Raw genomic sequence first — 55858 nt, forward strand, 5'->3', positions numbered from 1 at the left:
TGGTGCTGGCCGACGAGGCCGCCGTACCCGACCGCGAATCCCTCTCGGATGCCGCCAAGCGGCTCGGTGCCGCGGTCGAGCTGGCCCCGGTGGCCAGGAAGGACGGCTCGCCGAAGCACGACCCGGAGCTGTTGGCCGCCGCGTACGACCGTATTTTTCGGATGCATGGAAGGATCGGCCCATGGCGATGACGGCAGCGGTGAAGGACGAAATCTCCCGGCTTCCCGTCACCCGGACCTGCTGCAGAAAGGCGGAGGTCTCGTCGATCCTGCGGTTCGCGGGCGGGCTGCACCTGGTGAGCGGCCGGATCGTGATCGAGGCGGAGCTGGACACCGCGATGGCGGCGCGCCGCCTGAAGCGGGACATCGCGGAGATCTTCGGGCACGGCTCCGAACTGATCGTGATGGCGCCCGGCGGCCTGCGGCGCGGCTCGCGTTTCGTCGTACGCGTGGTGGCCGGCGGGGACCAGCTGGCCCGCCAGACGGGGCTCGTCGACGGCCGTGGCCGCCCCATCCGGGGTCTGCCGCCGCAGGTCGTCTCCGGCGCCACCTGTGACGCCGAGGCCGCGTGGCGCGGGGCCTTCCTGGCGCACGGCTCGCTGACCGAGCCGGGCCGCTCCTCGTCGCTGGAGGTCACCTGCCCGGGTCCCGAGGCCGCGCTCGCGCTGGTGGGCGCCGCCCGTCGGCTCTCGATCCCCGCGAAGGCCCGTGAGGTCCGGGGCGTGGACCGCGTGGTGGTCCGGGACGGCGACGCGATCGGCGCCCTCCTGACCCGCCTCGGGGCGCACGACTCGGTGCTGGCCTGGGAGGAGCGGCGGATGCGCCGCGAGGTCCGGGCCACCGCCAACCGGCTGGCCAACTTCGACGACGCCAACCTGCGCCGCTCCGCGCGCGCCGCAGTCGCCGCCGGCGCCCGGGTGCAGCGCGCCCTGGAGATCCTCGGCGAGGAGGTCCCCGAGCACCTCGCGGCGGCCGGCCGGCTGCGCATGGAGCACAAGCAGGCGTCGCTGGAGGAGCTGGGCGCGCTCGCCGACCCGCCGCTGACGAAGGACGCGGTCGCGGGCCGGATCCGCCGCCTCCTCGCGATGGCCGACAAGCGGGCCCAGGACCTGGGCATCCCCGGCACCGAGTGCAATCTGACGGAGGAGATGGCCGACGGCCTCGTCGGCTGACCCGCACCGGCGAAGCCCGGCCCGCACCGGCCAAAGCCGGCTCGCAACGGCGAAGCCCGGCCCGCACCGGCGAAGCTGCCGGCGCCCCTTCCGGGGGCGCCGGCAGCGGTGTTCCGGGCAGCGTCACGGCCGACGTCCCGCACCCGAGGCTCTCTTGACATGATCATGAACTGTCATGAGCCTGGCGTCTGTTCACTTTCGTGGCAGACAACAGCAAGGGGGGCTTATGAGACGCAGAGCGGGATCGATCCTCGCCGCGGCTTCACTGCTGATAGCCGGCCTGGCGGCGGCACCCGTCGCCGGAGCGGAGCAGACGGACGACCCGGACGGCGGCGACGGTGTCTCCGTATGGCACGCGAAGGTAAGCAAGGACCAGGTGCCGCTCCTCCTCGCAGCGGGTACCGACGGGCACGAGCTGAGCGAGCAGGTCCCCGAAAAGGGCGCCGCGACCATTGAGTTGTACCTGACCGACCGGCAGGCCGACCGCCTGCGCGACAAGGGCGTCAGCCTCTCCGAGCACACCCTCTCCGCCACCGCCGAGAAGCGCGTCGCGGCGGCCGGGGACGGCGTCTTCCGCCCGTACGGCGGGGAGACCGGGCTCAAGCGGGAGATCATGGCGACCACCCGGGCCCACCCGGGCATCACCAAGGTCATCAGCATCGGCAGGACCGTCAAGGGCCAGGACATCCTCGCCCTCAAGCTCACCAAGGGCGCCAGGAAGTCCGAGGACGGCTCCAAGCCCGCCACCCTCTACCTCTCCAACCAGCACGCCCGTGAGTGGATCACCCCCGAGATGACCCGGCGGCTCCTGCACCACTACCTCGCCGGCTACGGCAAGGACCCCCGCATCACCAGGATCGTCGACACCACCGAACTGTGGTTCGTGCTCTCCGCCAACCCCGACGGATACGACTTCACCCACGCCGACCCCGCCAACCGCCAGTGGCGCAAGAACCTCCGCGACAACAACGGCGACGGGCGGACCGCTCCCGGCGACGGCGTCGACCTGAACCGGAACTTCGCCTACAAGTGGGGCTACGACGACGAGGGTTCGTCCCCGGACCCGGCCGACGAGACCTACCGCGGCACCGGCCCCATGTCCGAACCCGAGACGAAGGCGCTCGACGCCTTCCAGAAGCGCATCGGCTTCCAGTACGGCATCAACTACCACTCCGCCGCGCAGCTGATCCTGTACGGCGTGGGCTGGCAGGTCGCCACCGACACCCCCGACGACGTCGTCCTCAAGGCGCTGGCCGGCACCCCGGCCAAGCCCGCCGTCCCCGGCTACCGCCCCCAGGTCTCCTCCGAGCTCTACACCACCAACGGTGAAGCCGACGGACACGCGGCCAACGTCAACGGCATGCAGATGTTCACCCCGGAGATGTCGACCTGCGCCACCGCCTCCCGCATCGACCCGAACGACGCCTGGGAACCGGCCGACTGCGCGTCCGTCTTCACCTTCCCCGACGACGAGAAGCTGATCCAGCAGGAGTTCGCCAAGAACATCCCCTTCGCGCTCGCCGTCGCCGAATCCGCCGCCCGCCCCGACAACCCCCTCTCGCCGGTCGGCACCGACGCCCCCGCCTTCGTCCCCGACACCTTCCCCACCTCCTACGCGTACGACGGCGCCGACCAGGAGGTCTCCGTCACCGCCCGCAAGTCCCTGCGCGACAAGGAGCTCAAGTACCGCGTCAACGGCGGCCGTACGCACGACCAGCGGCTCGAAGCCTGGGAGGGCGGCGAGACGTACGGCGGCGAGGACAACCTCTACTACGACGAGTACCGCGCCGAGGTCCAGGACGGCGAACCGGGCGACACGGTCGAGGTCTGGTTCACCGGCCGTACCCGCGACGGAAAGCGCGTCTCGTCCACACCGTTCACCTACACGATCGCCGCACGCCCGCGCGGTGACACCCTCGTCCTCGCCGAGGAGGGCGGCACCACGCCCGCGCGGCACACCGCCGCGTACACCAAGGCCCTCGCCGACAACGGCCGCCGGTCCGTCGTCTGGGACGTCGCCACCCAGGGCGTCCCGCACCCGCTCGGCGTGCTCGGCCACTTCCGGACGGTCGTCTGGTACACCGGCGCCGACCGGCCCGGCGGCGACACCATGCTCGCCGTGCGCGACCACCTCAACGAGGGCGGCAAGCTGATCAACGCCGGTGAGCAGGCGGGCGGCCTGGTCGACATCGGCCGCGCCGACTCCAACGACTTCGCCCAGTACTACCTCGGCGCCTACCACCGCGCCGGCCTCAAGGACCCCTCCGCCTTCGCGGGCACCGGGCCCTTCGCCGGAGCCAAGGCGGGGCTCGGCGCCGCCCCGGGCAATCCGCTGGACAACGCCGGCGCGTACACCGTCACCTCCGACACCCTCACCCCGGACCGGTTCCCGCAGTTCCGCAGCGCGGCCGCCGGTGACTATCCGGGCCTGCGCACCCCCTTCGAGCCGTACGAAGGCGCCTCCTTCGGGGCGGCACGGCACGCCGACAACGCCTGGATGCGGCTGACCCGCACCGTCGACCTCACCGGCGTCGACGCCGCCTCCGCGCCCGCCTTCCACTTCGCCCTCAGCCACGACACCGAACCCGGCTACGACAACGTCATCGTCGAAGCCCGCACCGCCGGACAGGACGACTGGACCACCCTGCCCGACGCCAACGGCAACACCTCCACGGAGGTCCCCACCGACTGCGGTGAGGGCTTCTACGTGAGCGGCCACCCGTTCCTCGCGCGCTACCTCACCGTCAGCGCGGACGGCTGCACCGCCACCGGCACCACCGGCGCCTGGCACGCCTTCACCGGTGCCTCCAACGGCTGGCGCCAGGCCGCCGTCGACCTGAGCGCGTACGCCGGCAAGAAGGTCGAGCTCTCCCTCTCCTACGTCACCGACCCCGGCACCGGGGAAATGGGCGCCTTCGTCGACGACACCAGGCTCGTCGTCGGCGGCACCGCCCGCGGCGCCGAGGGCTTCGAGACCTCGCTCGGCGCCTGGACCGTCACCGGACCCCCGGCCGGCAGCCCCGGCAACGCCGTGGACTGGGTCCGCTCGCCCGCCCTGTTCCACTCGCAGGCGGCCGTCACCACCCGCGACACCGTCCTGCTCGGCTTCGGGCTGGAGCACGTCCCCGCCCCCGCCGAGCGCGAACGGCTCATCGGAAAGGCGCTCAGCGCACTCCGCCGCTGACCCTGCGTAGCCGCCTCGGAGGCCCGGAGTCCGTACCCGCTGGTAGGTACGGACTCCGGGTTCGTACGGGTGCGCTCGATGTCACTCCCGCGCCGCGGGAGAGGTAGGGTCGTAAGCGGTCGGGGACATCCCTATACAACTCGCCGGCGTCGAAACCCGGCGTACCTAACGAGGAGATCGGTTCGTGACGATCCGCGTAGGCATCAACGGCTTTGGCCGCATCGGTCGTAACTACTTCCGCGCGCTGCTGGAGCAGGGTGCAGACATCGAGATCGTGGCTGTCAACGACCTGGGTGACACCGCGACCACGGCTCACCTCCTGAAGTACGACACCATCCTGGGTCGTCTCAAGGCCGAGGTCAGCCACACCGCCGACACCATCACCGTCGACGGCCACACCATCAAGGTGCTGTCCGAGCGCAACCCGGCCGACATCCCCTGGGGCGAGCTGGGCGTCGACATCGTCATCGAGTCGACCGGCATCTTCACCAAGAAGGCCGACGCGCAGAAGCACATCGACGGTGGCGCGAAGAAGGTCCTCATCTCGGCTCCGGCCACCGACGAGGACATCACCATCGTGATGGGCGTCAACCAGGACAAGTACGACGCGGCCAACCACCACGTCATCTCCAACGCCTCCTGCACCACCAACTGCGTGGCGCCGATGGCCAAGGTCCTCGACGAGAACTTCGGCATCGTCAAGGGCATGATGACGACCGTCCACGCGTACACCAACGACCAGCGCATCCTGGACTTCCCGCACAAGGACCTGCGCCGCGCCCGCGCCGCCGCGGAGAACATCATCCCGACCTCCACGGGTGCCGCCAAGGCCACCGCGCTGGTCCTCCCGCAGCTCAAGGGCAAGCTGGACGGCATCGCCATGCGCGTCCCGGTCCCGACCGGCTCGGTCACCGACCTCGTCCTGGAGCTCGACCGCGAGGTCACCAGGGACGAGATCAACACCGCCTTCCAGAAGGCCGCCGAGGGCCAGCTGAAGGGGATCCTGGAGTACACCGAGGACCCGATCGTCTCCTCGGACATCGTCAACTGGCCGGCCTCCTGCACCTTCGACTCGCAGCTCACGATGGTCCAGGGCAAGCAGGTCAAGGTCGTCGGCTGGTACGACAACGAGTGGGGCTACTCGAACCGCCTCGTCGACCTCACCGTCTTCGTCGGCGGCCAGCTCTAAGCAACTGAGCACCAGGGCAGGCACTTCGATGTGAGCACAGGGCTCGGGCAGCGCAACGCCGCGCTGTACGAGCCCTGTCGCTTGCGTTGGTTCGGTATTCCAAGGAGCAACAGGACAGATGAAGACGATCGACGAACTTCTTCGCCAAGGGGTCGACGGCAAGCGGGTGTTCGTCCGCGCCGACCTCAACGTGCCCATGGAGGGCACCACCATCACCGACGACGGCCGCATCCGCGCCGTCCTGCCCACCCTCAAGGCGCTCACCGGCGCCGGTGCCAAGGTCATCGTGGCCTCGCACCTCGGCCGCCCCAAGGGCGCCCCGGACCCCGCGTTCACACTGCGGTTCGCCGCCTCGCGCCTCGGTGAACTGCTCGGCCGCCCCGTCTCCTTCGCCGGCGACACCATCGGCTCCGAGGCCCACTCCGCCCTGGCCAACCTCGAAGCCGGCCAGGTCGCGGTGCTGGAGAACCTCCGCTTCAACGCCGGTGAGACGTCCAAGGACGACGCCGAGCGCGCCGAGTTCGCCGCCCGCCTCGCCGCGCTCGCCGACGTGTACGTCGGCGACGGCTTCGGCGCCGTGCACCGCAAGCACGCCTCCGTGTACGACCTGCCGCGCCTGGTGCCGAGCTACGCCGGATATCTGATCTCCTCGGAGGTCGCCGTCCTCAAGAAGCTCACCGAGGACGTCCAGCGCCCCTACGTCGTCGTCCTCGGCGGCGCCAAGGTCTCCGACAAGCTGGGCGTCATCGACCACCTGCTGGAGAAGGCCGACCGCATCCTCATCGGCGGCGGCATGGCGTACACGTTCCTCAAGGCCAAGGGGCACGAGGTCGGCATCTCCCTCCTCCAGGAGGACCAGGTCCCGGCCTGCCTGGAGTACCTGGCACGCGCTGAGAAGAAGGGCGTGGAGTTCGTGCTCCCCGTCGACGTCCTGGTCTCGGCCGACTTCCCGGACCTGAAGACCAAGGCCCCGGCCAACCCGACCACGGTCCCCGCGACCGAGATCCCGGCCGACCAGGAGGGTCTGGACATCGGTCCGCAGACCCGCCAGCTGTACGCATCGAAGCTCGCCGACGCGGCCACCGTCTTCTGGAACGGCCCCATGGGCGTCTTCGAGCACCCCGACTACGCCGAGGGCACCAAGGCCGTCGCCCAGGCGCTCGCCGACTCCCCGGCCTTCTCGGTCGTCGGCGGCGGGGACTCCGCCGCCGCCGTCCGGACCCTGGGCTTCGACGAGAACGCTTTCGGCCACATCTCGACCGGCGGCGGCGCGAGCCTCGAGTACCTCGAGGGCAAGACGCTTCCCGGACTTGCCGCACTGGAGGACTGACCCTTACATGAGCAGCACCCGTACCCCGCTGATGGCGGGCAACTGGAAGATGAACCTCAACCACCTGGAGGCCATCGCCCACGTCCAGAAGCTGGCCTTCGCGCTGAACGACAAGGACCACGACGCCGTCGAGGTCGCGGTCCTGACGCCCTTCACCGACCTGCGGTCCGTCCAGACGCTGGTCGAGCACGACAAGCTGAAGATCAAGTACGGCGCCCAGGACATCTCGGCGCACGACTCCGGCGCGTACACCGGTGAGATCTCCGGGCCGATGCTGGCCAAGCTGAAGTGCGCGTACGTCGCCGTCGGCCACTCCGAGCGCCGGCAGTACCACGCCGAGACGGACGAGATCTGCAACGCCAAGGTGAAGGCCGCGTTCAAGCACGGTCTGACCCCGATCCTCTGCGTCGGCGAGGGCCTGGACATCCGCAAGGCCGGTGACCAGGTCTCCTACACGCTCGCGCAGCTCGACGGCGGCCTCAAGGACGTCCCGGCCGAGCAGGCCGAGACCATCGTGATCGCGTACGAGCCGGTGTGGGCCATCGGCACCGGCGAGGTCGCCACGCCCGAGGACGCGCAGGAGGTCTGCGGCGCGATCCGCGGCCGGCTCGCCGAGCTGTACTCGCAGGAGCTGGCCGACAAGGTCCGCATCCAGTACGGCGGCTCCGTGAAGTCCTCGAACGTCGCCGCGATCATGGCGCAGCCGGACGTGGACGGCGCCCTGGTGGGCGGTGCCGCGCTGGACGCCGAGGAGTTCGTCAAGATCGTCCGGTTCCGCGACCAGTGAGTATGCGGTAGGGCGGATCCGTCGTACCCTTGCGGGGGCCGAGGCTCTTTCGCGGAGCCTGGGCCCCCGTCGTCCGTTGAAGTCCAAGTCCGAGAATTGCCAGGAAGTAGGGTCCAGCCGTGGTTATGGGGTTCTCGATCGCCCTGATCGTCTTCAGCCTGCTGCTGATGCTGCTGGTGCTGATGCACAAGGGGAAGGGCGGCGGTCTCTCCGACATGTTCGGCGGCGGAATGCAGTCGTCCGTCGGCGGTTCGTCGGTCGCCGAGCGCAACCTGGACCGCATCACCGTGGTGGTCGGTCTGCTGTGGATCGCGTGCATTGTCGTACTTGCGCTGCTCATGAAGCTGGACAACTGAGCCGTCGGTTCCACGTCCGGTGGCCGGGTGTAACTCCAACCACTGGACGCGCGTTGGGCCTTACGTAGACTGGGGCATCTTCGAGCACCATCAGGCAGGGAGTTACGACCGTGGCAAGTGGCAACGCGATCCGGGGAAGCCGGGTCGGGGCGGGGCCGATGGGGGAGGCCGAGCGAGGCGAGTCCGCGCCGCGTCTCCGGATCTCCTTCTGGTGCTCGAACGGGCACGAGACCCAGCCGAGCTTCGCCAGCGACGCACAGGTTCCCGACACCTGGGACTGCCCGCGGTGCGGGTTCCCGGCGGGCCAGGACCGGGACAACCCGCCGGACCCGCCGCGTACCGAGCCGTACAAGACGCACCTGGCGTACGTACGGGAGCGGCGCAGCGACGCGGACGGCGAGGCGATCCTGGCCGAGGCGCTCGCCAAACTGCGAGGCGAGATCTGAACTCCGATGACGGGCCCCGCCGGTGGACACCACCGGCGGGGCCCGTTGTCAGTGGTACCCCTGCCGCACGCGCCGGCTCTGCCGGCGTCCGGGCTGTTCGCGCTCGCCGTCGCCTCACTGGTGCCGCAGATCAATTAGGTTGGAGTGGCAGCGGGGCAAGCAGGCAGGTACGAGAAGAAGTGGGCTGATGTCCGAGATGAACGCAGAAGGCCGCACGAGGCTCCACCAGATGCCCGAGTGGACGGCGCTGGCCAAGCACCGGGAGCAGCTGGGGCAGACGCATCTGCGGGAGCTGTTCGCCACCGACCCGGCGCGCGGTACGGGGTACACGCTCCGGGTCGGCGATCTGTATCTGGACTACTCCAAGCACCTGGTCACCGACGAGACGCTGCGGCTGCTGCGCGAGCTGGCCGCCGCGACCGGGGTGGCCGGGCTGCGGGACGCCATGTTCCGCGGCGAGAAGATCAACACCACGGAGGGCCGGGCGGTGCTGCACACCGCGCTGCGCGCTCCCCGTGACGCCGTGATCGAGGTCGACGGCGAGAACGTGGTGCCGGGCGTGCACGCGGTGCTCGACAGGATGGCCGCGTTCTCGGAGCGGATCCGGTCCGGCGAGTGGACCGGCCACACCGGGAAGCCCATCAAGAACGTCGTCAACATCGGTATCGGCGGCTCCGATCTGGGCCCCGCGATGGCGTACGAGGCGCTCCGCTCCTACACGCGGCGGGATCTGACGTTCCGCTTCGTCTCGAACGTCGACGGCGCCGATCTGCACGAGGCGATCCGTGACCTGGACGCGGCCGAGACGCTCTTCATCGTCGCGTCCAAGACCTTCACCACCATCGAGACGATCACCAACGCCACCTCCGCCCGGAACTGGCTCCTGACCGAGTTGCAGGCCGGTCAGGATGCCGTCGCCCGGCATTTCGTGGCGCTGTCGACCAATGCCGAGAAGGTCGAGGACTTCGGCATCGACACGGCGAACATGTTCGAATTCTGGGACTGGGTCGGCGGGCGGTACTCCTACGACTCCGCCATCGGTCTCTCCCTCATGATCGCCATCGGCCCGGCCCGCTTCCGCGAGATGCTCGACGGCTTCCACCTCGTCGACGAGCACTTCCGCACCGCGCCGCCCGAGGAGAACGCGCCGCTGCTGCTCGGCCTGCTCGGCATCTGGTACGGCGCGTTCTTCGACGCCCAGTCCCACGCGGTCCTGCCCTACAGCCACTACCTGTCGAAGTTCACGGCGTACCTCCAGCAGCTGGACATGGAGTCCAACGGCAAGTCCGTGGACCGTGACGGCAACCCCGTCGACTGGCAGACAGGGCCGGTCGTCTGGGGCACGCCCGGTACCAACGGGCAGCACGCGTATTACCAGTTGATCCACCAGGGCACCAAGGTCATCCCGGCCGACTTCATCGGCTTCGCCAAGCCGGTCGCCGACCTGCGGCCCGGCCTGGACGGCCAGCACGACCTGCTGATGGCCAACTTCTTCGCCCAGACCCAGGCCCTCGCCTTCGGCAGGACGCCCGACGAGGTACGGGCGGAGGGCGTGGCGGAGGAGCTCGTTGCGCACAAGACCTTCCGGGGCAACCACCCCACCACCACGATCCTCGCCGACGAGCTGACCCCATCCGTCCTGGGCCAGCTGATCGCGCTGTACGAGCACAAGGTCTTCGTCCAGGGCGCCGTCTGGAACATCGACTCGTTCGACCAGTGGGGCGTCGAGCTCGGCAAGGTGCTGGCCAAGAAGATCGAGCCCGTGCTGACCGAGGGCGAGGGCGGCGAGCAGCTCGACAGCTCGACCGCCGCGCTGGCGAAGCGGTACCGGACGCTGCGGGGCCGTTGATCCGATGACGGGGGAGAGCGCGGTGCGGCTGCGGCCGCCGACCAATTCGCTGAACGAGCGGGCCATCGGCTGGTGGCGCGTCCGGCTGCTGCTGCTGACCGCCGCGCCGGTGGCGGTACTGGCCCTGCTGGGCGGTCTCATCGCGCCGGCGCGAGCCTGGTTGCTGGTGCCGGCGGCGGCGCTGGCGTTCGTCGGGCTCGTCTGCACCGCGCTCCTCCCCCACTGGTGGTTCAGGGTTCACCGGTGGGAGGTCACGGACGACGCCGTCTACGTCCGTACCGGATTCCTGTGGCAGGAGTGGCGTATCGCTCCGATGTCCCGGATCCAGACCGTGGACACCGTACGGGGACCGCTGGAGCAGGCCTTCCGGCTCGCCACGGTGACCGTCACCACGGCCTCCGCCAAGGGCGCCATCAGGATCGAAGGGCTCGACCACGAACTGGCCGCCGGGCTCGCCGAGCGGCTGACCCGCATCACCCGGGCCACCCCCGGCGACGCGACATGACCGCGCCGGGCACCCACCCGCCGAACCCGCCGAACCCGCCGAACCGGCCGGACCCGGGCACCCCGGTGGGCGCGGCCGGCGCGGGCGGCCCGGCGGGCTCCGCCGAGCGGGACGGCTGGCGGCGGCTCGACAAGAGGACCGTCGTCGTCACCGCGCTCCTCATGGCCGGCGTCTCGGTCGGCGCCGGCATGCCGGTCTTCGTCGGTCTCGCCGGGACGATGGCCGTGGGACAGGCGTTCGGCCTCGTCATGGCCGGCGCGGTCCTCCTCATCACCGGCGCGGCCGGCGCCGACCACGTCCGCTGGCGCAGGACCCGGTACCGCGTCGGCCCCGAGCGCGCCGAGCTCCACACCGGGCTGCTGCTCGTCAAGCGCCGCTCGCTGGCCCGGGAGCGGATCCGCAGCGTCGACCTGACGGCCCATCCACTGCTGCGCGTCCTCGGACTGGTCAAGGTCCGCATCGGAACCGGTGAGCACACCGGAGGCGGCGAGTCCACGCTGGAACTCGACCCCGTCACCCGGGCCGAGGGGGAACGGCTCCGCCGCGCCCTGCTCGACCGCGCCCCCGCCCGGGGGGACGGCGGCCCCACCGAAGGACAACTGGCCACTCTGGACCCCGCCTGGATCCGGTACGCCCCGGTCTCCTTCGTCGCCCCGCTGCTCGGCGGCGCCGCGGCCGGCGGTGTGATGCAGGTCAGCGACTGGTTCGGCGCCCAGGGCGAGGTGATCGACTGGATGGGGGACCGCTTCCAGGACACACCGGTCGCCTGGATCGTCGTGACGCTCACCGTGGCGGCCACACTCGCGGGCGCGATCGGCGCGCTCGGCCTGTGGGTCGAGATGTGGTGGAACTACCGGCTGGAGCGCGAACCCGGCGGCACCCTCCGGGTCCGCCGCGGTCTGTTCACCGCCCGCTCCCTCTCCATCGAGGAGCGACGGCTGCGCGGGGTCGAGCTCGTCGAACCGCTCGGCGTACGCCTGTGCGGCGGCGCGCGGATCGACGCGGTCGCCACCGGCCTCACCAAGGGCGAGGACGACAAGCACGCCGACCACCGGACGCTGCTGCCGGCCGTGGAGCGCGCGGTGGCCGACGACGTGGCCGCACGGATACTCCGCGAGCCGCGGTCACCCACGGGGGCGCCGCTCACCGGCCACCCGCGCGCGGCCCGCGCCCGCCGCCTGCGCCGCGCGTCGGCCGCCGCGCTCACCCCCGTCGTACTCCTCGCGCTCCTCGGCGCCGCGTTCACCGACGTCCTGCTGTACATCGCCGGGGCCTGCGCGCTGGTGCTGCTCCCGCTCGCGGTCGCCCTCGCCCTCGACGCGTACCGCAGCCTGGGCCACGGCATCAGCGGCGGCTACCTCCTCACCCGATCGGGCACCCTGCGGCGCGCCACCGTCGCCCTCCAGCGCGGCGGCGTCATCGGCTGGACGGTCAGGCAGTCGTACTTCCAGCGCCGCGCGGGCCTGATCACCCTGACCGCCACGACCGCGGCGGGCGCGGGCGCGTACCACGTCCACGACGCCGACGAGAGCGAGGCCCTGCGCTTCGCGGCGGACGCGGTACCGGAGTTGCTGGAGCCGTTCCTGGAAGGGCCCCGCGGTCAAGGGACTTGAGGCCCGGCCCACCACGCGCCGGCGTCGCCGCCCTCCCGCCGCAACGCGCCGACCCCACGCATACGGAACGGCCCGGTCCACCTCGCGGTGAACCGGGCCGTTTCGCGTACCGACCCGCACGGACGCGTGCGGGTACGACCTTCAGCCCGATGCGGGCGAGTGCAGCGCGCGCGGAAGGTCCGCCGCCGCCGCGGCGTCCAGGAGCCACAGCGTGCGCGAGCGGCCGTACGCGCCGGCGGCCGGGGCCCGGAGCGGGTCCGCGTCGCCCGACAGGGCGGTGGCCGCCGCCTTCGCCTTGTCCTCGCCCGCCGCCAGCAGCCACACCTCACGCGCCGCCCGGATCGCCGGGAAGGTCAGCGAGATCCGGGTCGGCGGCGGCTTGGGCGCGCCGTGCACGCCTACCACCATGCGCTCCGTCTCACGCGCCGCCGGGTGCTCCGGGAACAGCGAGGCGACATGCGTGTCCGGGCCGACACCCAGCATCAGGACGTCGAACTCCGGTACCCCGCCGAGGCCCCGGGGCCCGGCAGCGGCGGCCAGTTCGGCCGCGTACGCCTCCGCCGCGGCGTCCGCGTCGTCGCCGTACGCCCCGCCCGACACCGGCATGGTGTGCACCCGCGCCGGATCCAGCGGTACGCCGTCCAGCAGCGCGGCGCGGGCCTGCGTGTCGTTGCGGTCGGGGTCGCCCTCGGGCAGGAACCGCTCGTCACCCCACCACAGGTCCAGGCGCGACCAGTCGATCGCGTCCCGGGCCGGGGAGGAACCCAGCGCGGCCAGCAGGCCGTTGCCGTTGCGGCCACCGGTCACGACGACCGACGCCGAGCCGCGGGCGGCCTGGGCGTCCACGATCGTCGTGATCAGCCGGGCCGCCGCGGCCCGCGCCATCAGCTCCTTGTCGCGGTGGACGACCAGGTGCGGAGCGCTCACTTGGCAGCCGCCTTCTTGGCCGGGGCCTTGGCCGCGGCCTTCTTCGCGGGCTCCCCGGCGGGCGCCGGCTCCGCGCCGGAGGCGTCCTCCTCCGAGGAGGGAGCGTGCCCGGCCGCCGGCCGGCCCAGCCGGTCCACCCCGTACCGCAGTGCCGAGGCGTAGGTGTCGTCCGGGTCGAGGCGCCGCAGCTCCTCCGCGATCAGCTCGGACGTCTCACGCCGCTTGAGCGCCACGGCCCGGTCCGGCTGTCCCTCGATGGACAGCGTGGCCAGCGAGCCGTCCGCCCGGTCCAGCACGATCGGACCGCAGTTGGTGGCCAGGCGCACGGCGGTGAGCCCGGGCCCCGCCGACTGCGAGCGCTTCACCGAGATCTTGAGCCGGTCCGCCAGCCACATGGCCAGCAGCTCGACGCTCGGGTTGAACTCCTCGCCCTCCACCTCGGCCGACGTGACCTCGCACGCGACCTGGTCCAGGGCCGCCGCGAGCATCGAGCGCCACGGCGTGATCCGGGTCCACGACAGGTCCGTGTCGCCCGGCGTGTACGCCGCGGCGCGCTCCCTCAGCTCCTCGATCGGTCGCTCGGCGGCGTACGTGTCGGTGACACGGCGCTGCCCGAGGGCGCCGAGCGGGTCATTGGCCGGGTCGGTCGGCGCCGCGACCGGCCACCACACCACCACCGGCGCGTCCGGCAGCAGCAGCGGCAGCACCACCGACTGGGCGTGGTTCAGCACCTCGCCGTACAGCCGCAGCACCACCGTCTCGCCGGTGCCCGCGTCCGCGCCCACCCGCACCTCGGCGTCCAGCCGCGCCTTCGCCCGGTCGCGCGGCGACCGCGAGACCCGCTTGATGACGACCAGCTTGCGCGAGGGGTGCTCGCGGGACGCCTCGTTGGCGGCCTTCAGCGCGTCGTAGGCGTTCTCCTCGTCCGTGACGATGACCAGGGTGAGCACCATGCCGACGGCCGGCGTGCCGATGGCCCGCCGGCCCTGCACCAAGGCCTTGTTGATCTTGCTGGACGTGGTGTCCGTAAGGTCGATCTTCATGGCCGGCGCCAGCTCCGTCCGTCTCGTGCGAGCATTTCGTCCGCCTCGACCGGACCCCAGGTCCCGGACTGGTACTGCGCGGGCTTGCCGTGCTTGTCCCAGTACTGCTCGATCGGGTCGAGGATCTGCCACGACAGCTCGACCTCCTCCACGCGCGGGAAGAGGTTGGCGTCGCCGAGCAGGACGTCGAGGATGAGCCGCTCGTACGCCTCCGGGCTGGACTCCGTGAAGGACTCGCCGTACGCGAAGTCCATCGAGACGTCCCGCACCTCCATCGAGGTGCCCGGCACCTTGGAGCCGAACCGCATGGTCACGCCCTCGTCCGGCTGTACGCGGATGACCAGGGCGTTGTGCCCCAGCTCCTCCGTCGCCGTGTGGTCGAAGGGCGAGTGCGGGGCGCGCTGGAAGACGACCGCGATCTCGGTGACCCGGCGGCCCAGCCGCTTGCCGGTGCGCAGATAGAAGGGGACGCCCGCCCAGCGGCGGTTGTCGATCTCCAGCTTGATCGCCGCGTACGTGTCGGTCTTCGACTTCGGGTCGATGCCCTCTTCCTCGAGGTAGCCGACGGCCTTCTCGCCGCCCTGCCACCCCGCGGCGTACTGGGCGCGCACGGTGGACTTGCCGAGGTCCCTGGGCAGCTTCACCGCGCCCAGCACCTTGGTCTTCTCGGCGGCGAGCGCGTCCGCGTCGAAGGAGGCGGGCTCCTCCATCGCGGTCAGCGCGAGCAGCTGGAGGAGGTGGTTCTGGATGACGTCACGCGCGGCGCCGATGCCGTCGTAGTACCCGGCACGGCCGCCGATGCCGATGTCCTCGGCCATGGTGATCTGCACGTGGTCGACGTACGACCGGTTCCAGATCGGCTCGAACAGCGTGTTGGCGAAGCGCAGCGCCAGGATGTTCTGGACGGTCTCCTTGCCCAGGTAGTGGTCGATCCGGAAGACCTGGTCCGGGGCGAACACCTCGTGGACGATCGAGTTGAGCTCCTGGGCGGAGGTGAGGTCGTGGCCGAACGGCTTCTCGATGACCGCGCGCCGCCAGGCACCGTCCTTCTGGTCGGCCAGCCCGTGCTTCTTCAGCTGCTGGACGACGAGGGGGAAGAACTTGGGCGGCACGGAGAGGTAGAAGGCGAAGTTGCCGCCGGTGCCCTGCGCCTGGTCGAGCTCCTCCATCGTCTTCTTGAGGGTCTCGAAGGCCTCGTTGTCGTCGAAGTCGCCCTGGACGAAACGCATGCCCTGGCTCAGCTGCTGCCAGACCTCCTCGCGGAACGGCGTGCGCGCGTGCTGCTTGACGGCCTGGTACACCTCCTCGGCGAAGTCCTCGTCCTGCCACTCACGGCGGGCGAAGCCGATGAGCGAGAACCCGGGGGGCAGCAGGCCGCGGTTGGCCAGGTCGTACACCGCGGGCATCAACTTTTTACGGGACAAATCGCCCGTGACACCGAAAATCACCAGGCCCGACGGCCCCGCGATACGCGGGAGCCGTCGGTCGGCGGCGTCACGCAGCGGATTGCTGCTCGACAATGTCTTACGCCTCCGAAGGTGCGAGGCGCTTGAGCTCCGCCTCGGTCGACTTGAGCAGGTCGGTCCAGGACGCCTCGAACTTGTCGACGCCCTCGTCCTCCAGCAGCCGCACCACCTCGTCGTACGAGATGCCCAGCTTCTCGAGCGCGTCGAGGTCGGCGCGCGCCTGGTCGTACGTACCCGCGACCGTGTTGCCGGTGATCTCGCCGTGGTCGGCGGTGGCCTCCAGGGTGGCCTCCGGCATGGTGTTCACCGTGCCCGGCGCGACCAGCTCGTCGACGTACAGCGTGTCCTTGTACGCCGGGTCCTTGACGCCCGTCGAGGCCCACAGCGGACGCTGCTTGTTCGCCTGCGCCTTGTCCAGGGCCGCCCAGCGCTCACCGCTGAACACCTCTTCGTACGCCTGGTACGCCAGACGCGCGTTGGCGAGGGCCGCCTTGCCGCGCAGCGCCTTGGCCTCGTCGGTGCCCAGGGAGTCCAGCCGCTTGTCGATCTCGGTGTCCACGCGGGACACGAAGAAGGATGCCACCGAGTGGATCTTCGACAGGTCCAGGCCGCGCTCCTTGGCCTTCTCCAGGCCGGACAGGTAGGCGTCCATGACCTTGCGGTAGCGCTCCAGCGAGAAGATCAGCGTGACGTTGACGCTGATGCCGAGGCCGATGACCTCGGTGATCGCCGGCAGACCCGCCTCGGTGGCCGGGATCTTGATGAGCGTGTTCGGCCGGTCCACCAGCCACGCCAGCTGCTTGGCCTCGGCCACCGTCGCCTTGGTGTGGTGCGCCAGGCGTGGGTCGACCTCGATCGACACCCGGCCGTCCTGGCCCTGCGTCGCGTCGAAGACCGGGCGCAGGATGTCGGCGGCGTCACGGACGTCCGCCGTCGTGATCATGCGGATGGCTTCCTCGACCGTCACCTCACGGGCGGCGAGGTCCGACAGCTGCTGGTCGTAGCCGTCCCCCTGCGAGATCGCCTTCTGGAAGATCGAGGGGTTGGTGGTGACGCCCACGACGTGCTGCTGGTCGATCAGCTCGGCCAGGTTGCCGGACGTGATGCGCTTACGGGACAGGTCGTCCAGCCAGATCGCGACGCCTTCGTCGGAGAGGCGCTTGAGTGCGTCTGTCATGAGATATGCATCTCCTAGTCGTTCGTATACCGGCGTCAGCGCGCTGCGGCGTCGAGAGATTCCCGGGCGGCGGCGGCGACCGCGTCGGCGGTGAAGCCGAACTCGCGGAAGAGGACCTTCGCGTCCGCCGAGGCACCGAAGTGCTCCAGCGACACCACGCGGCCCGCGTCCCCGACGTACCGGTACCAGGTCAGGGCGACCCCGGCCTCGACCGCGACCCGCGCCTTCACCGACGGCGGCAGCACCGCATCCCGGTACCCCTGGTCCTGCTCCTCGAACCACTCGACGGACGGCATCGACACCACACGGGTCGGGATGCCGGCGGCCTGCAGCTGCTCACGCGCCTCGACGCACAGGTGTACCTCGGAGCCCGTACCGATCAGGACGACCTGCGGCTCGCCACCGTCCGCGTCGAACAGGACGTAACCGCCGCGCGCGGTGTCGTCGTTCGGCTCGTACGTCGGCACACCCTGCCGCGTCAGGGCGAGGCCGTGCGGCTTGCCCGTGCCGAACCCCTTCGTCCAGCGGCGCATGATCTCCCGCCACGCGATCGCCGTCTCGTTGGCGTCCGCGGGGCGCACGATGTTCAGGCCCGGGATCGCGCGCAGCGACGCCAGGTGCTCCACCGGCTGGTGCGTCGGACCGTCCTCGCCCAGACCGATCGAGTCGTGCGTCCACACGTACGTCACCGGCAGGTGCATCAGCGCGGAAAGGCGGACGGCGTTGCGCATGTAGTCGGAGAACACCAGGAAGGTGCCGCCGAAGACGCGGGTGTTGCCGTGCAGCGCGATGCCGTTCATCTCGGCGGCCATCGCGTGCTCACGGATACCGAAGTGGATGGTGCGGCCGTAGGGGTTCGCCTCCGGCAGCGGGTTGCCCTCGGGGAGGAACGACGACGTCTTGTCGATCGTCGTGTTGTTCGAACCGGCCAGGTCGGCGGAGCCGCCCCACAGCTCGGGGATGACCGCGCCCAGCGCCTGGAGGACCTTGCCGGAGGCGGCACGCGTGGCGACGGCCTTGCCGGGCTCGAAGACCGGGAGCTTCTCCTCCCAGCCGGCGGGCAGCTCACCCGCGGCGATGCGGTCGAACTCGGCGGCGCGCTCCGGGTTGGCGCTGCGCCACTCCTGGAACCGCTTCTCCCACTCGGCTCGGGCCTCGCGGCCGCGGTCCAGGGCCTCGCGGGTGTGCGCGATGACCTGGTCGGAGACCTCGAAGGTCTTCTCCGGGTCGAAGCCGAGGACGCGCTTGGTGGCCGCGACCTCCTCGTCGCCGAGCGCCGAGCCGTGCGCGGCCTCGGTGTTCTGCGCGTTGGGCGCGGGCCAGGCGATGATCGAGCGCATGGCGATGAACGACGGGCGCCCGGTCTCGGCCTTGGCGGCCTGGATGGCGTCGAACAGCGCCCGCGGGTCGAGGTCGCCGTTCTCCTGGGGCTCCACACGCTGCACGTGCCAGCCGTACGCCTCGTACCGCTTCATCGTGTCTTCGGAGACGGCGGTCTCGGTGTCGCCCTCGATCGAGATGTGGTTGTCGTCCCACAGCAGGATCAGGTTGCCGAGCTTCTGGTGCCCGGCCATCGAGGACGCCTCGGCGGAGATGCCCTCCTGCAGGCAGCCGTCGCCGGCGATGCAGTAGACGAAGTGGTCGAACGGGGACGTGCCCGGCGCGGCCTCCGGGTCGAACAGGCCACGCTCGTAGCGCGCGGCCATCGCCATGCCCACGGCGTTCGCGACGCCCTGGCCCAGCGGCCCGGTCGTCGTCTCGACACCGACGGTGTGGCCGTACTCCGGGTGGCCCGGGGTCTTCGAGCCCCAGGTGCGGAAGGCCTTCAGGTCGTCCAGCTCCAGGCCGAAGCCGGCCAGGTACAGCTGGGTGTACAGCGTCAGCGAGGAGTGACCCGCGGACAGCACGAACCGGTCGCGTCCGGTCCAGTCGGCGTCCGCCGGGTCGTGCCGCATCACCTTCTGGAAGAGGGTGTACGCGGCGGGGGCCAGGCTCATTGCCGTACCGGGATGGCCGTTGCCGACCTTCTGTACGGCGTCCGCTGCCAGGATGCGGGCGGTGTCTACGGCCCGCTGGTCCAATTCGGTCCACTCGAGGTCTGTGGTGGTCGGCTTGGTGCTCACCCTGGGTCAGGGCTCCTCTCCACATGTCGAATGCCGGTGACGTCGATCTCACCGGCCGTTGTCGAGCCTACCCCCGTGAGAACGCGCAATTTTTCGAGTCATTCCAGACTGCGGTCATTGATTGTTCCCCGCCTCCCGACCGGCCCCTTTCGCGTTCCGCAAGTGAATACGGAGGTGCTCATCCGGGCGCTCAATCGAGCGTCCACCGGGTCCTTTGCGGGGCCCGGCCCAACACGGCGGACCCCCGCGAAGGGCCGGGTATGGGCAACGTCTACAGTGGCGTGGTACGCGCGAGTTCTTTTACCGGGCCTTCACGCCCTCATGTCGTCACGTCCGGTACGGCTCGCTGGGATGTCTCTGTCAGGGGTGTGCGTGACGGCCGTCGAATCCCGTCCAGCGGGTGGGGGTACCGCCCATGCCCGGAGGGCTGTGGGGCAGCTCGGGACGAGCACGGGCAACCGGCCGTTCGGGGCCCGCCTCAAGGCGTTCGTGGCGCTGACCAAGCCGCGGATCATCGAGCTGCTGCTGATCACCACCGTCCCGGTGATGTTCCTGGCGGAGCAGGGCGTGCCCGACCTCTGGCTGGTGCTCGCCACCTGCCTCGGCGGTTACCTCTCCGCGGGCGGCGCGAACGCGCTGAACATGTACATCGACCGCGACATCGACGCCCTGATGGACCGCACGTCGCAGCGTCCCCTGGTCACGGGCATGGTCTCGCCGCGCGAGGGCCTGGTCTTCGGACTCACCCTCGCGGTCGTCTCCACGCTCTGGTTCGGCCTGTTCGTCAACTGGCTGTCCGCCTGGCTGTCGCTCGGCGCGCTCCTGTTCTACGTCGTCGTCTACACGATGATCCTCAAGCGCCGTACCGCGCAGAACATCGTGTGGGGCGGCATCGCCGGCTGCATGCCCGTGCTCATCGGCTGGTCGGCCGTGACGAACTCGATGTCCTGGGCCGCCGTCGTCCTCTTTCTCGTCATCTTCTTCTGGACGCCGCCGCACTACTGGCCGCTGTCGATGAAGGTGAAGGAGGACTACGCGCGCGTGGGCGTGCCGATGCTCCCGGTTGTCGCCTCGAACCGGGTGGTCGCCCGCCAGATCGTCCTCTACAGCTGGGTGATGGTCGCCGTCTCCCTGCTCCTGACGCCCCTGGGCTACACCGGCTGGTTCTACACGACGGTGGCGCTGGTGACCGGCGGCTGGTGGCTGTGGGAGGCGCACGCCCTCCAGGCGCGCGCCAAGGCGGGGGAGACGGGCGTGAAGCTGAAGGAGATGCGCCTGTTCCACTGGTCCATCACCTACGTCTCGCTGCTGTTCGTGGCCGTGGCGGTGGACCCCTTCCTGCGGTGACGCCTGTGGTGCAGATGACCCTGGCCAGTCTTTCTACTGATCGGTAGCATCCTGTTCATGGCAGACACCAAGCAGGCGGACCGCAGGGCCTCCAAGCTGGCCCGGGAGATCCAGGCCTTCTCCAAGGAGCACGGCGGCGCAGAGGGGCAGCTCGCCCACATCGGCCGGGCGGGCACCCGGATCGTCCTCGTCGGCGAGGACGGCGGCTGGGGGGACCTCGTCGCCCCCACCCACGAGGTGGCGAAGAGCGCCGCCGAGAAGGCCGGGCTCACCCTCCACGAGACCTTCGACGGCGACTTCGCGGCAAAGGTGCGCACCGGACCGTACGAGTGGAGCCGCATGGCCGGCATCCAGGTCGGCGGCCCGTCCAACGACTGAGGCAACACCTCGGGCAGGGGTCACCCGTTAGGACCTGTGAAGGACCATCCATCGCAGGGAGCCCCCGCAATGATCGACCCCCCGACGCTGGTGGATCAGTACTGCCACGGGGTGCTCCGCACCGAGCTGGGCCTGGGCACGTTCGAGGCACACCTCGGCAGGACCACCGGGCCGCCCGCGTCCGGCACCACGTTCTTCGACACCCAGACCGGCTTCGCGGTACGGCGCTGGTGCCCGCCGCTCCTCGGACTGGAGCCGCACTGCCCGCCCGCGCGCTACCTGGCTCGCCGCCGCGAGCTGGGTGTCCTGGAGTCGGGTCGCCGGCTCCTGCGCGCGACCGGGATCTCGACCTATCTGGTGGACACCGGGCTGCCCGGCGACGTCACCGGCCCGGGTGAGCTCGCCGCCGCCGGTGACGCCGAGGCGCATGAGATCGTCCGCCTCGAACTCCTCGCCGAACAGGTCGCCGACACCTCCGGCACGGTCGACGCGCTCCTGGCCAACCTCGCCGAGGCCGTGCACGGCGCGGCCGTCTCCGCCGTCGCCTTCGCCTCCGTCGCCGCGGTGCGGCGCGGTCTCGCCCTCGCACCCGACCCGCCGGGCCCCGGTGAGGTGCGCGGCGCTGCCGGCCGCTGGCTGGCGGGGCGCCGCGCCGGCGACCGGCTCACCGATCCCGTCCTGCTGCGGCACCTGCTGTGGATCGCCGTGTCGTCCGGCCGCCCGCTCCAGCTGTACGTCGGCGCCGACGACCCGATACGGCTCGGCGACTTCGCGGCGGCCACCAGCGGGCTCGGCACCGACCTGGTGCTGCTGCACGGCTACCCGCACCACCGCCAGGCCGCCCACCTGACGAGCCTCTTCCCCCATGTGTACGCCGACCTGGGCGCCCTCGCGCGGACCGGGGCGCGGGCGACCGCCGTGCTCGCGGAGACCCTGGAGCCGGCGCCGTTCGGCAAGCTGCTGTTCTCCAGCGGTGCCCGCGGCCTGCCCGAGCTGCACGTGGTCGGCGCTCGGGTGTTCCACGAGGCCCTCGGAAGGGTCCTCACCGACTGGGTGCGCGACGGCGCCTGGTCCCGTACGGACGCGCAGCGCGTCGCCGACATGATCGCGGCGGGCAACGCCCGGCGGGTGTACGGGCTCGCTTAGGTGGTGGCGAGCGCCGCGTCCGGCTCCTGGGCCGGCAGCTCCGGCGTGGTGTCCGGCCGTTCGCGCAGGCTCAGCGCCAGGCGCAGCACGGCGATCCACATCAACGAGGAGCCCAGCATGTGCAGGCCCACCAGCACCTCGGGGACCCCGGTGAAGTACTGCACGTATCCGATGCCGCCCTGCGCGAGCAGGACCAGCAGCAGGTCGCGGGCGCGCGCCCGGGTGTCGTCCGGGGCGTCCACCACGCGCAGGACGAAGAACATCGCGACCGCCAGCGCGCACACCGCCCAGGCGAGGAGCGCGTGGATCTGGGCGACGGACGTGTAGTCGAACGGCATGCGCGGTACGTCGCTGCTGTCACCGGCGTGCTTGCCGGAACCCGTCACCGTCGTACCCGCCGCCACCAGCAGCCCGGCGACGACCACCAGCGTCCAGCCCAGCCTCCGCACCGGCCCCGGCACGCGCGGGCGCGCCGCGCCGTCGCCCTCGCCGGTGCGAATCCAGGTGACCGTGACCACCGTGAGCAGCGCGTTGGCGGCCAGGAAGTGGATGGCCACGGTCCACGGGTTGAGCTCCAGCCGCACCGTGATGCCGCCGATGACGGCGTTCAGCGCCACGATCCAGAACTGGAGCCAGCCCAGTCGGCTCAGCTCCCGCCGCCACGGCTTGGCGGACCGTGCCGCGATGATCACCCAGCCGACCGCCGCGGACACCACGTACGTCAGCATCCGGTTGCCGAACTCGATCGCGCCGTGGATGCCCTGTTCGGAGGTGGTGAACAGGCTGTCGTCCGTGCACTTGGGCCAGGTGTCGCAGCCGAGACCGGAACCGGTCAGCCGGACGGCGCCGCCCGTCACGATGATGACGACGGTCATGACGACGGCGGAGAGCGCGGCGCGCCGGATCGTCCTGGGTGAGGGCGTCCAGCGCCGGGCGATGTGGGCGAGGGGGGTCAACACGGACTCCATCGTAGGCGGGCGCTTGTGCACGGATTCACGAGGGGTGCGGAACGGACACGCCGTCACTCCCAGCGGAAGAACTTCGCCGCCGCGCCCAGCCCGAGCACCGCCCACGCCGCGAGGATCCCGGCCGCGCCCCAGGGCATCGACGCGCCACCCCGGAGCACGTCCCGCAGCCCGTCGGAGAGCGCGGAGATGGGCAGCAGCTCCAGCACCGGGCGCGCGGCGTCCGGGAACTTCTCCAGCGGGACGATCACCCCGCCGCCCACGAGGAGCAGCAGGAAGACCAGGTTGGCGGCGGCCAGGGTCGCCTCGGCCCTGAGCGTCCCGGCCATCAGCAGACCCAGCCCGGAGAAGGCCGCCGTGCCGAGGACGAGCAGCAGGACCACGGACAGCGGATTGCCCTGCGGCGACCAGCCGAGGGCGAGCGCGATGACCGTCAGCAGGGCGATCTGCAGCACCTCGGTGACCAGCACCGACAGCGTCTTCGCCGTCATCAGCGCCCAGCGCGGCAGCGGCGAGGCGCCGAGCCGTTTGAGGACCCCGTACCGCCGCTCGAAGCCGGTCGCGATGGCCTGGCCGGTGAAGGCCGTCGACATCACGGCGAGGGCGAGGACGCCCGGTGCCAGGAAGTCGACGGCCCTGCCGCTCCCCGTGTCGACGATGTCGACCGTCGAGAACAGGACGAGGAGGAGCGAGGGAATGACGACCGTCAGCAGCAGCTGTTCGCCGTTGCGCAGCAGCATCCTCGTCTCGAGGGCGGCCTGGGCCGCGATCATCCGTCCGACCGGCGCCGCGCCGGGCTCGGGGGTGTAGGTCCCGGCGCTCATGAGCGCAGCTCCTTGCCGGTCAGCGTGAGGAAGACGTCTTCGAGGCTGTGCCGCTCGACCGAGATGCGGTCGGGCATCACTCCGTGCTGGGCGCACCAGGTGGTGACGGTGGCCAGCAGCTGCGGGTCGACCGTGCCGCTGATCCGGTACGTGCCGGGCGCCGGCTCCGCCGCGGCGGTGCCGTCCGGGAGCGCCTTGAGCAGGGAGCCGAGGTCGAGTCCCGGGCGGCCGGAGAAGCGCAGGGTGTTCTCGGCGCCGCCCCGGCACAGCTCCTCGGTGCTGCCCTGGGCGACGACCCGGCCCGCGTCGATGATCGCTATGTCGTCGGCGAGCGCCTCGGCCTCGTCCATGAAGTGGGTCGTCAGGACGGTGGTGACCCCGTCCGCGCGCAGTTCGCGCACCAGCTCCCAGGTGGAGCGGCGGGCCTGCGGGTCGAGGCCGGCGGTCGGCTCGTCCAGGAAGAGCAGCTCGGGCCGTCCCACGACGGCCATGGCGAGGGCGAGCCGCTGCTGCTGCCCACCGGAGAGCCGGCGGTACGTCGTCCGGCCGCAGGAGCCGAGTCCGAGTCGCTCGATCAGCGCGTCCACGTCGAGCGGGTGGGCGTGCAGCCTGGCCATGTGGCGGAGCATCTCGTCGGCGCGGGCGCCGGAGTAGACGCCGCCGGACTGGAGCATCACGCCGATGCGCGGGCGCAGCCGGGCGGCGTCGGCGACCGGGTCGAGGCCGAGGACGCGCACGCTGCCGGCGTCGGCGCGGCGGTAGCCCTCGCAGGTCTCCACGGTGGTGGTCTTGCCGGCTCCGTTGGGCCCGAGGACGGCGGTGACCGTGCCGGCGCGGACGTCGAGGTCGAGGCCGTCGACGGCGGTCTTGGTCCCGTACCGCTTGACGAGGCCCTGGACCTGTACGACGGACTCGTATCGCATGCCGGAAGTCTAAAGAGCCCGCACCGGGAGTTTTCCCCCGCCCGGCCCTGCCGGAAAATCGGATGGCCCATCGGGCGGCTCGCGGCATCAGCGCCGTGGCCCGGGTCACCCGGCCGGGGTGCGGGGCCGGTGGGGCTCCTGGGCGTGAAAGACCCGGTCAGAGGCGGCGCGGGGGTGTCCGGAAGAGACCCCGGCTCTGATCGTTTCCGCAGGTCAGGTTAGGTATCCCTTAGTGACGTACGGCACCGTACGCCCGTCCGGACCTCGCTTGTCAGGGTCTGAGGAATTACGCAACAATGGCGTTGTGAAAAACGTCGGCAAGGTCCACGAGGCTCCAGCGGAGGAGCTCGCGACCGGGGAGCGCTCCACGCGCAACCGGATCGCGCGGTCCATCCTGGATCACGGACCCTCCACGGTGACCGAGCTGGCGCGGCGACTCGGCCTCACCCAGGCCGCCGTCCGGCGCCATCTCGACGCCCTCGTCGCCGACGACGTGGTCGCGCCGCGCGAGCAGCGCGTCTACGGCGCCCGTACCCGCGGCCGGCCGGCCAAGGTGTTCGCCCTGACGGACTGCGGCCGGGACGCCTTCGACCAGTCGTACGACGCGCTCGCCGTCGACGCCCTGCGCTGGATCGAGCGGAACGCGGGAGGGGAAGCCGCCGTCGCGGCCTTCGCCCGGGACCGGATCGAGGCCCAGGCCGAGACGTACCGCGAGGCGGTCGAGGCCGCCGCGCCCGAGGAGCGCGCCGAGGCGCTCGCCAAGGCGCTGAGCGCCGACGGGTACGCTGCGACGGCGCGCAACGCGCCGGTCGGACAGCAGCTGTGCCAGCACCACTGCCCGGTGGCCCACGTCGCCGAGCAGTATCCGCAGCTGTGCGAGGCGGAGACCGAGGTCTTCGGCCGTCTGCTCGGAACCCATGTGCAACGGCTGGCGACGATCGCGCACGGCGACGGCGTGTGCACCACGTACATTCCGCACACCACATCATCTGCATCTGCATCCGCAAGCACGGCCGGGAGGAACCCCGCATGACCACCGAGATCAGCCACCCCGAGCTCGAGGGCCTGGGTCGGTACGAGTACGGCTGGGCCGACCCGGACGCCGCCGGTGCCTCCGCCAAGCGCGGTCTCTCCGAGGACGTCGTCCGGGACATCTCCGGGAAGAAGAACGAGCCCGAGTGGATGCTGAAGCTGCGGCTGAAGGGTCTGCGCCTCTTCGACAAGAAGCCCATGCCGAGCTGGGGCTCCGACCTGTCGGGCATCGACTTCGACAACATCAAGTACTTCGTCCGCTCCACGGAGAAGCAGGCCGCCTCCTGGGAGGACCTGCCCGAGGACATCAAGAACACCTACGACAAGCTGGGCATCCCCGAGGCGGAGAAGCAGCGCCTCGTCGCCGGTGTCGCCGCGCAGTACGAGTCCGAGGTGGTCTACCACCAGATCAACGAGGAGCTCGAAAAGCAGGGTGTCATCTTCATGGACACCGACACCGCGCTGAAGGAGCACCCCGAGCTCTTCCAGGAGTACTTCGGCACCGTCATCCCGGTCGGCGACAACAAGTTCGCGTCGCTGAACTCGGCCGTGTGGTCCGGCGGCTCGTTCATCTACGTGCCCAAGGGTGTCCACGTCGACATCCCGCTCCAGGCGTACTTCCGTATCAACACGGAGAACATGGGCCAGTTCGAGCGGACGCTGATCATCGTCGACGAGGACGCCTACGTCCACTACGTCGAGGGCTGCACCGCCCCGATCTACTCCTCGGACTCGCTGCACAGCGCCGTGGTCGAGATCATCGTCAAGAAGGGCGCGCGCTGCCGTTACACGACCATCCAGAACTGGTCGAACAACGTCTACAACCTGGTCACCAAGCGCGCCGTGGCCTACGAGGGCGCGACCATGGAGTGGGTCGACGGCAACATCGGCTCCAAGGTGACGATGAAGTACCCGGCCGTCTACCTGATGGGCGAGCACGCCAAGGGCGAGACCCTGTCCATCGCCTTCGCGGGCGAGGGCCAGCACCAGGACGCCGGCGCCAAGATGGTCCACATGGCCCCGAACACCTCCTCCAACATCGTCTCCAAGTCGGTGGCGCGAGGCGGCGGCCGGACCTCCTACCGCGGTCTCATCGAGATCGGCGAGGGCGCCCCGGGCTCCAAGTCGAACGTGCTGTGCGACGCGCTGCTGGTCGACACCATCTCCCGGTCGGACACCTACCCGTACGTCGACGTCCGCGAGGACGACGTGTCCATGGGGCACGAGGCGACCGTCTCCAAGGTCTCCGAGGACCAGCTCTTCTACCTGATGAGCCGCGGTCTGTCGGAGGACGAGGCCATGGCGATGATCGTGCGCGGCTTCGTCGAGCCGATCGCCAAGGAGCTGCCCATGGAGTACGCGCTGGAGCTCAACCGGCTGATCGAGCTGCAGATGGAAGGCGCGGTGGGCTAGGTCGTGTCTTCGAAGCCCCGTCTGCCCGCCCTGCGGGCGGACGACGCCACTCGAAGACACTCCCCGGGGGCACGCCCCCTGACGCCCGGCCGTATCGATCACGTCCCCCGGCTCACCCCGGTGAGCCAGTGAGCGGCCCGCGGGACGACCGGCCACCACCGGCCGTCCCGCGGGCGGCGAACGCACCGAAACGCAGAAAGCGAGCAGACCGACAGCCATGGCTGAGGCTCAGAATCTCCCGGCGGGCTCCACCACCGCCGGCTCCATCGCGGTGGCCGCCGAGTCCACCGTCGCCACCCGCATGAGCGCCCCCCCGTCCTTCGACGTCGCGGACTTCCCCGTCCCGCACGGCCGGGAGGAGGAGTGGCGGTTCACGCCGCTGGAGCGGCTCCGCGGTCTGCACGACGGCACCGCGATCGCGACCGGCGACGGCGTACGCGTCGAGGTGGAGGCGCCCGAGGGCGTCACCGTCGAGACCGTCGGCCGCGACGACGAGCGGCTCGGCAAGGCCGGCACCCCGGTGGACCGGGTCGCCGCCCAGGCGTACTCCGCCTTCGAGAAGGCCTCGGTCGTCACCGTGCCCAAGGAGACCGTGCTCACCGAGCCGGTCCGGATCTCCGTGCACGGCCAGGGCGGCACCGCCTTCGGCCACCAGGTCATCGAGCTCGGCGCGTTCGCCGAGGCCGTCGTGGTCATCGACCACACCGGCGACGCGGTGCTCGCCGCCAACGTCGACTACGTCCTCGGCGACGGCGCCAGGCTCACCGTCGTGTCCATCCAGGACTGGGACGAGAAGGCCGTCCACGTCGCCCAGCACAACGCGCTGATCGGCCGGGACGCCTCCTTCAAGTCCGTCGTCGTCACCTTCGGCGGCGACCTCGTCCGCCTCCACCCGCGCGTCAGCTACGCGGGCCCCGGCGGCACGGCCGAGCTGTTCGGCCTGTACTTCACCGAGCAGGGGCAGCACCAGGAGCACCGCCTCCTCGTCGACCACAACACCCCGCACTGCACGTCGAACGTCGCGTACAAGGGCGCCCTCCAGGGCGACGGCGCGCACGCCGTGTGGATCGGTGACGTCCTCATCCAGGCCGCGGCCGAGGGCACCGACACCTACGAGATGAACCGCAACCTGGTTCTGACCGACGGCGCCCGCGTCGACTCCGTGCCCAACCTGGAGATCGAGACCGGCGAGATCGCCGGCGCCGGACACGCCTCGGCCACCGGCCGCTTCGACGACGAGCAGCTCTTCTACCTGATGGCCCGCGGCATCCCCGAGATCGAGGCCCGCCGCCTCGTCGTCCGCGGCTTCTTCGCCGAGCTCGTCCAGCAGATCGGTCTGCCGGACGTCGAGGAGCGCCTCATCGCCAGGATCGAGGCCGAGCTGGAGGCGTCCCTCTGATGGCCTTCGTCCGAGCCTGTGGGCTGAGCGAGCTGGAGCAGGACACCCCGAAGCGGGTGGAACTCGACGGCACGCCCATCTCCATCGTCCACACCGAGGGGGAGGTGTTCGCGATCCACGACATCTGCTCGCACGCGAACGTCTCGCTGTCGGAGGGTGAGGTCGAGGACTGTCAGATCGAGTGCTGGCTGCACGGGTCGGCCTTCGACCTCCGCACCGGCAAGCCGTCCGGCCTCCCCGCGACGCGCCCCGTCCCCGTATACCCCGTAAAGATCGAAGGGGACGATGTGCTCGTCTCCGTCACCCAGGAGTCCTGAGTCACCCATGGCAACGCTTGAAATCCGCGACCTGCACGTCTCCGTCGAGGCCGACAACGCCACGAAGGAGATCCTCAAGGGCGTCGACCTGACCGTGAAGCAGGGCGAGACCCACGCCATCATGGGCCCCAACGGCTCCGGCAAGTCGACGCTCGCGTACTCGCTCGCGGGTCACCCCAAGTACACGATCACCAGCGGCACCGTCACCCTCGACGGCGAGGACGTCCTGGAGATGTCCGTCGACGAGCGCGCCCGCGCCGGCCTCTTCCTGGCGATGCAGTACCCGGTCGAGGTCCCGGGCGTCTCGGTGAGCAACTTCCTGCGCACCTCCGCCACCGCCATCCGCGGCGAGGCCCCCAAGCTGCGTACCTGGGTGAAGGAGGTCAAGGAGGCCATGGAGCGCCTCAACATGGACCCCGCCTTCGCCGAGCGCAACGTCAACGAGGGCTTCTCCGGCGGTGAGAAGAAGCGCCACGAGATCCTCCAGCTGGAGCTCCTCAAGCCGAAGGTCGCGATCCTCGACGAGACCGACTCCGGTCTGGACGTCGACGCGCTGCGCATCGTCTCCGAGGGCGTCAACCGCGTCCGCGAGACGGGCGAGGTCGGCACCCTGCTGATCACGCACTACACGCGCATCCTGCGCTACATCAAGCCCGACCACGTCCACGTCTTCTCCGGCGGCCGGATCGTGGAGTCGGGCGGCCCCGAGCTCGCCGACAAGCTGGAGAACGAGGGGTACGAGTCGTACACGAAGGGTGGCGCATCCGCGTGACACAGCTGCCGGGCCTTCTCGACACCGAGGCGATCCGCAAGGACTTCCCGATCCTCGACCGGGTGCTCCACGACGGCAAGAAGCTCGTGTACCTGGACAACGCGGCGACCTCGCAGACCCCGCGCCAGGTCATCGACGTGCTCAGTGAGTACTACGAACAGCACAACGCCAACGTGCACCGCGGCGTGCATGTGCTGGCCGAGGAGGCCACGGCGCTGTACGAGGGCGCGCGCGACAAGGTCGCCGCGTTCATCAACGCGCCCAGCCGCAACGAGGTGATCTTCACCAAGAACGCCTCGGAGTCGCTCAACCTCGTGGCCAACATGCTCGGCTGGGCCGACGAGCCCTACCGGGTCGACCGTGAGACCGAGATCGTCATCACGGAGATGGAGCACCACTCCAACATCGTCCCGTGGCAGCTGCTGTCGCAGCGCACCGGCGCGAAGCTGAAGTGGTTCGGGCTGACCGACGACGGCCGGCTGGACCTCTCCCGCATCGAGGAGATCATCACCGAGAAGACGAAGATCGTCTCCTTCACGCTGGTCTCCAACATCATGGGCACGGTCAACCCGGTCGAGGCGATAGTCCGCCGCGCCCAGGACGTCGGCGCCCTCGTGCTGATCGACGCGTCGCAGGCCGCCCCGCACATGGTGCTGGACGTTCAGGCCCTCCAGGCGGACTTCGTGGCCTTCACCGGCCACAAGATGTGCGGCCCGACCGGCATCGGCGTGCTCTGGGGCCGCCAGGAGCTGCTGGAGGACCTCCCGCCGTTCCTCGGCGGCGGCGAGATGATCGAGACCGTGTCGATGAGCTCGTCGACGTACGCCCCGGCCCCGCACAAGTTCGAGGCGGGTACGCCCCCGATCGCGCAGGCCGTGGGGCTCGGCGCGGCCGTGGACTACCTCTCCGCGATCGGCATGGACAAGATCGCCGCGCATGAGCACGCGATCACCGAATACGCCCTCCAGCGCTTGCGGGACGTCCCCGACCTGCGGATCATCGGTCCGGTGACGGCCGAGGACCGCGGGGCGGCGATCTCCTTCGTACTCGGCGACATCCACCCGCACGACGTGGGCCAGGTCCTCGACGAGCAGGGCATCGCCGTCCGGGTCGGTCACCACTGCGCGCGGCCGGTCTGCCTGCGGTACGGAATTCCTGCGACCACGCGGGCGTCGTTCTATCTGTACTCCACGCCGGCCGAGGTCGACGCCTTGGTCGACGGCCTGGAGCACGTCCGGAACTTCTTCGGCTAGGAGCGGGTGTGAAGCTGGATTCGATGTACCAGGACGTCATCCTGGACCACTACAAGCACCCGCACGGGCGGGGCTTGCGGGACGGCGACGCCGAGGTGCACCACGTCAACCCGACGTGCGGCGACGAGATCACGCTGCGCGTGAAGTACGACGGCTCGCGGATCGAGGACGTGTCGTACGAGGGCCAGGGCTGCTCCATCAGCCAGGCGTCGGCGTCCGTCCTGAACGAACTCCTCGTCGGCAAGGAACTCGCCGAGGCGCAGAAGATCCAGGCCACCTTCCTGGAACTGATGCAGTCGAAAGGCAGGATCGAGCCGGACGACGCGATGGAGGAGGTGCTGGAGGACGCGGTCGCGTTCGCCGGTGTCTCCAAGTACCCGGCCCGGGTGAAGTGCGCCCTGCTCAGCTGGATGGCATGGAAGGACGCGACGGCCCAGGCGATGGGTGACGGCGCGGAGAGGGAGACGGCATGAGCGAGAACGAGACCGCCCTGATGAAGCCGGCGTCCGAGGAGGAGGTCCGCGAGGCGCTGTACGACGTCGTCGACCCCGAGCTGGGTATCGACGTCGTCAACCTCGGCCTCATCTACGGCATCCACATCGACGACTCGAACGTCGCGACCCTGGACATGACGCTGACGTCGGCGGCCTGCCCGCTGACGGACGTGATCGAGGACCAGGCGAAGGCCGCGACGGACGGCATCGTCAGGGAACTCAGGATCAACTGGGTCTGGATGCCGCCGTGGGGCCCGGACAAGATCACGGACGACGGCCGCGAGCAGCTGCGCGCGCTCGGCTTCAACGTCTGACGCACCCGGGATTCCGGCTGCGACGGCCATGCCTGCCAGGCACACTGGCGGGCATGGCCGTCTCTCTGTACCGGATCGCGATCGACGCCCACGACGGCCCTCGCCCGGTTCTGGCCGCGGGTCCTCGACGGGAAGATCGTCCACGAGGGCCCAGAGGAGATCGTCATCGACGCCGACGCGCACGCGATGCCGGGGACGGTCTTCCTCCCGTGCCCGAGGGGAAGACCGTCAAGAACCGGCTGCACCTCGACCACGGGGAGGACGTCACCTGGGTGGTGCCGGCCGACCCCGAGGGCAACGAGTTTCCGCGTACTGCGGCCCAGGACATCGCTCATCGGGTGACGGTCGCCGCCTCGGCGAGGGGCGGAGCCAGGCCCTCCGTGCGGATGCGCTGGTCGATGTGGAGCAGGCTCGTCACGAGCTGCGGGCCGCCGTCAGGATCTGGCCGATCAGCTGGGCGAGCAGGGTGAACGCGAGCAGCGTGACGACCAGCGCCAGGGCGGTGCCGCTGTCCGCCTCGCCGGTCGACAGCGCCGGGCCGGGCAGCAGGTTCAGCAGCGAGAACGGCAGCCGGACGACGTAGCCCGCCACGACGGCCATCAGCCACGTCAGCAGCGTGATGCCGAACACGCGCCACCAGGCGCCGCGCACCATGGACACGCCATACGGCCCCGACCTGTGCGCTCGTCCGGGAAGAGGGGGCGGGCCGCCCGCCCGGCGTTCGGCGAATGAGACCGGTTCGCCTGAGCCGGGGAGCGGCGGTTAGGTTTCCTGCATGACTTCTGCACCTCGCACCACCGGCGCCGTCGCCGCCGGCCTCGCCACCATCGCCGGCGACGGCACCGTACTCGACACCTGGTTCCCCGCGCCCGAGCTCACCGAGCAGCCCGGGCCGGCCGGGACCGAGCGGCTCACCCCCGACGAGGCCGTGAACCTCCTCGGCGCGGGCGCCGCCACGGCCGTCGGCGTCGACGCCCGCCGGGGCGTCGAGGTCGTCGCCGTACGCACCGTCATCGCCTCCCTGGACGAGAAGCCGCTCGACGCGCACGACGCGTACCTGCGTCTGCACCTGCTCAGCCACCGGCTCGTCAAGCCGCACGGGCAGAACCTCGACGGGATCTTCGGGCTGCTCGCCAACGTCGCCTGGACCTCCCTCGGCCCGGTCGCCGTCGACGACATCGAGAAGGTCCGCCTCAACGCGCGCGCCGAGGGCCTGCACCTCCAGGTCACCAGCATCGACAAGTTCCCGCGCATGACGGACTACGTCGTCCCCAAGGGCGTCCGCATCGCCGACGCCGACCGGGTGCGGCTCGGCGCGCACCTCGGCGCCGGCACCACCGTCATGCACGAGGGCTTCGTCAACTTCAACGCCGGCACCCTCGGCACCTCCATGGTCGAGGGCCGTATCTCCGCGGGCGTCGTCATCGGCGACGGCTCCGACATCGGCGGCGGCGCCTCCACCATGGGCACCCTCTCCGGCGGCGGCAACGTCATCATCTCCATCGGCGAGCGCTGCCTGGTCGGCGCCGAAGCCGGCGTCGGTATCGCACTCGGCGACGAGTGCGTCGTCGAAGCGGGACTGTACGTCACGGCGGGTACGCGGGTGACGATGCCGGACGGACAGATCGTCAAGGCCCGCGAGCTGTCCGGCGCCTCGAACATCCTCTTCCGCCGCAACTCGGTCACCGGCACCGTCGAGGCCCGCCCGAACAACGCGGTGTGGGGCGGGCTCAACGACATCCTGCACAGCCACAACTGAGCAGCGGTCTCACCGCCGGCCGCAGCAGCCACCGAGCCGCGTCGCTGATTCGTGTGAACACCCGTGACCTCTCCGTCCGCGGGACGGATAAGCAGGTCGGCGTAGATCACACGAATCGGCGACACGAGGGACGGCTGATATGAAGACCGCCACCAGGACCGGCAGGCTGATCGTTTCCGGGGTGCTCGCGCTCGTGGCTCTGCTGCACTGCGGCGCCGCGCACGCCGACGAGTCCCACAGCGGCTCCGAGAACGGCCACCACATCACGCTGCTCTCCATCGGGCAGGTCGACGACCCGATGGAGGACGTGCTGGAGCACGTCTCGATCCTCGGCAGCAATCAGGTGACCGGCTCCTGAAGCAGTTCCTCGTACGCGGCTCGCAGCCCGTCGACCACCTCCCGGCCGGCGGGCTGCAGCGGTTCCCGGACCGGGCCCGCGTCCAGCAGCGCCTTGACCGTCACCGTTCCCGGCAGGCCGGACGCCATCATCAACTCCGCCAGTGGCAGCAGCCGCTGATTGAGCCGGGCGGCCCGCGCGGTGTCGCCCGCGTCGAACGCGTCCAGCACCGCCCGCACCTGGCGCGGCGCCACATTGGCCACCGTACTGATGAACCCGGCTCCGCCGACCGCGTACAGCGGCAGGTTCATCTCCTCGCAGCCCGAGTAGTACGCGAGCGACGTGCGGGCGAGCACCTTGGTGGAGCCCATCAGGTCGTACGCGCAGTCCTTCACCGCCACAACGCGCGGGTGCGCCGACAGCCGCAGCACCGTCGCGGGTTCGATACGGGTGCCCGTGCGCCCCGGGATGTCGTACAGCGCCAGCGGCAGCCCCGTCGCGTCCGCCACCCGCCGGAAGTGCGCCTCGACCGCCTCCTGCGGCGGGCGGCTGTAGTAGGGCGGCACCACCAGCAGGCCGTCCGCTCCCGCGGCCTCCGCCTGACGGGCCAGCTCGACCGTGTGGCGGGTGTCCGCCGTGCCCACGCCCGCGACGATCACCGCGCTCGCGCCGATCGCGTCGCGGACGGCCCGTACCAGCGCGGCCTTCTCGGCGTCCGTCGTCGTCGGCGACTCGCCGGTCGTACCGTTCAGGACGAGTCCGTCGCAACCCTCCGCGACCAGGTCGACGGCCAGCTTCCGGGCCCGGTCGAGGTCCACGTCCTCCCCGGACGGGGTGAAGGGCGTGACCATCGCGCACAGGGCGCGGCCGAAGGGGGGAGTGGTGGTGGAGTGTGTCATGGCCGCAGTCTCGGGCGGCGCACCGGCGGAGGTCCACTTAGTTCTGCTGGGGACCCAGGGCAAGCGCTGCTGAACAGTCCGTAGGGATAGGTCGCGGCCGACGCGGGTACCCGGACCTCCCCGTACGAGATGGGAGGCGATCCACCGTGGCCGGAGAACCGTCGGTCGGCGAGCTGGTGAAGCAGGCGTCGGAACAGCTCTCCGACCTGGTCAAGGCCGAGATGCGCACCGCGCAGGCCGAGATGATGCAGAAGGGCAAACGGGCCGGCAAGGGAGGCGGGCTGCTGGGAGCCGCCGCCGCCGTCGGCTATGTCGGCCTGATCGGCGTGTGGGCCACCGTGGCCGCTCTGCTGGCGCTGGCCCTCGACGTATGGGCGGCCGTGCTCATCGCGACCGTGCTGTTCCTCGCGGTGGCGGGGCTGCTGGCCGTCCTGGGACGCAAGCAGCTCAAGAGCGCGGTGCCCCCCAAGCCCGAGCGGGCGATCGACGGGGTGCGTTCGGACGTCCACGAGATCAAGGAGAGGGTCCACCGATGACACGGGAGACGTCCCGGACCCCGGGGCCGGATGAGCTCCGCCTCCAGGCGGCACGCAAACGGGAGGAGCTGGGCGAGACCATCGACCAGCTGATGGCCAGGACGGATGTGAAGGCACGCGCCGCCCGCCTGGTGCACGACAAGACTCCGGAACAGGTCCGCAGCAACCCGAAGCCCTTCATCGCCGCCGTCGCCACGGTGGTGGTCGCGGGGATCGTGCTGTGGCAGCTGCGGCGCAGCGGAAAGTGGGGATGAGGACGGGGATGGCCGACCAGAAGAAGCGCAAGAAGCAGAAACTTTTCTACCGGCCCGTGGGTATGCTCCTCGGCCTCGCGAGCGGCGCCGTGGCCAGCACGCTGTTCGCGCGCGCCTGGGCGCTGATCGGCGACGGGGACGCCCCTGACGCGATGGACGAGGAACGGGAGTGGAAGGAGATCCTGCTGGCCGCGGCCGTGCAGGGAGCGATCTTCGCGGCGGTCAAGGCGGCGGTGGACCGCGGTGGCGCCGTCGGCGTCCGCCGCCTGACGGGTACCTGGCCGGGCTGACCGAGCCGGGCCCGCCCGGCCGGTTCGGCCCTTCGGCCCCGTCGCCCCGGTGGGCGGCGGGGCTGCCGCCCGTTGACGGACCTCAAGCGGACCTGTCTCCATGAGGGGTGCCTCACCGCACCACAGGGGGGCGGTGCAAAAACGACCGCGTGCTGCGGTACGCGCCCGCGCTGAGCCCATGCGCGGGCGCGTGACCTCACCGCCGGTTACGGGCGGAAGCGCAGCACCTGCGGGTCGTGGTCGCTGTTCTGGTCCGCGAACTCCGCGTTGATGTGGACGCTGTCGTACTCGAAGTGACGGATCGACGGGCTGGTCAGGATCTGGTCCAGCACCTGGCTGTTGCCCTGGTAGACGTACGAGTAGCGCTCGTCGCGCGGCAGGGACAGGACGGCCGGGTACAGCGCCCCGCCGTCCGCCAGCGCCTGCGTGGTCGCCGAGAACTCGAAGTCGTTGATGTCCCCGAGGACGACGACGTCGGCGGTGCGCTGCACCTGGAGGATGTCCTTCACGAAGGTGTTGACGGTCTGCGCCTGCTGGAGGCGCTTGGTCTCGGAGGAACGGTTCGGCGGCTGGTGGTGCGAGACCAGCGACTCGTCGCCGCCCTTCGATCCGAAGTGGTTCGCGATCACGAAGACCGTGCGCCCGCGGAAGGTGAACTCGCCCGCGAGCGGCTTGCGGCTGTTGTCCCAGGCGGCATTCGCCGGGTCGATCCGGCCGGGGGAGTGGGTCAGGGCGGCCCGGCCCTTCTCCCGTACGACACCGGTCGCCGTGGCCGCGTCGCCGCCCGCGCGGTCCGTGAAGGACACGCGGTCGGGGTTGAAGAGGAACACCTGGCGGATGTTGCCGCCCGGCTCGCCGCCGTCCTTGTTGTTGACCGGGTCGATGGTGCGCCACTCGTAGGCGGGGCCGCCCGCGGCGGTGATCGCGTCCGTGAACTTCTTCAGCGTCTGGTCGGCGGCGACCGTACCGTCGTTCCTGGCGCCGTTGTTGTCCTGGATCTCCTCCAGGGCGACGATGTCCGGCGAGGCCAGGTTGTCCACGACGGCCTTCGCGAGCGCGTCGAACTTCTCCTGCGGGTCGGACGGGTCGAGGTTCTCGACGTTGTACGTCGCCACCGCCAGCTCGCCCGGGCGCTGCGCCTCGGTGACCTCGCGCTCCAGGCCCTGGTCGGCGACCGTGCCGAGGGTGCGCGCGGTGAGGGTGTAACCGCCGAACTGGTTGAAGTCCAGCGGGCCCTCGGTCGTGCCGGTCAGCCAGTCGCCGACGTTCGCCTTGGGGAACGGCTGCTGGGAGAGCGGGGTCAGCGACTGGATCTGCAGGCGCCCGGTGTTCTGGGAGGTGTACGAGCCGTAGACCGCGCCGCCGCGGCGGTTGGCGTTCTCGTGCGGCTTCACCGTGACCCACAGTTCGGCGTGCGGGTCGGTCGCGCCGACGACGCGGGAGGAGCCGATGCGGACGTTCGCGCCCTCCAGGGACTCGTAGTAGTCCAGGGCGTAGGTGCGGGGCTGGAGGGTGCGGCCGTTGATCGAACCGCCCGCGGCCGGGTCGCCCTCGGGGGCGTACGCGGAGGGCACGGAGCGGGCCGAGACGACGGTGGCCGTGGGGAGCGGGTTGCCCGAGGAGACCACCGTGACGGTGGGCTTGGAGATCTGGGTGAGGGACTGGTTCCCGGAGGACGTGCCACCCGGGATGTACTCCGTGACCGTGCCGGAGACGGTGACCGCGTCACCGACGGCGACGGTCGGGGCGGAACCGGTGTAGACGAACAGCCCCTCGCTGGTGGCCGGGTCGTCGTCGGCCTGCGGGTCCTGGAACCAGAAGCCCTTCGAGCCGTAGGTGCGGACGCCGGTGACGACGCCCGGGACGCCGGTGACCTGGCGGCCGGCGAGCGGGGATATACGGGTGGAGCCCTGGATGTCGTGAATGCGCGTCGTGTTCGACGCCGTGGTCGCCACGTCCGACGCCTGGTCCGTCGAGGTGTCCGTCGCGGTGGAGGCGGAGGCGGATCCGGTGAGCAGGCCGGCGGCCAGCGCGGCGGCCACGACGGCGGAGACGGCGGCAGCTCTGTGCGCGGTTCTCGGCAGGGGAGAAGGCATGGAAAGGCTCCGATGACGGTGGGAGGTGAGGGGTGAGATCGGGGTAAGAGATCTACGCGCGTCAATGTCTTGTGTGTGACCGGCACTTGTCAAGGGGTGACGGGTGGACGGGGGTTGACCGGTACATGAACCACCGGACATACCCCCAAATGCGTCTACGCTGGGGGCCGCCCGGCCCCCAGCCCCGAGGAGAGATCCCTGATGTCGTCAGACCGCCCCACCCTGCCGCCGGTACGGCTGCCCTCGGACGCGGAGCTGGCGCGCGACGCGCTCGCCGCCCCGCTGCTGGCCCGGGCCGTCCGGCTCGCCCGCTGGGCGGGGCCCGGGACGCGGGTCGGCGCCGGGGGCGAGCTCGTCGAGGAGCTGCTGCCCGCCGCCGCCGAGGCGCTCGGGCTCGCGGCGGACGAGGACGGCGCCGCGTACGCGAGCGAGGCGTGGCGGATCGCCGTCGACACCGGACTCGTGGAGGTCGAGGACCCGGCGGACGGCGACGACGACGGCGACGACGGCACCGCCGCTGCGGGGCACAACCTGCCGCTCGTGACGGGCGGTGCGCCGCAGGACGTCCTGGCGCTCTGGCTGGACGGCCTGGAGACCGTCTTCGCGGACGCGACCGCGCCGCTGCTCGACGACCTCGCCGACGCCATCGGCGAGAACGGCGAGATCGACCTCGACGCGCTCGACTGGGACCCCGAGCGGGAGGCCGACTTCCTCGACGGCGTCCTCGGCAACCTGTACCTGCTGACCGTCTCCGCGAGCGACGTGGGCGAAGGGGCGGGCCCGGGCGCGGTCCCGCTGCCCGCGCTCGCCGCGTCCATGATCGTCCCGGACGACATGGGCGAACCGACCGACGACATCCTGGAGCAGGTGTCGGAGGCCATGATGCGGCTGGACGACCAGTTCCGGGTCCTGGAGCCCATCGGGCTCGTCGAGTACACGCCGGTCGACGAGGCGCTGATGGCCGAGGAGGGCGACGCGGACGCCGCCGCGGCCGGCGACGACGAGGACGTGTCGAGGTACGGGCTGGTGAAGCTCACCCCGCTCGGGCTGTACGGCGTCCGCGCGCGGCTGCTGGAGGCCGGGGTGGACGCGCCGGCCGTCGGCGACCTGGCGGACAAGGGAGCGGACGCCCTGCTGGAGGGCGTCGCGCACTTCCCCGAGGCGTCGGCGCGGGCCGAGACCGCCCAGTGGCTGGCCCGCCGCGAACCGGTCGCCGCGGCGCGCGAGTTGCTCGCCGCGGCGAAGGGCGCCGACGCCGGCTCGCCGCTGCGCCGTCTGCGCTGCCAGCAGGCGCTCACGCTGGCCGGCGCCGAGGCGGAACCCGCGGTACGCGACGTGCTGGACGACCCGGAACTGGGCGGCCTGGCCCGCGTCTGGCTCGCGGAACGGGGCGCGGCGGACGTCCCGGTGCCACCGGAGTCGATGATCTTCTGGCTGGCCATCGACACGATCGCCGCCCAGCTGGACGCGGAGGGCGAACTGGAGGAGCTCCAGGACCTCGTGGAGGGCCTGACGGGCCAGCACAGCGGGTTCTTCGACGCGGCGTGGCGGGTGGAACACCCGGCGACGCCGGAGGTGCTGGAGGCGATGGGGCGGCTGCACCGGGACAAGCGGGTGGCGAAGGCGGCCCGGAAGGCCGCGTTCAAGGCCCGCTCGCGGTCGGGCGGCTGACGGTCCCCTCGCGGGGGCCACGGGGCCTGGGGGCGCTGGGGCCCGGGGCGTGGGCGGTGGTCAGTCCTCTGTCCCGCCCCTCCCCGGAACCGGGGGCCGGCGCGCCCGGGGCCTCGCCGCGCGGTGCGTGTGGGGCCGGCGGGCGGGGGGGGTGTGCCGCGCCCGGCCCTGACCCGGGCCGGGGGCTTCCCCGCCTTGTCCGGCGCGGCCGAGGCCCCGGTCGCGCGCACCGGCCCCCCCCGAGAGGCCGGTGGCGGCGCGTCACCCCGCCGCCGGGGGCCAGGTGTCGGGGGCCAGTACGCCGAGGACGTACGCGCGGGCGACCAGCGCCGTACGGTTCGGAACGCCCCAGCGGCGGGACAGCCGGGTCAGGTGGTAGTTGACGCCGTCCACGGTGAGGCCGACGGAGCGGGCGATCCGTTCGGTCGTGGCGCCGCCCGCGGCCAGGGCGAGGATCCGCTTCTCCACCGGGGTCACCTGCGCGGCCGGGCGGCCGGGCGGCTCCGGGCGGTCACCGAGCACCTTCAGCAGCACCAGCAGCCACAGCGGGGCCTGCGCCGAGTCGCTGACGGTGTCGGCGGTCAGCTCCCCGTACCGCTCCCGGCCGTCCGGCGCCGTCCAGTGCACGCGCATCGGGTAGCGGGAGCGGTGGCCCCGCCGGACGGCCTCCACGATGCGGTGGACCTGCTCCGCCGAGCTGGGGTGGAACAGCTCCAGCACGTTCCGCCCCGGCAGCCGGCCCGGGCTCGTGCCCCACTCCGCCGCCATGGCAGGGTTGGCCAGCAGCACCAGCCCGTCCGTCCGGCACACCGCGACCGGCACCGGCACCCGGTCGAAGACGAGCAGCGCCCGGTTGCGCCAGTCGACGAGGTCACCGCTCTCGAGAATGTCCTGCGGCCTGCCGTGCATGGGACTACAGAATCATGTAGAAGACGCGCGAAGGCGGGCGGGTGCCCGGGGCGACGCTGAGGGCATGAGGAACGACACCCCCGTACCCGTCGTGGACATCCCCGTACCCGTCGTCGACATCTCCGCGACCGGAGTGACAGCCACCCCCCTCCAGCAGGTCATGGACCTCCTGCGCACCCACGGCCCCGTGATCCGGCGCCGGTTGCACGGCCGTGACACTCTTTTCGTCAGCGATCCCGACCTGGTGGCCGAGCTGTGCGACGAGGAACGGTTCGCCAAGTACGTCGGCCCCGCGCTGGAGAACGTCCGCGAGTTCGCGCGGGACGGCCTGTTCACGGCGTACAACGACGAGCCCAACTGGGCCAGGGCGCACGGTGTGCTGATGCCCGCCTTCGCACTCGGCTCGATGCGCACGTACCACCCGGTGATGCTCCGCGTCGCCCGGCGGCTGATCCGCTCCTGGGACGCGCACGCGGCCGGCGGGAGGCCTGTCGACGTCCCCGAGGACATGACGCGCATGACCCTGGACACCATCGGACTGGCCGGGTTCGGCTACGACTTCGGCTCGTTCGACGGCGGTGACCGGCCGCACCCCTTCGTCCAGGCGATGGTGCGCTGCCTGGAGTGGTCCATGAACCGCCTCGGACGCGTCCCCGGCACCGATCACGGCGAGGAGGACGAGGCGTTCCGCGGGGACGCCGCCTACCTCGCCTCCGTCGTCGACGAGGTCATCGCCGGCCGTACGGCGTCGGGGGAGCGCGGCACCGACGACCTGCTGGGGCTGATGCTGGACTCCGGCCTCGACCACGCCAACATCCGCAACCAGGTCATCACCTTCCTGATCGCGGGCCACGAGACCACGTCCGGCGCCCTGTCCTTCGCGCTGTACCACCTCACCAAGCACCCGGGTGAACTGCGCGCCGTACAGCGCGAGGTCGACGAACTGTGGGGTGACACGGCGGATCCCGAGCCGTCGTTCGAGGAGGTCGGCCTGCTGCGCCGCACCCGGCAGGTGCTGAACGAGGCGCTGCGGCTGTGGCCGACGGCCGCCGCGTTCAGCCGCCACGCGCGCGTGGACACCGTCCTCGGCGGCCGGATCCCGATGCGTGCCGGTGAGGCGGCCACCGTCGTCGTCCCGATGCTGCACCGCGCCGCGGGCGTCTGGGGCGACAACCCGGAGCTCTTCGACCCGTCCCGGTTCGACCCGGAGGCCGAGGCGGCCCGTCCCGGTCACGCGTACAAGCCCTTCGGTACGGGTGAACGCGCCTGCATCGGACGGCAGTTCGCGCTGCACGAGGCGACCATGCTGCTGGCCATGCTGGTGCACCGCTACCGGCCCGTCGACCACGCCGACTACCGGCTGCGCGTGAAGGAGACGCTCACGCTCAAGCCGGCGGGCTTCACACTGACGCTCCTGCCGCGTACGGAGCGGTTCGCCCGCCCCGCGCGGGCGGCCGTCGCCGAGGAGGGCGGGGTGCGCGGCGGGGCGTCGCGCGTGCGGCCCGGCACGGGGCTGCTGGTGCTGCACGGCAGCAACTACGGCACCTGCCGGGGCTTCGCCGAGGACCTGGCGGGCGCGGCGGACGGCATCGGCTGCGAGACGGCGGTGGCGCCGCTGGACGCGTACGCGGGCGGCCTGCCGGCCGACCGGCCCGTGGTGATCGTCGCCGCCTCGTACAACGGCCGTCCGACCGATGACGCGGCGGCGTTCGTGGAGTGGCTGGGCAAGGCGGAGGCGGGCGCCGCGGACGGGGTCCCGTACGCCGTGCTCGGTGTCGGCGACCGCACCTGGGCCGCCACCTACCAGCGTGTCCCCACGCTCCTCGACGAGCGGCTCGCCGGGCTCGGCGGCGCCCGGCTCATGCCCCGCGGTCAGGCGGACGCGTCCGGGGACCTGGGCGGGGCGGTACGGGCGTTCACGAACGGGCTCCTGGGAAAGCTGCTGGAGCGGTACGGCGACCCCGCCTCGGTGGGGGAGAGGGGCACGGCGGCGCACACCGTCAACGGCGACGGGGCCGCGTACACCGTCACCGAGCTCACCGGCGGCCCCCTGGACGCGCTCGCCGCCCGGCACGGTCTGGTGCCGATGACGGTCACCGGCAGCGCGGCGCTGACGGAACCGTCGTACGCGCGCGTGAAGCGGTTCGTACGGCTCGCGCTGCCCGAAGGGGCCGCCTACCGCACGGCCGACCACCTCGCCGTCCTCCCCGTCAACGCCCCGGCGCTCGTCGACCGCGCGGTCCGCCTGTTCGGCGCCGACCCGGACACCGTCCTGAGCGTCGTCCCCGCCCGGCCCGGACGCGCCGCCCTCGCACTGGACCGGCCCGTGACCGTACGGGAGCTGCTCGCCCACCACGTGGACCTCGGCCACCGGCCCGGCGCCGACCAGCTGGAGCGGCTCGCCGGGCTCAACCCCTGCCCGCCCGAGCAGGCCGCCCTGCGCGCCGCGCGGCCGGGCGGGGCGGGGCTGCTCGACCTGGTGGAGGCCCACCCGGCCCTGCGCGAGGTGCTGACCTGGCCGGTGCTGCTGGAACTGCTGCCGCCGATGCGGCCCCGCACCTACTCGGTCTCCTCGTCACCGGCGGTGGACCCCGGGCACGTCGACCTCATGGTGTCGCTCGGCACGGCGCCGGGCACCGGCTCGGCGTACCTGGCGTCGGTCAGGCCCGGTGACACGGTGCTGGCCCGCGTCCAGCCATGCCGGGACGCGTTCCGGATCGCGCACGGCACCGAGCCGCTGATCCTGGTCGCCGCGGGCACCGGGCTCGCGCCCTTCCGGGGGGTCATCGCCGACCGGCGCGCGCGTCTCGCCTCGGGTGCGGAACTGGGCCCCGCCCTCTGCTACTTCGGCTGCGACGCGCCCGACGCCGACTACCTGCACGCCGACGAGCTGCGGGCGGCCGAGGCGGCCGGTGCGGTGTCGATGCGTCCGGCCTTCAGCGCCGCGCCGGTCGCCGGGGCCCGGTTCGTACAGCACCGCATCGACGCCGAGTCGGCGGAGCTGTGGCGGCTGCTGCGGGCCGGCGCCCGGGTGTACGTGTGCGGCGACGCCGCCCGGATGGCGCCCGGTGTGCGGGACGCCTTCCGGACGGTGTACACGCGGCACACGACCGGCGCCGACGAGGCGGCGGCCGGGGCGTGGCTGGACGGTCTGGTCGCCGACGGCCGGTACGTGGAGGACGTGTACGCCGCCTGACGCCGGGCGGGCCGGCGCCGTGGGCCGCCCGGGTGACTACAGCGCCTGGGCGGCCGGCTTCACCATGCCCCGGACCGTCCGGGACTTGACGAACTCGCCGATCGCGGTCATCTCCCACTCGCCCGAGAACTGCTTGATGAGCTTCGCCATCATGACGCCGGTCTGCGGCTCGGCGGAGGTGAGGTCGAACCGGACGAGCTCCTCGCCGGTCGCCGCGTCCATCAGCCGGCAGTACGCCTTGGCGACCTCGGTGAACTTCTGCCCGGTGAAGGAGTTCACCGTGAAGACCAGGCCGGTCGCGTCCGCGGGCAGCCGGCCCAGGTCGACCACGATCACCTCGTCGTCGCCGGCGCCCTCGCCCGTGAGGTTGTCGCCGGAGTGCTTGACGGAGCCGTTCAGGATGGACAGCTTGCCGAAGTAGCAGCTGTCCAGGTGGTTGCGCTGGGGGCCGTACGCGATGACGGAGGCGTCGAGGTCGATGTCCTTGCCGCGGAACGCGGGCTCCCAGCCGAGGCCCATCTTGACCTGGGAGAGCAGCGGCCGGCCGCCCTTGACGAGGGAGACGGTCTGGTTCTTCTGGAGGCTGACCCGGCCCTTGTCGAGGTTGATCTTCCCGGAGGCGGCGGGTGCGGCGGGGGCCGCGGCGGCGGGCGGCGCGGGAGCCGGAGCGGCCGGAGTCGCCGGAGCGGCGGGGGCCGGGGGCGCGGTGACCGGTGGAGCGACCGGGGAGGCAGCGGCCGGGGCCGCGGGCTCCTCGTCCACCGACACACCGAAGTCCTTGGCGATGCCGGCGAGCCCGTCGGCGTACCCCTGGCCCACCGCGCGGGCCTTCCACACCCCGCCCCGCAGATAGATCTCGACCACGACGAGCGCGGTCTCGGTGCCGAGCCGCGGCGGCGTGAAGGTGGCGAGGACACCGCCGGTGCCGGCGTCGCGGATGGTCGCGGTCGGTTCGATGCCCTGGAACGTCTGCCCCGCCGCGTCCGGGCTGGCCGTGACGACGATCTTCTCGATGCCCGGCGGCACGGCGGCCGTGTCCACGATGATCGCGTCGGGGGCGGTGCCGCCGCCGGACCGGTAGGTGACACCGGGGCCGGAGGGCTGGTTGTAGAAGATGAAGTCGTCGTCGGAGCGCACCTTGCCGTCGGCGGTGAGCAGCAGGCCCGATACGTCGAGCCGCACGGGCGCGGAGACGTCCACCGCCACCCGGGCGGTGGTGAGCGGGATGTTCGAGCCGGGGGTCATAGCTGTCATGCCGGGGTAACGACCGGGACCGCTTTGCCGTTCCCTTACCTTCGGCCACTCCGGTTACGGGGGTGGTTTTGGGCCGCCCGCTCGTTGCCGTGCTTGTAGGCGCCGGTCCAGCGGGCCATCACGAGCTGGGCGTCACCGGATTCCGCTTCGGCGACGAACTTCTCCGCGCGGGGGCCGCGCAGCGTGCCGGCGGGGCGGCCCCGGTGAGTGATCCCGACGGAGCCGTCGGCGAGGCGGACGTAGGTGAATCCATGGGGGCGGGGCATGGGCGGCATCCTGCCGCCCACGGGCCCGCTCGTCACCCGGTTATCGGTGGTGCGCCCCTCAATGCGGCCACTGCGGCGGGTGGGTGGTGAAGTGGCCGCCCAGGTACGCGTGGTCCAGGTTGGCGTCGTCCAGTTCGCCCTGCTCGGCGATGAGCTTCTCGGCGTACCGCTCGGAGTCGTCCCGCGGCTCGTAGCCGAGCGCCCGGGCGGAGGACAGGTCCCACCACAGGCGGGTGTTGGCGGAGGAGCCGTACACCACGGTGTGCCGGACGTCCTCGGCGGTGAGGGCCGCGTGGAAGAGGCGGGCGCAGTCGCCGGGGCTGAGCCAGACGGACAGCATCCGCACGGACGTGGGTTCCGGGAAGCAGGAGCCGATCCGTACGGAGACGGTTTCCACCCCGTGCAGGTCCCAGTGGAGCTGGGCCAGGTCCTCGCCGAAGCACTTGGACAGGCCGTAGTACGTGTCGGGGCGCCGGGGGGTGTCGATCGGGATCAGCGGGTCGCCCGGGCGCGGGCGGGGGGTGAAGCCGACGGCGTGGTTGCTGGACGCGAGGACGATCCGGCGGACACCCTCCGCGCGGGCCGCCTCGTAGAGGTTGTACGTGCCCTCGATGTTGGCGCGCATGATCTTCTCGAAGGGGGCTTCCAGGGAGATGCCCGCCAGGTGGATGATCGCGTCGACGCCCCGTACGGCCTCGCGCAGCGCCTCCTTGTCGGCGAGGTCGGCGGTGATCGCGTCCGGCTCGCCCTCGATCGGGGCCAGGTCCAGGAGGCGGAGGTCGTATCCGTACGCGGGCAGCAGCCCCCGCATGAGGGTGCCGAGGCCGCCGGCGGCGCCGGTGAGCAGGACGGTACGGGGAGCGGGCATGGGCGGATCTCCTCGGGGAAGCGCGGCGGCTCGGATACGGGGCCAGCGGCATGGACCGCATTCACATGCGTGGACACGCTAGAGAGGTGCGGTCCCGAGCGTCAAGGGGGTGCCCGCCCTCCCAACTTCGCCTGTCAGTTGGGGTTTCCCGGCGAACGGCGCCTTGACCGGCTCCAAACGGCTGCCCTAGCGTGGGTCGGGTTCATAAATGTAGACGACAGTCAGATTCGTGCACGATGCTTGCTCAGGGAGCGCCCGTGACCTCTGCCCCGCTCGCCGGCCGGCTCGACGGCCTGCTGTTCTTCCCCGTCACCGCGTACGGACCGGACGGCGCGCTCGACCTCGACACGTTCCGCGCCCATGTGCGCGGTGGCATCGAGGCGGGGGCCGCCGCGGTCTTCGCCTGCTGCGGCACGGGCGAGTTCCACGCCCTCACCCCCGAGGAGTTCCAGGCCTGCGTCGCCGCGGCGGTCGAGGAGGCCGCCGGACGGGTCCCCGTGGTCGCGGGTGCCGGTTACGGCACCGCGCTCGCGATCCGGTACGCGCGCCTCGCCGAGGAGGCGGGCGCGGACGGGCTGCTCGCCATGCCGCCGTACCTCGTCGTCGCCGACCAGGAAGGGCTCCTGCGCCACTACACGGCGCTGGCTGGGGCCACCTCCCTCGATGTCATCGTCTACCAGCGCGACAACGCCGTGCTCACCCCCGGGACGGTCGTCGCGCTCGCCCGCGTCGACGGCGTCATCGGGCTGAAGGACGGACTCGGCGACCTGGACCTGATGCAGCGCATCGTCAGCGCCGTCCGCGCCGAAGGGCTCGACCTGCTGTACTTCAACGGCCTGCCGACCGCCGAGCTCACCGCCCTCGCCTACCGGGGCATCGGCGTGAGCCTCTACTCGTCGGCCGTCTTCTGCTTCGCCCCCGACCTGGCCCTCGCCTTCCACGCCGCCCTGAACAGCGGTGACGACGCGACCGCGAACCGGCTCATCGACGGCTTCTACCGGCCGCTCGTCGAACTGCGCGCCAAGGGGCAGGGGTACGCCGTCTCGCTCGTCAAGGCGGCGGTGCGGCTGGGCGGCCTGGACGTCGGCGAGGTGCGCCCGCCGCTCAGCGAGCCCGCCCCCGCCCACGTCGAGGAGCTCGCCGGGATCGTCGAACGCGGCCGTGCCCTGCTGGCGGACCCGGAGGGCGACCGGTGAGGGCCTCCGCGTTCGTCTACCCCTGGGACGTCATCGGTGACCCGGACGCCGCCTCCCGCATCGCCTCCCTCGGCGTCCGGCAGGTCACCCTCGCCTCCGCGTACCACTCCACCCGCGCCCTGACCCCGCGCCATCCGCGCCACCGCGTGGTCACCGCCGAGTACGCGGCCGTCCTCTACCCGCCGGAACCCGCACGGTGGACGGAGCGCGAACTTCGGCCGTACACCGCCGGGAACTGGGCCCCGGGCGACGCGTACGGCGCGGCGGCCGAGGCGCTGGAGGCGGCCGGACTGGAGGTCCACAGCTGGGTCGTCCTCGCGCACAGCTCCCGCCTCGGCGCCGAACACCCCGGCACGTCCGTGCTCAACGCCTACGGCGACCGCTATCCGTGGGCGCCCTGCGTCGCCCGCCCCGACGTGCGGGCGTACCTCGTCGACCTGGCCGCCGAAGCGGCGGTACGGCCCGGGGCGCACGGCACCGAGCTGGAGTCCTGCGGCTGGTACGGCATGGCCCACCTGCACGCCCACGACAAGATCGGCGGCGTCACCCTGGGGGACGCCGCGCAGTACCTGATGTCCCTGTGCTTCTGCGACGTGTGCCGCGACGGGTACGCGCGTGAGGGCCTGGACCCCGACGAGCTCGCCGCCGCCGTACGCCGCGCCCTGGGGCCCGTGTGGGCCGGTCGGGGCGGCCCGCCGGGCCCGGGATGGGCGGGTGTCGAGAAGCTGCTGGGCGCGGACCTCGCCGCGGCCACGCTCGCCTGGCGCACCCGGGCCGCCCGCACCCTCCAGGAGGCGGCCGTCGCGGCGGTCCGGGCGGCCGCCCACCCGGGCTTCCGGATCCTGCTGCACGCCGACCCGGCCGCGTACCGCACCGGCGCCAACGCGGGCGTGGACCCGGCGCACATCCTTGCCGTCGCGGACGGCGTCGTCCTGCCCTGCACGGGAGGCGGCGCGGAAGCGGTGCTCCCGCCGTTCGCCGCCCACGCGCGCGTGGACACCGTCCTGGCGGCCAACTTCACGGTGGTGACCGGCATGGGCGGCTCCCCGGGCACGCTCACCGCCGACGCCTCCCGCGCACGCGACCTGGGCGCCACCGAACTGCGCCTGTACCACGCCGGCCTGGCCTCCGACCCGGACCTGGAGGCGGTCACCGGGGCGCTGCGCGCCCTGGCGTGACCGCGCCCGGCCGCACCCGGCCGCTCCGCCCGAGCGCCGCCGCGGCCGGCCCCGGGGCCGCGAGCAGCGGCAGCAGGGTGTGTACGCCCACGACGGTGACCAGGACCGCGCCCACCCCCGGGAACGGGGCGTTCGGAGCACGAACAGCCCGCGAACAGCGGCCACACCCGCCCGGGCGGGTCACGAGCAGCAGGGCGGGCAGCAGCGCGGCCATGCCCGGGTTCGGCCGCACCAGCAGCGGCCGGCGCCGCGTCCGGTCGGCGGCCGCCCCCGGCGCCGGGCCCGCGAGGAGCGGCGCCCACAAGGCGAACACCGTCAGCGCGGCCAGGGCGTCCGGCCCCGTCAGGGATGTGCCCCAGACGCCCGCCACCAGCCACATTCCGGCCGAGCCGAAGCCGCAGACCACCACCCCGGTCGGGTACGGCCCCGCGCCGCGGTCCCGCAGGGCCCTCACCGCTCCGTACGTCATACGGCCGGCGTACGGGCCGAGGGGGCACGGCCGGACCGGGAACCCGCCCTGATCCGAACCCACTTGTTTTGTCAGAAGCGTTGACGTGCTCGGGCCACCGCCCTACCTTCATCGCGTCGTACTTCGTACGTCATATATGAGACGCGATACGCGAGATATGAGAGCAGCCACCCGTATGGCCTTCGCCGCCCCCATCCCGATTCCCTCCCGCACCCAGTACGTCCTGGAGGCGATCAAGCACGCGATCCTCACCGGGCGGTTCCCCCCCGGCAAGCCGCTGGTGGAGACGGAACTGGCCGCGCGGTACGGGGTGTCCAAGACGCCGGTACGGGAAGCGCTGAAGACCCTCGCCGGCACCGGGCTCGTCGTCATGAGCCAGTACAAGGGCGCCACCGTCCGCACCGTCGACGCCGCCATGGCGCGCGAGGTCTACGACGTGCGGCTGCTCCTCGAACCCGAGGCGCTGCGCCGTACGATCGGCCGCCGCGCGTCCCTTCAGGCCGCCGGACAGGCCCTGGACGACGCCGACGCCGCCGCCGACCAGGCGGAACGGTCCCTGGCCAACCGGGAGTTCCACCGCGCCCTGTACCTGCCGTGCGGCAACCCGCTGCTCGCCCGGATGCTCGACGAGGTGCGCGACCAGGCCGCGCTCGTCTCGACCGTCGCCTGGAGCGCCGAGCCGTCCTGGCAGCGCGAGGCGGACGAACACCGGCGGATCCTGGGCCTGGCCCTCGCCGGGGACGCGGACGGCGCCGCGTCGGCCCTGCACGGGCACATCGCCTCGTTCGTCGAGCGGGCCTTCCCGAGTCCGTGAACCCACGGCTCACGGAGTCCGGATTCCCCGGACCCTCCAGCTCCCCCGGACCCCTCCGAACACAGAAACGGACAGCCGCATGGACCACTCAACGCTGAGGGCGGCGCTCGCAGACGTCGTCGCGATCCCCGTGACACCGTTCGACGCCGACGGCGGCGTCGACCGTGCCACGTATCGCGCCCTGCTGCGCAGGCTGCTCGACGGCGGCGTACGGGCGGTCACCCCGAACGGCAACACCGGCGAGTTCTACGCCCTCACCCCCGAAGAGCGGCGCCTGGTCACCGAACTGACCCTGGAGGACACCGGTGACCGCGCCGCCGTCCTCGTCGGCGTCGGACACGACCTGGCCACGGCCACGGCCGCCGCCCGGCACGCGCGCGACGCGGGCGCCGGCATGGTGATGGTCCACCAGCCGGTCCACCCCTACGTCTCGCGGGACGGCTGGGTCGACTACCACCGCGCCATCGCCGACGCCGTACCGGAGCTCGGTGTCGTCCCCTACGTCCGCAACCCCCTCCTCGACGGCGCCACCATCGCCCGCCTCGGCGAGCTGTGCCCCAACGTCATCGGCGTCAAGTACGCCGTGCCCGACGCCGCCCACTTCGGCGCCGTCGCCCGTGACGCCGGGCTGGACCGGTTCGTATGGATCGCCGGGCTCGCCGAGCTGTACGCGCCCGCCTACTGGGCCATGGGCGCCACCGGCTTCACCTCCGGGCTCGTCAACGTCTCCCCGGCGGTCTCCCTCGCCATGCTCGACGCGCTGCGCGCCGGGGACTACCAGGGGGCCACGAAGGTGTGGGAGCGGATCCGCCCCTTCGAGGAGCTGCGCGCCGCCGACCAGGCCGCCGACAACGTCACCGTCGTCAAGGAGGCGCTGGACGCGCTCGGCCTGTGCCGCCGCGACGTACGCCCGCCGAGCCGCCTGCTGCCGGAGGCGCGGCGCGCCGAGGTCGCCGAGATGGTCGAGGACTGGGAGATATGAAGCCGGAAGACCTCCGCAGCCACCAGTGGTACGGCAGCGATATTTCGTCGGGGCTGCGCTCCTTCAGCCACCGCGCCCGCACCCGGCAGCTCGGCTACCTCCCCGAGGAGCATCTCGGCAAGCCGGTCATCGCGATCCTCAACACCTGGTCCGACATCAACCCCTGCCACGTCCATCTGCGTGACCGTGCCCAGGCCGTGAAGCGGGGCGTGTGGCAGGCCGGCGGCTTCCCCCTGGAATTCCCGGTCTCCACCCTCTCCGAGACCTTCCAGAAGCCCACCCCCATGCTCTACCGCAACCTCCTCGCCATGGAGACGGAGGAGCTGCTCCGCTCCTACCCGGTGGACGGGGCCGTGCTGATGGGCGGCTGCGACAAGTCGACACCCGCGCTGCTGATGGGCGCCGCCTCCGCCGACCTGCCGGCCGTCTTCGTACCGGCCGGGCCGATGCTGCCGGGCCACTGGCGCGGCGAAGTCCTCGGCTCCGGCACGGACATGTGGAAGTACTGGGACGACAAGCGCGCCGGCCTCATCGGCGACTGCGAGATGGCGGAGCTGGAGAGCGGTCTGGCCCGCTCGCCCGGCCACTGCATGACCATGGGCACCGCCTCCACCCTGACGGCCGCCGCCGAGGCCCTGGGCGTCACCATGCCGGGTGCCTCCTCCATCCCCGCCGTCGACTCCGGGCACGACCGCATGGCCGCCGCCTCCGGGATGCGGATCGTGGAACTCGTCCGCCAGGACCTGAGGCTGTCCCGCGTCCTCACCAGGGAGGCGTACGAGGACGCCGTGACGACCGTCCTCGGGCTCGGCGGCTCCACCAACGCGGTGATCCACCTCATCGCCATGGCGGGACGCTCCGGCGTCACCCTCACGCTCGACGACTTCGACCGGATCGCCCGGACCGTGCCGGTGCTCGCCAACCTCCGCCCCGGCGGGCGGTACCTCATGGAGGAGTTCCACTTCGCCGGCGGAGTGCCCGGCTTCCTCTCGCGCCTGACCGACCTGCTCCACCTCGACCGGCCGACCGTCGCCCACACCACGCTGCGCGAACAGCTCGCCGGGGCGCTGGTGCACGACGACGACGTGATCCGGCCGCGCCACAACCCGCTGGCCGAGGAAGGCGGCGTCGCCGTCCTGCGCGGCAACCTGTGCCCCGACGGCGCGGTCATCAAGCACATCGCCGCCGAGCCGCACCTGCTCAAGCACACCGGCCCGGCCGTCGTCTTCGACGACTACCGGACCATGCAGCGCACGATCAACGACCCGTCCCTCGGCATCACCCCCGACCATGTGCTCGTGTTGCGCAACGCCGGGCCCAAGGGCGGTCCGGGCATGCCGGAGTACGGCATGCTGCCCCTCCCCGACCACCTGCTCCGGCAGGGCGTGCGGGACATGGTGCGGATCTCCGACGCCCGGATGAGCGGCACCAGTTACGGCACGTGCGTCCTGCACGTCGCGCCCGAGTCGTACGTCGGCGGGCCCCTGGCCCTCGTCCGCACCGGTGACCTCATCACTCTCGACGTCGAGGCGCGCACCCTGCACCTCCACGTGGCGGACGCGGAGCTGGAGCGGCGCAGGGCGGAGTGGACCCCGCCACCGGAACGGTACGGGCGCGGCTACGGCGCGCTCTACAGCGAGCACATCACGCAGGCCGACACCGGCTGCGACTTCGAGTTCCTGGCCAGGGCCGGTGAGGTGCCGGACCCCTACGCGGGCTGAACCGCACCCCACCGAACCCCACGCCGCTGAACGGGACACCGCGCGTTCGGGATGCCGAACGGCATCCGGTAAGCGCTTCATGTGCGTCCCGCACGCCCACCACGCACGTCCCGCACGCAACGCTCTGAACGCTCTGAACGGAGACATGTCATGGCCCAAGCCGCAGCCGTGGCGAAAAAGCCCGGGGCAGCCCGGCGCCGCACGGGAGCCGTGGCGCAACCACGCCGTCTGCCGTACCTGCTGATCGCGCCCGCCGGTCTGCTGATGCTCGGCTTCATCGCCTACCCGGTCCTCAGCGTCTTCTACTACAGCCTGCAGCACTACAACGTCACCAAGCCGTGGAAGAACGGTTTCGCCGGCCTGGACAACTTCACCCGCATCTTCACCGAGGACCCGCTCTTCTGGTCCACGCTCGGCTTCAGCGCCAAGTGGGTCGTCGTCCAGGTGGGGCTGCAACTCGCCCTCGGGCTCGTCCTGGCGCTGCTGGTCAACCAGACCTTCGTCGGCCGGGCCGTCGCCCGCGCCCTGGTCTTCTCGCCGTGGGCCGTCTCCGGCGTCCTCACCACCACCATCTGGATGCTGCTCTACAACCCCTCCACGGGCATGAGCCGCTACCTCGCCGACGCCGGCATCGGCTCGTACGGCACCTCCGTGCTGTCCGACACCGGCACCGTGTTCTGGGCGGCCGTCGTCGCCGAACTCTGGCGCGGGGTCCCCTTCTTCGCGATCCTCATCCTCGCCGACCTCCAGTCCATCCCGAGGGACCTGTACGAGGCGGCCTCGGTCGACGGGGCGGGCCGGCTCCGGCAGTTCCTCCACATCACCCTGCCGCACCTCAAGGACGCGATCATCCTGTCCACGCTGCTGCGCGGCGTCTGGGAGTTCAACAACGTCGACCTGCTCTACACGCTCACCGGCGGCGGCCCGGCCGGGGTCACCACGACCCTTCCCCTGATGATCGCCAACACCGGCATCGAGGGCCACGACTTCGGCTACGCCTCCGCGCTGACGACCGTCGCGTTCGTGATCCTCCTCTTCTGCTCGATCCTCTATCTGCGCCTGAGCAAGTTCGGAGGCGACCGCTCATGACCGCCGCTCTCGCCGAAAAGGGCACCCACGCGCGCGTGCCCACGGCCACCGACCGCCACCCGGCTCCACCGGCCGGGACCCGCCGCCCCAAGCGGGAACGCGCCTTCGACGACGTACCGCGGTGGCAGATCTACCTCCCGCTCGGGCTGTACCTGCTCTTCACGCTCGTCCCCTTCTACTGGATGCTGCTGTTCGCCCTGCGCCCCGCCGGGTCGACGTCCCTCGTGCCGTGGCCCCTGACGTTCGAGCACTTCGAGAAGGTCTGGAACGAACGCAGCTTCGGGATCTTCTTCCAGAACAGCATGATCGTCGGTGTCGTCACCCTGGTGACGACGACGGTCGTGGCCCTGTCCGGCGGGTACGCGCTGGCGCGGTTCACCTTCCGCGTCAAGAACGCCTTCATGCTGGCGCTGCTGTGCTCCCAGTTCATCCCCGGCGCGCTGATGCTCGTGCCGCTGTTCGAGATCTTCCGCAACATGCGGATGATCAATTCGCTGGGCAGCGTCATCATCGCCGAGACCGTCTTCCAGCTCCCCCTGTCGATCATCCTCATCAGCGGCTTCATCAAGAACGTACCGGTCTCCCTGGAGGAGGCCGCCTGGGTGGACGGCTGCTCCCGCTTCCGCGCCTTCCGCGCGGTGGTCCTGCCGCTGCTGCGGCCCGGGCTCATCGCGGTCGGCTCCTTCGCCTTCGTGCACAGCTGGAACCACTTCCTCTTCGCCCTGATGTTCCTGAGCGAGCAGGACAAGCAGACGATCCCCGTCGGCCTCAACACCCTCATCGGCGCGGACAGCGTCGACCTCGGAGCGCTCGCGGCGGGCGGTGTCGTGGCGGCCGTACCGGTGGTGATCGTCTTCGCCTTCATCCAGAAGTGGCTGATCACGGGCTTCAGTGCCGGTGCGGTGAAGGGCTGAGCACGGATGAAGACCCCCATCCCCGTCGTCCTCGCGGGCGCCCGTGGCCACGGCCGCTGGCACCTGCACAACATCCACCGCCTGGAGCGGGCGGGCCTCGTGCGCCTGGCGGGCGTCTGCGAGCTGAGGCCCCTCGACGAGCGGGAGCTCGACGGCTTCGCCCCACCCGGCCGGGCGGCGACCGGACCGCTGCTCCAGTCCGCCGACTTCGGCGCCCTCCTGGACGCCACCGGCGCCGGCGTCGCCGTCATCTGCACCCCCATCGACACCCACACCGAGCTCGCCCTCGCCGCCGCCCGGCGCGGGACGCACATCCTGCTGGAGAAGCCGCCCGCCCCGTCGTTCGCGGAGTTCCGGCGGATGGCCGACGGGGTTCGGGAGGCCGGCACCGTCTGCCAGATCGGTTTCCAGTCGCTCGGCTCCCACGCCCTGCCCGCCATCGCCGCACTCGTGGCGGACGGCACCATCGGCGACATCCTGGGCATCGGCGCCGCCGGCGCCTGGGCCCGGGACGAGGCGTACTTCCGCCGCTCCCCGTGGGCGGGGAAGCGGCGCCTGGGCGACACGGACGTGGTCGACGGGGTGCTCACCAACCCGCTCGCCCACGCCGTCGCGACCGCCCTCGCGCTGGACGGCAGCCAGCACGCCGATGACGTCACCGACATCGAACTGGAGCTCGCCCGCGCCAACGACATCGAGGCCGACGACACCAGCTGCGTACGCGTCACCACGGCACGCGGCACCCGCGTCACCGTCGCCGTGACGCTCTGCGCCGAGGAACCCGGCGAGCCGTACGTCATGGTCCACGGCAGCCACGGCCGCATCACCCTCTGGTACAAGCAGGACCGCGTCCTCGTGCAGCGCGCCGGACACGGCCCCGCCGAGACCGTCCACGGCCGCACCGACCTGCTGGAGAACCTCGTCGCCCACCTGACGCAGGGCGCGGAGCTCCTCGTACCGCCGCACCGCACGGGAGCGTTCATGCGGCTCGTCGAGGCCGTGCGCACCGCCCCCGAGCCACGGCACCTGCCCCCGGGCAGCTGGTACGCGCAGGACGGCCGCCGGGTGGTGAAGGGCATCGACGGCCTCGTCCACGCGAGCGCGCACACCCTCTCCCTCTTCTCCGAGCTGGAGGCGACTCCCCGATGAAACCCCCGTCGAAGCCGACGAAGCACCCGACGACCACTGCCGCCACGACCTCCCCGACGGCCCTGGTCCTTCGCTGCGCGGGCCGCGCCGTCGGCCGCTACCACTACCGCCCCGCCCTCGCCCCGGACCTCTCCCCCCGCCCGTACCTCCACCCCGTCACCACCCTCAGGGGCACCCCCGTCACCGAGGAGCGGCCCGACGACCACCTCCACCACCTCGGCGTCTCGGTCGCCGTGCCCGACGTCGCGGGGATCAACTTCTGGGGCGG

Annotated in this window: 54 protein-coding genes and 1 pseudogene (2 of these 55 running past the window's edge); 39 read left to right on the top strand and 16 right to left on the bottom strand. The window is 71.6% G+C overall.

Translation table 11 applies throughout. The features are described 5' to 3' along the window. From yvcK to ABZZ38_RS04335, 11 genes are all read left to right on the top strand, one after another. Nucleotides 1-191 carry the 3' portion of a uridine diphosphate-N-acetylglucosamine-binding protein YvcK gene (gene yvcK / locus ABZZ38_RS04285; RefSeq protein WP_356735570.1) on the top strand. It extends 832 nt beyond the left edge of the window, so the window shows 191 of its 1023 coding nt (coding positions 833-1023); its start codon lies beyond the left edge, outside the window; it ends in the stop codon at nt 189-191. Next, nucleotides 182-1171 carry a DNA-binding protein WhiA gene (gene whiA, locus ABZZ38_RS04290; RefSeq protein ID WP_356735572.1) on the top strand — a complete coding sequence of 330 codons (990 nt, stop codon included), beginning with the start codon at nt 182-184 and terminating at the stop codon, nt 1169-1171. Before yvcK ends, whiA begins: the two co-directional genes overlap by 10 nt. A 226-nt stretch (nt 1172-1397) precedes the next feature. Next, the gene (locus tag ABZZ38_RS04295; protein ID WP_356735574.1) at nt 1398-4355 is read left to right on the top strand and encodes a M14 family zinc carboxypeptidase; all 2958 of its coding nucleotides are present in this window, start codon (nt 1398-1400) and stop codon (nt 4353-4355) included. 184 nt (nt 4356-4539) lie between these two features. Beyond that, nucleotides 4540-5544: a type I glyceraldehyde-3-phosphate dehydrogenase gene (gap, locus tag ABZZ38_RS04300; RefSeq protein WP_356735576.1), complete on the top strand. Its 1005-nt coding sequence runs from the start codon at nt 4540-4542 to the stop codon at nt 5542-5544. A gap of 118 nt (nt 5545-5662) precedes the next feature. Next, nucleotides 5663-6874: a phosphoglycerate kinase gene (locus tag ABZZ38_RS04305; protein ID WP_356735578.1), complete on the top strand. Its 1212-nt coding sequence runs from the start codon at nt 5663-5665 to the stop codon at nt 6872-6874. A 7-nt stretch (nt 6875-6881) separates the two neighbouring features. Next, nucleotides 6882-7661: a triose-phosphate isomerase gene (tpiA, locus tag ABZZ38_RS04310; RefSeq protein ID WP_356735580.1), complete on the top strand. Its 780-nt coding sequence runs from the start codon at nt 6882-6884 to the stop codon at nt 7659-7661. Between the two features lie 125 nt (nt 7662-7786). After that, a complete protein-coding gene (gene secG / locus ABZZ38_RS04315; protein WP_356735862.1) occupies nt 7787-8017 on the top strand; it encodes a preprotein translocase subunit SecG in 231 nt (76 codons plus the stop codon). 110 nt (nt 8018-8127) lie between these two features. Continuing rightward, a complete protein-coding gene (locus ABZZ38_RS04320) occupies nt 8128-8463 on the top strand; it encodes an RNA polymerase-binding protein RbpA (RefSeq protein ID WP_003957010.1) in 336 nt (111 codons plus the stop codon). Nucleotides 8464-8659: 196 nt separating this feature from the next. After that, the gene (gene pgi, locus ABZZ38_RS04325) at nt 8660-10312 is read left to right on the top strand and encodes a glucose-6-phosphate isomerase (protein WP_356735863.1); all 1653 of its coding nucleotides are present in this window, start codon (nt 8660-8662) and stop codon (nt 10310-10312) included. A 4-nt stretch (nt 10313-10316) separates the two neighbouring features. After that, the gene (locus ABZZ38_RS04330) at nt 10317-10817 is read left to right on the top strand and encodes a PH domain-containing protein (RefSeq protein WP_356735582.1); all 501 of its coding nucleotides are present in this window, start codon (nt 10317-10319) and stop codon (nt 10815-10817) included. Then, a complete protein-coding gene (locus tag ABZZ38_RS04335) occupies nt 10814-12430 on the top strand; it encodes a PH domain-containing protein (protein ID WP_356735584.1) in 1617 nt (538 codons plus the stop codon). Before ABZZ38_RS04330 ends, ABZZ38_RS04335 begins: the two co-directional genes overlap by 4 nt. Before the next feature lie 141 nt (nt 12431-12571). On the opposite strand, the gene pgl is transcribed toward ABZZ38_RS04335, so the two are convergent. Genes pgl through tkt form a run of 5 tightly spaced genes read right to left on the bottom strand, consistent with a single transcriptional unit; the run spans nt 12572 to nt 19166 of the window. Then, nucleotides 12572-13357 (bottom strand): 6-phosphogluconolactonase, encoded by a 786-nt coding sequence (gene pgl / locus ABZZ38_RS04340; RefSeq protein ID WP_356735586.1) that lies wholly within the window; start codon nt 13355-13357, stop codon nt 12572-12574. Next, the gene (opcA, locus tag ABZZ38_RS04345) at nt 13354-14400 is read right to left on the bottom strand and encodes a glucose-6-phosphate dehydrogenase assembly protein OpcA (protein ID WP_356735588.1); all 1047 of its coding nucleotides are present in this window, start codon (nt 14398-14400) and stop codon (nt 13354-13356) included. The genes pgl and opcA overlap by 4 nt, the downstream gene beginning before the upstream one ends. Further along, nucleotides 14397-15920: a glucose-6-phosphate dehydrogenase gene (gene zwf / locus ABZZ38_RS04350; RefSeq protein ID WP_356735590.1), complete on the bottom strand. Its 1524-nt coding sequence runs from the start codon at nt 15918-15920 to the stop codon at nt 14397-14399. Before zwf ends, opcA begins: the two co-directional genes overlap by 4 nt. A 4-nt stretch (nt 15921-15924) precedes the next feature. Continuing rightward, nucleotides 15925-17043: a transaldolase gene (gene tal, locus ABZZ38_RS04355; RefSeq protein ID WP_356735592.1), complete on the bottom strand. Its 1119-nt coding sequence runs from the start codon at nt 17041-17043 to the stop codon at nt 15925-15927. Nucleotides 17044-17078: 35 nt separating this feature from the next. Further along, a complete protein-coding gene (gene tkt, locus ABZZ38_RS04360) occupies nt 17079-19166 on the bottom strand; it encodes a transketolase (protein WP_356735594.1) in 2088 nt (695 codons plus the stop codon). 351 nt (nt 19167-19517) lie between these two features. Here tkt and ABZZ38_RS04365 point away from each other — a divergent pair, with 351 nt between their 5' ends. From ABZZ38_RS04365 to ABZZ38_RS04375, 3 genes are all read left to right on the top strand, one after another. Beyond that, nucleotides 19518-20513, top strand: a complete 996-nt coding sequence (locus ABZZ38_RS04365) for a heme o synthase (protein ID WP_356735596.1) — start codon at nt 19518-19520, stop codon at nt 20511-20513. Between the two features lie 57 nt (nt 20514-20570). Continuing rightward, a complete protein-coding gene (locus ABZZ38_RS04370) occupies nt 20571-20891 on the top strand; it encodes a hypothetical protein (protein WP_356735597.1) in 321 nt (106 codons plus the stop codon). Nucleotides 20892-20960: 69 nt separating this feature from the next. After that, nucleotides 20961-22037: an amidohydrolase gene (locus tag ABZZ38_RS04375; RefSeq protein ID WP_356735599.1), complete on the top strand. Its 1077-nt coding sequence runs from the start codon at nt 20961-20963 to the stop codon at nt 22035-22037. Here ABZZ38_RS04375 and ABZZ38_RS04380 read toward each other — a convergent pair. The 3 genes from ABZZ38_RS04380 to ABZZ38_RS04390 are packed head-to-tail and all read right to left on the bottom strand — an operon-like array spanning nt 22034 to nt 24749. After that, the gene (locus ABZZ38_RS04380) at nt 22034-23005 is read right to left on the bottom strand and encodes a COX15/CtaA family protein (RefSeq protein WP_356735601.1); all 972 of its coding nucleotides are present in this window, start codon (nt 23003-23005) and stop codon (nt 22034-22036) included. The two genes, ABZZ38_RS04375 and ABZZ38_RS04380, sit on opposite strands and share 4 nt — an antisense overlap. A gap of 53 nt (nt 23006-23058) precedes the next feature. Next, nucleotides 23059-23826: an ABC transporter permease gene (locus tag ABZZ38_RS04385; RefSeq protein WP_356735603.1), complete on the bottom strand. Its 768-nt coding sequence runs from the start codon at nt 23824-23826 to the stop codon at nt 23059-23061. Next, complete coding sequence (locus ABZZ38_RS04390) at nt 23823-24749, bottom strand: ABC transporter ATP-binding protein (protein ID WP_356735605.1); 927 nt, start codon at nt 24747-24749, stop codon at nt 23823-23825. The genes ABZZ38_RS04385 and ABZZ38_RS04390 overlap by 4 nt, the downstream gene beginning before the upstream one ends. 304 nt (nt 24750-25053) lie before the next feature. Here ABZZ38_RS04390 and ABZZ38_RS04395 point away from each other — a divergent pair, with 304 nt between their 5' ends. The 9 genes and pseudogenes from ABZZ38_RS04395 to ABZZ38_RS04435 form a co-directional block, all read left to right on the top strand. Further along, entirely contained in the window at nt 25054-25782 is a 729-nt protein-coding gene (locus ABZZ38_RS04395; RefSeq protein ID WP_356735607.1) for an ArsR family transcriptional regulator, read from the top strand. Further along, a complete protein-coding gene (gene sufB / locus ABZZ38_RS04400) occupies nt 25779-27194 on the top strand; it encodes a Fe-S cluster assembly protein SufB (protein WP_356735609.1) in 1416 nt (471 codons plus the stop codon). Before ABZZ38_RS04395 ends, sufB begins: the two co-directional genes overlap by 4 nt. 217 nt (nt 27195-27411) lie before the next feature. Beyond that, nucleotides 27412-28593 carry a Fe-S cluster assembly protein SufD gene (sufD, locus tag ABZZ38_RS04405; protein WP_356735611.1) on the top strand — a complete coding sequence of 394 codons (1182 nt, stop codon included), beginning with the start codon at nt 27412-27414 and terminating at the stop codon, nt 28591-28593. Next, nucleotides 28593-28910: a non-heme iron oxygenase ferredoxin subunit gene (locus ABZZ38_RS04410; protein WP_356735613.1), complete on the top strand. Its 318-nt coding sequence runs from the start codon at nt 28593-28595 to the stop codon at nt 28908-28910. Before sufD ends, ABZZ38_RS04410 begins: the two co-directional genes overlap by 1 nt. Before the next feature lie 7 nt (nt 28911-28917). After that, on the top strand, nt 28918-29682 hold the full coding sequence (gene sufC, locus ABZZ38_RS04415) for a Fe-S cluster assembly ATPase SufC (protein ID WP_356735615.1): 765 nt from the start codon (nt 28918-28920) through the stop codon (nt 29680-29682). Continuing rightward, nucleotides 29679-30935: a cysteine desulfurase gene (locus tag ABZZ38_RS04420; protein ID WP_356735617.1), complete on the top strand. Its 1257-nt coding sequence runs from the start codon at nt 29679-29681 to the stop codon at nt 30933-30935. The genes sufC and ABZZ38_RS04420 overlap by 4 nt, the downstream gene beginning before the upstream one ends. Nucleotides 30936-30943: 8 nt before the next feature. Next, entirely contained in the window at nt 30944-31408 is a 465-nt protein-coding gene (gene sufU / locus ABZZ38_RS04425) for a Fe-S cluster assembly sulfur transfer protein SufU (protein WP_356735619.1), read from the top strand. After that, complete coding sequence (locus ABZZ38_RS04430; protein WP_356735621.1) at nt 31405-31743, top strand: metal-sulfur cluster assembly factor; 339 nt, start codon at nt 31405-31407, stop codon at nt 31741-31743. The genes sufU and ABZZ38_RS04430 overlap by 4 nt, the downstream gene beginning before the upstream one ends. A gap of 53 nt (nt 31744-31796) precedes the next feature. Further along, nucleotides 31797-32048, top strand: a pseudogene (locus tag ABZZ38_RS04435) (VOC family protein); the annotation flags it as partial. Between the two features lie 109 nt (nt 32049-32157). Here the strand turns inward: ABZZ38_RS04435 and ABZZ38_RS04440 are convergent. After that, complete coding sequence (locus ABZZ38_RS04440; protein ID WP_356735623.1) at nt 32158-32397, bottom strand: hypothetical protein; 240 nt, start codon at nt 32395-32397, stop codon at nt 32158-32160. A 121-nt stretch (nt 32398-32518) separates the two neighbouring features. Here ABZZ38_RS04440 and dapD point away from each other — a divergent pair, with 121 nt between their 5' ends. Both dapD and ABZZ38_RS04450 read left to right on the top strand, forming a co-directional pair. After that, nucleotides 32519-33502, top strand: coding sequence for a 2,3,4,5-tetrahydropyridine-2,6-dicarboxylate N-succinyltransferase (gene dapD, locus ABZZ38_RS04445; RefSeq protein ID WP_356735625.1), 984 nt, complete (start codon nt 32519-32521; stop codon nt 33500-33502). Nucleotides 33503-33641: 139 nt separating this feature from the next. Next, on the top strand, nt 33642-33860 hold the full coding sequence (locus ABZZ38_RS04450; protein WP_356735627.1) for a hypothetical protein: 219 nt from the start codon (nt 33642-33644) through the stop codon (nt 33858-33860). Here the strand turns inward: ABZZ38_RS04450 and dapA are convergent. Beyond that, nucleotides 33842-34738 (bottom strand): 4-hydroxy-tetrahydrodipicolinate synthase, encoded by an 897-nt coding sequence (gene dapA / locus ABZZ38_RS04455; RefSeq protein WP_356735629.1) that lies wholly within the window; start codon nt 34736-34738, stop codon nt 33842-33844. The two genes, ABZZ38_RS04450 and dapA, sit on opposite strands and share 19 nt — an antisense overlap. Before the next feature lie 146 nt (nt 34739-34884). Between dapA and ABZZ38_RS04460 the strand changes: the two genes are divergently transcribed. Genes ABZZ38_RS04460 through ABZZ38_RS04470 form a run of 3 tightly spaced genes read left to right on the top strand, consistent with a single transcriptional unit; the run spans nt 34885 to nt 35818 of the window. Further along, nucleotides 34885-35274, top strand: coding sequence for a phage holin family protein (locus tag ABZZ38_RS04460; RefSeq protein ID WP_356735631.1), 390 nt, complete (start codon nt 34885-34887; stop codon nt 35272-35274). Beyond that, nucleotides 35271-35528, top strand: a complete 258-nt coding sequence (locus ABZZ38_RS04465; RefSeq protein ID WP_356735633.1) for a DUF3618 domain-containing protein — start codon at nt 35271-35273, stop codon at nt 35526-35528. The genes ABZZ38_RS04460 and ABZZ38_RS04465 overlap by 4 nt, the downstream gene beginning before the upstream one ends. 8 nt (nt 35529-35536) lie before the next feature. Continuing rightward, complete coding sequence (locus ABZZ38_RS04470) at nt 35537-35818, top strand: DUF4235 domain-containing protein (protein ID WP_356735635.1); 282 nt, start codon at nt 35537-35539, stop codon at nt 35816-35818. 206 nt (nt 35819-36024) lie between these two features. On the opposite strand, the gene ABZZ38_RS04475 is transcribed toward ABZZ38_RS04470, so the two are convergent. Further along, complete coding sequence (locus ABZZ38_RS04475; RefSeq protein WP_356735637.1) at nt 36025-37914, bottom strand: endonuclease/exonuclease/phosphatase family protein; 1890 nt, start codon at nt 37912-37914, stop codon at nt 36025-36027. 201 nt (nt 37915-38115) lie between these two features. Here ABZZ38_RS04475 and ABZZ38_RS04480 point away from each other — a divergent pair, with 201 nt between their 5' ends. Further along, a complete protein-coding gene (locus ABZZ38_RS04480; RefSeq protein WP_356735639.1) occupies nt 38116-39585 on the top strand; it encodes a hypothetical protein in 1470 nt (489 codons plus the stop codon). Nucleotides 39586-39846: 261 nt separating this feature from the next. Here the strand turns inward: ABZZ38_RS04480 and ABZZ38_RS04485 are convergent, their stop codons facing one another. Beyond that, a complete protein-coding gene (locus tag ABZZ38_RS04485; RefSeq protein ID WP_356735641.1) occupies nt 39847-40494 on the bottom strand; it encodes a PAS domain-containing protein in 648 nt (215 codons plus the stop codon). 64 nt (nt 40495-40558) lie between these two features. On the opposite strand from ABZZ38_RS04485, the gene ABZZ38_RS04490 reads away from it, so the two are divergent. After that, nucleotides 40559-43690 (top strand): cytochrome P450, encoded by a 3132-nt coding sequence (locus ABZZ38_RS04490; RefSeq protein WP_356735643.1) that lies wholly within the window; start codon nt 40559-40561, stop codon nt 43688-43690. Between the two features lie 36 nt (nt 43691-43726). Here ABZZ38_RS04490 and ABZZ38_RS04495 read toward each other — a convergent pair whose 3' ends face one another. Genes ABZZ38_RS04495 through ABZZ38_RS04505 form a run of 3 tightly spaced genes read right to left on the bottom strand, consistent with a single transcriptional unit; the run spans nt 43727 to nt 46078 of the window. Continuing rightward, nucleotides 43727-44944, bottom strand: coding sequence for a TerD family protein (locus ABZZ38_RS04495; protein WP_356735645.1), 1218 nt, complete (start codon nt 44942-44944; stop codon nt 43727-43729). 35 nt (nt 44945-44979) lie between these two features. Further along, nucleotides 44980-45210: a DUF4213 domain-containing protein gene (locus ABZZ38_RS04500; RefSeq protein ID WP_356735647.1), complete on the bottom strand. Its 231-nt coding sequence runs from the start codon at nt 45208-45210 to the stop codon at nt 44980-44982. A 58-nt stretch (nt 45211-45268) separates the two neighbouring features. Continuing rightward, nucleotides 45269-46078, bottom strand: coding sequence for an NAD(P)-dependent oxidoreductase (locus ABZZ38_RS04505; RefSeq protein ID WP_356735649.1), 810 nt, complete (start codon nt 46076-46078; stop codon nt 45269-45271). Between the two features lie 257 nt (nt 46079-46335). Here ABZZ38_RS04505 and ABZZ38_RS04510 point away from each other — a divergent pair, with 257 nt between their 5' ends. Then, nucleotides 46336-47274 (top strand): 5-dehydro-4-deoxyglucarate dehydratase, encoded by a 939-nt coding sequence (locus ABZZ38_RS04510; protein WP_356735651.1) that lies wholly within the window; start codon nt 46336-46338, stop codon nt 47272-47274. Continuing rightward, nucleotides 47271-48452 (top strand): hypothetical protein, encoded by a 1182-nt coding sequence (locus tag ABZZ38_RS04515; RefSeq protein ID WP_356735653.1) that lies wholly within the window; start codon nt 47271-47273, stop codon nt 48450-48452. The genes ABZZ38_RS04510 and ABZZ38_RS04515 overlap by 4 nt, the downstream gene beginning before the upstream one ends. Here ABZZ38_RS04515 and ABZZ38_RS04520 read toward each other — a convergent pair. Then, complete coding sequence (locus ABZZ38_RS04520) at nt 48424-48921, bottom strand: hypothetical protein (RefSeq protein WP_356735655.1); 498 nt, start codon at nt 48919-48921, stop codon at nt 48424-48426. The two genes, ABZZ38_RS04515 and ABZZ38_RS04520, sit on opposite strands and share 29 nt — an antisense overlap. A 175-nt stretch (nt 48922-49096) precedes the next feature. On the opposite strand from ABZZ38_RS04520, the gene ABZZ38_RS04525 reads away from it, so the two are divergent. The 7 genes from ABZZ38_RS04525 to ABZZ38_RS04555 form a co-directional block, all read left to right on the top strand. Next, nucleotides 49097-49735 (top strand): GntR family transcriptional regulator, encoded by a 639-nt coding sequence (locus tag ABZZ38_RS04525; protein ID WP_356735865.1) that lies wholly within the window; start codon nt 49097-49099, stop codon nt 49733-49735. Nucleotides 49736-49814: 79 nt separating this feature from the next. Further along, entirely contained in the window at nt 49815-50717 is a 903-nt protein-coding gene (locus ABZZ38_RS04530) for a dihydrodipicolinate synthase family protein (protein WP_356735657.1), read from the top strand. Then, nucleotides 50714-52438 carry an L-arabinonate dehydratase gene (gene araD, locus ABZZ38_RS04535; RefSeq protein ID WP_356735659.1) on the top strand — a complete coding sequence of 575 codons (1725 nt, stop codon included), beginning with the start codon at nt 50714-50716 and terminating at the stop codon, nt 52436-52438. Before ABZZ38_RS04530 ends, araD begins: the two co-directional genes overlap by 4 nt. Before the next feature lie 150 nt (nt 52439-52588). Then, entirely contained in the window at nt 52589-53527 is a 939-nt protein-coding gene (locus ABZZ38_RS04540) for a sugar ABC transporter permease (RefSeq protein WP_356735661.1), read from the top strand. Continuing rightward, the gene (locus tag ABZZ38_RS04545) at nt 53524-54441 is read left to right on the top strand and encodes a carbohydrate ABC transporter permease (RefSeq protein ID WP_356735663.1); all 918 of its coding nucleotides are present in this window, start codon (nt 53524-53526) and stop codon (nt 54439-54441) included. The genes ABZZ38_RS04540 and ABZZ38_RS04545 overlap by 4 nt, the downstream gene beginning before the upstream one ends. 6 nt (nt 54442-54447) lie before the next feature. Continuing rightward, on the top strand, nt 54448-55590 hold the full coding sequence (locus ABZZ38_RS04550) for a Gfo/Idh/MocA family oxidoreductase (RefSeq protein ID WP_356735665.1): 1143 nt from the start codon (nt 54448-54450) through the stop codon (nt 55588-55590). Then, nucleotides 55587-55858, top strand: partial view of a PmoA family protein gene (locus ABZZ38_RS04555; protein ID WP_356735667.1) — the start only. 619 nt of this gene lie beyond the right edge of the window; 272 of the gene's 891 nt are visible here — the first part of the coding sequence; its start codon is at nt 55587-55589; its stop codon lies beyond the right edge, outside the window. Before ABZZ38_RS04550 ends, ABZZ38_RS04555 begins: the two co-directional genes overlap by 4 nt.

It is taken from the genome of Streptomyces sp. NPDC006368, assembly GCF_040612535.1.
Taxonomy (GTDB): Bacteria; Actinomycetota; Actinomycetes; order Streptomycetales; family Streptomycetaceae; genus Streptomyces.

Bases quoted from the DNA above. Each gene is read 5' to 3' on its own strand.
- whiA (WP_356735572.1), top strand. From the start codon at position 182: ATGGCGATGACGGCAGCGGTGAAGGACGAAATCTCCCGGCTTCCCGTC.
- ABZZ38_RS04295 (WP_356735574.1), top strand. From the start codon at position 1,398: ATGAGACGCAGAGCGGGATCGATCCTCGCCGCGGCTTCACTGCTGATA.
- ABZZ38_RS04305 (WP_356735578.1), top strand. From the start codon at position 5,663: ATGAAGACGATCGACGAACTTCTTCGCCAAGGGGTCGACGGCAAGCGG.
- tpiA (WP_356735580.1), top strand. From the start codon at position 6,882: ATGAGCAGCACCCGTACCCCGCTGATGGCGGGCAACTGGAAGATGAAC.
- secG (WP_356735862.1), top strand. From the start codon at position 7,787: ATGGGGTTCTCGATCGCCCTGATCGTCTTCAGCCTGCTGCTGATGCTG.
- pgi (WP_356735863.1), top strand. From the start codon at position 8,660: ATGAACGCAGAAGGCCGCACGAGGCTCCACCAGATGCCCGAGTGGACG.
- ABZZ38_RS04330 (WP_356735582.1), top strand. From the start codon at position 10,317: ATGACGGGGGAGAGCGCGGTGCGGCTGCGGCCGCCGACCAATTCGCTG.
- ABZZ38_RS04335 (WP_356735584.1), top strand. From the start codon at position 10,814: ATGACCGCGCCGGGCACCCACCCGCCGAACCCGCCGAACCCGCCGAAC.
- opcA (WP_356735588.1), bottom strand. From the start codon at position 14,400: ATGAAGATCGACCTTACGGACACCACGTCCAGCAAGATCAACAAGGCC.
- tal (WP_356735592.1), bottom strand. From the start codon at position 17,043: ATGACAGACGCACTCAAGCGCCTCTCCGACGAAGGCGTCGCGATCTGG.
- ABZZ38_RS04365 (WP_356735596.1), top strand. From the start codon at position 19,518: ATGTCTCTGTCAGGGGTGTGCGTGACGGCCGTCGAATCCCGTCCAGCG.
- ABZZ38_RS04370 (WP_356735597.1), top strand. From the start codon at position 20,571: ATGGCAGACACCAAGCAGGCGGACCGCAGGGCCTCCAAGCTGGCCCGG.
- ABZZ38_RS04375 (WP_356735599.1), top strand. From the start codon at position 20,961: ATGATCGACCCCCCGACGCTGGTGGATCAGTACTGCCACGGGGTGCTC.
- ABZZ38_RS04380 (WP_356735601.1), bottom strand. From the start codon at position 23,005: ATGGAGTCCGTGTTGACCCCCCTCGCCCACATCGCCCGGCGCTGGACG.
- ABZZ38_RS04385 (WP_356735603.1), bottom strand. From the start codon at position 23,826: ATGAGCGCCGGGACCTACACCCCCGAGCCCGGCGCGGCGCCGGTCGGA.
- ABZZ38_RS04390 (WP_356735605.1), bottom strand. From the start codon at position 24,749: ATGCGATACGAGTCCGTCGTACAGGTCCAGGGCCTCGTCAAGCGGTAC.
- sufB (WP_356735609.1), top strand. From the start codon at position 25,779: ATGACCACCGAGATCAGCCACCCCGAGCTCGAGGGCCTGGGTCGGTAC.
- sufD (WP_356735611.1), top strand. From the start codon at position 27,412: ATGGCTGAGGCTCAGAATCTCCCGGCGGGCTCCACCACCGCCGGCTCC.
- ABZZ38_RS04410 (WP_356735613.1), top strand. From the start codon at position 28,593: ATGGCCTTCGTCCGAGCCTGTGGGCTGAGCGAGCTGGAGCAGGACACC.
- sufC (WP_356735615.1), top strand. From the start codon at position 28,918: ATGGCAACGCTTGAAATCCGCGACCTGCACGTCTCCGTCGAGGCCGAC.
- ABZZ38_RS04430 (WP_356735621.1), top strand. From the start codon at position 31,405: ATGAGCGAGAACGAGACCGCCCTGATGAAGCCGGCGTCCGAGGAGGAG.
- ABZZ38_RS04440 (WP_356735623.1), bottom strand. From the start codon at position 32,397: ATGGTGCGCGGCGCCTGGTGGCGCGTGTTCGGCATCACGCTGCTGACG.
- dapD (WP_356735625.1), top strand. From the start codon at position 32,519: ATGACTTCTGCACCTCGCACCACCGGCGCCGTCGCCGCCGGCCTCGCC.
- ABZZ38_RS04450 (WP_356735627.1), top strand. From the start codon at position 33,642: ATGAAGACCGCCACCAGGACCGGCAGGCTGATCGTTTCCGGGGTGCTC.
- dapA (WP_356735629.1), bottom strand. From the start codon at position 34,738: ATGACACACTCCACCACCACTCCCCCCTTCGGCCGCGCCCTGTGCGCG.
- ABZZ38_RS04465 (WP_356735633.1), top strand. From the start codon at position 35,271: ATGACACGGGAGACGTCCCGGACCCCGGGGCCGGATGAGCTCCGCCTC.
- ABZZ38_RS04470 (WP_356735635.1), top strand. From the start codon at position 35,537: ATGGCCGACCAGAAGAAGCGCAAGAAGCAGAAACTTTTCTACCGGCCC.
- ABZZ38_RS04475 (WP_356735637.1), bottom strand. From the start codon at position 37,914: ATGCCTTCTCCCCTGCCGAGAACCGCGCACAGAGCTGCCGCCGTCTCC.
- ABZZ38_RS04480 (WP_356735639.1), top strand. From the start codon at position 38,116: ATGTCGTCAGACCGCCCCACCCTGCCGCCGGTACGGCTGCCCTCGGAC.
- ABZZ38_RS04485 (WP_356735641.1), bottom strand. From the start codon at position 40,494: ATGCACGGCAGGCCGCAGGACATTCTCGAGAGCGGTGACCTCGTCGAC.
- ABZZ38_RS04490 (WP_356735643.1), top strand. From the start codon at position 40,559: ATGAGGAACGACACCCCCGTACCCGTCGTGGACATCCCCGTACCCGTC.
- ABZZ38_RS04495 (WP_356735645.1), bottom strand. From the start codon at position 44,944: ATGACAGCTATGACCCCCGGCTCGAACATCCCGCTCACCACCGCCCGG.
- ABZZ38_RS04500 (WP_356735647.1), bottom strand. From the start codon at position 45,210: ATGCCCCGCCCCCATGGATTCACCTACGTCCGCCTCGCCGACGGCTCC.
- ABZZ38_RS04505 (WP_356735649.1), bottom strand. From the start codon at position 46,078: ATGCCCGCTCCCCGTACCGTCCTGCTCACCGGCGCCGCCGGCGGCCTC.
- ABZZ38_RS04520 (WP_356735655.1), bottom strand. From the start codon at position 48,921: ATGACGTACGGAGCGGTGAGGGCCCTGCGGGACCGCGGCGCGGGGCCG.
- ABZZ38_RS04525 (WP_356735865.1), top strand. From the start codon at position 49,097: ATGGCCTTCGCCGCCCCCATCCCGATTCCCTCCCGCACCCAGTACGTC.
- ABZZ38_RS04530 (WP_356735657.1), top strand. From the start codon at position 49,815: ATGGACCACTCAACGCTGAGGGCGGCGCTCGCAGACGTCGTCGCGATC.
- araD (WP_356735659.1), top strand. From the start codon at position 50,714: ATGAAGCCGGAAGACCTCCGCAGCCACCAGTGGTACGGCAGCGATATT.
- ABZZ38_RS04540 (WP_356735661.1), top strand. From the start codon at position 52,589: ATGGCCCAAGCCGCAGCCGTGGCGAAAAAGCCCGGGGCAGCCCGGCGC.
- ABZZ38_RS04545 (WP_356735663.1), top strand. From the start codon at position 53,524: ATGACCGCCGCTCTCGCCGAAAAGGGCACCCACGCGCGCGTGCCCACG.
- ABZZ38_RS04550 (WP_356735665.1), top strand. From the start codon at position 54,448: ATGAAGACCCCCATCCCCGTCGTCCTCGCGGGCGCCCGTGGCCACGGC.